The 57,671-nt window shown below is 43.9% G+C and carries 51 protein-coding genes and 1 tRNA gene (2 of these 52 cut by a window edge); 28 read left to right on the forward strand and 24 right to left on the reverse strand.

What is annotated here, in order from left to right:
* A protein-coding gene (locus P0M28_RS29770) for an alanine/glycine:cation symporter family protein (RefSeq protein WP_302207157.1) crosses the window boundary here: on the forward strand, positions 1-462 show its final stretch. It extends 921 nt beyond the left edge of the window; 462 of the gene's 1,383 nt are visible here — the last part of the coding sequence; the start codon falls outside the window, past its left edge; the stop codon is at positions 460-462.
* Positions 463-464: 2 nt separating this feature from the next.
* Here the strand turns inward: P0M28_RS29770 and P0M28_RS29775 are convergent, their stop codons facing one another.
* Positions 465-1,061, reverse strand: coding sequence for a TlpA family protein disulfide reductase (locus P0M28_RS29775; protein ID WP_302207158.1), 597 nt, complete (start codon positions 1,059-1,061; stop codon positions 465-467).
* Positions 1,062-1,144: 83 nt separating this feature from the next.
* Here P0M28_RS29775 and P0M28_RS29780 point away from each other — a divergent pair, with 83 nt between their 5' ends.
* Positions 1,145-2,794, forward strand: a complete 1,650-nt coding sequence (locus tag P0M28_RS29780; protein WP_302207159.1) for a M1 family metallopeptidase — start codon at positions 1,145-1,147, stop codon at positions 2,792-2,794.
* On the opposite strand, the gene P0M28_RS29785 is transcribed toward P0M28_RS29780, so the two are convergent.
* The gene (locus tag P0M28_RS29785; protein WP_302207160.1) at positions 2,784-3,440 is read right to left on the reverse strand and encodes a DUF92 domain-containing protein; all 657 of its coding nucleotides are present in this window, start codon (positions 3,438-3,440) and stop codon (positions 2,784-2,786) included. The genes P0M28_RS29780 and P0M28_RS29785 overlap by 11 nt on opposite strands.
* Before the next feature lie 151 nt (positions 3,441-3,591).
* Here P0M28_RS29785 and P0M28_RS29790 point away from each other — a divergent pair, with 151 nt between their 5' ends.
* Entirely contained in the window at positions 3,592-4,398 is an 807-nt protein-coding gene (locus P0M28_RS29790) for a hypothetical protein (protein WP_302207161.1), read from the forward strand.
* A gap of 37 nt (positions 4,399-4,435) precedes the next feature.
* On the opposite strand, the gene P0M28_RS29795 is transcribed toward P0M28_RS29790, so the two are convergent.
* Positions 4,436-5,350, reverse strand: a complete 915-nt coding sequence (locus P0M28_RS29795; RefSeq protein ID WP_302207162.1) for a TIM barrel protein — start codon at positions 5,348-5,350, stop codon at positions 4,436-4,438.
* Between the two features lie 172 nt (positions 5,351-5,522).
* On the opposite strand from P0M28_RS29795, the gene P0M28_RS29800 reads away from it, so the two are divergent.
* The gene (locus tag P0M28_RS29800) at positions 5,523-7,478 is read left to right on the forward strand and encodes a S9 family peptidase (RefSeq protein ID WP_302207163.1); all 1,956 of its coding nucleotides are present in this window, start codon (positions 5,523-5,525) and stop codon (positions 7,476-7,478) included.
* A gap of 60 nt (positions 7,479-7,538) precedes the next feature.
* Here the strand turns inward: P0M28_RS29800 and P0M28_RS29805 are convergent, their stop codons facing one another.
* Positions 7,539-9,134: a glycoside hydrolase family 10-like protein gene (locus P0M28_RS29805; protein ID WP_302207164.1), complete on the reverse strand. Its 1,596-nt coding sequence runs from the start codon at positions 9,132-9,134 to the stop codon at positions 7,539-7,541.
* Positions 9,135-9,406: 272 nt separating this feature from the next.
* On the opposite strand from P0M28_RS29805, the gene P0M28_RS29810 reads away from it, so the two are divergent.
* The 3 genes from P0M28_RS29810 to P0M28_RS29820 all read left to right on the forward strand — a co-directional run bounded on the left by P0M28_RS29810 (position 9,407) and on the right by P0M28_RS29820 (position 14,729).
* Positions 9,407-11,890, forward strand: coding sequence for a YfhO family protein (locus P0M28_RS29810; RefSeq protein ID WP_302207165.1), 2,484 nt, complete (start codon positions 9,407-9,409; stop codon positions 11,888-11,890).
* Between the two features lie 12 nt (positions 11,891-11,902).
* The gene (locus P0M28_RS29815; protein WP_302207166.1) at positions 11,903-13,204 is read left to right on the forward strand and encodes a glycosyltransferase family protein; all 1,302 of its coding nucleotides are present in this window, start codon (positions 11,903-11,905) and stop codon (positions 13,202-13,204) included.
* Positions 13,205-13,301: 97 nt separating this feature from the next.
* Positions 13,302-14,729, forward strand: coding sequence for a BFO_1060 family glycosyltransferase (locus P0M28_RS29820; protein ID WP_302207167.1), 1,428 nt, complete (start codon positions 13,302-13,304; stop codon positions 14,727-14,729).
* Between the two features lie 3 nt (positions 14,730-14,732).
* On the opposite strand, the gene P0M28_RS29825 is transcribed toward P0M28_RS29820, so the two are convergent.
* The 6 genes from P0M28_RS29825 to P0M28_RS29850 all read right to left on the reverse strand — a co-directional run bounded on the left by P0M28_RS29825 (position 14,733) and on the right by P0M28_RS29850 (position 20,684).
* The gene (locus P0M28_RS29825) at positions 14,733-15,635 is read right to left on the reverse strand and encodes a methyltransferase domain-containing protein (RefSeq protein ID WP_302207168.1); all 903 of its coding nucleotides are present in this window, start codon (positions 15,633-15,635) and stop codon (positions 14,733-14,735) included.
* A gap of 27 nt (positions 15,636-15,662) precedes the next feature.
* Entirely contained in the window at positions 15,663-16,691 is a 1,029-nt protein-coding gene (locus P0M28_RS29830) for a hypothetical protein (RefSeq protein ID WP_302207169.1), read from the reverse strand.
* Positions 16,692-16,693: 2 nt separating this feature from the next.
* A complete protein-coding gene (locus tag P0M28_RS29835; protein WP_302207170.1) occupies positions 16,694-17,689 on the reverse strand; it encodes an N-acetylneuraminate synthase family protein in 996 nt (331 codons plus the stop codon).
* Positions 17,690-17,695: 6 nt separating this feature from the next.
* Positions 17,696-18,766, reverse strand: a complete 1,071-nt coding sequence (locus tag P0M28_RS29840; protein WP_302207171.1) for a polysaccharide pyruvyl transferase family protein — start codon at positions 18,764-18,766, stop codon at positions 17,696-17,698.
* A gap of 99 nt (positions 18,767-18,865) precedes the next feature.
* A complete protein-coding gene (locus P0M28_RS29845) occupies positions 18,866-19,939 on the reverse strand; it encodes an IS701 family transposase (protein WP_302207172.1) in 1,074 nt (357 codons plus the stop codon).
* Between the two features lie 46 nt (positions 19,940-19,985).
* On the reverse strand, positions 19,986-20,684 hold the full coding sequence (locus tag P0M28_RS29850; protein WP_302207173.1) for a cytidylyltransferase domain-containing protein: 699 nt from the start codon (positions 20,682-20,684) through the stop codon (positions 19,986-19,988).
* Positions 20,685-20,881: 197 nt separating this feature from the next.
* Here P0M28_RS29850 and P0M28_RS29855 point away from each other — a divergent pair, with 197 nt between their 5' ends.
* Both P0M28_RS29855 and P0M28_RS29860 read left to right on the forward strand, forming a co-directional pair.
* A complete protein-coding gene (locus tag P0M28_RS29855; protein WP_302207174.1) occupies positions 20,882-21,865 on the forward strand; it encodes a polysaccharide biosynthesis protein in 984 nt (327 codons plus the stop codon).
* Positions 21,866-21,879: 14 nt separating this feature from the next.
* Positions 21,880-23,364: an MATE family efflux transporter gene (locus P0M28_RS29860; RefSeq protein WP_302207175.1), complete on the forward strand. Its 1,485-nt coding sequence runs from the start codon at positions 21,880-21,882 to the stop codon at positions 23,362-23,364.
* Here P0M28_RS29860 and P0M28_RS29865 read toward each other — a convergent pair.
* Positions 23,333-24,436, reverse strand: coding sequence for a DegT/DnrJ/EryC1/StrS family aminotransferase (locus tag P0M28_RS29865; protein ID WP_302207176.1), 1,104 nt, complete (start codon positions 24,434-24,436; stop codon positions 23,333-23,335). The two genes, P0M28_RS29860 and P0M28_RS29865, sit on opposite strands and share 32 nt — an antisense overlap.
* Positions 24,437-24,653: 217 nt before the next feature.
* Here P0M28_RS29865 and pfkA point away from each other — a divergent pair, with 217 nt between their 5' ends.
* On the forward strand, positions 24,654-25,625 hold the full coding sequence (gene pfkA / locus P0M28_RS29870) for a 6-phosphofructokinase (RefSeq protein WP_302207177.1): 972 nt from the start codon (positions 24,654-24,656) through the stop codon (positions 25,623-25,625).
* Positions 25,626-25,800: 175 nt separating this feature from the next.
* A complete protein-coding gene (locus P0M28_RS29875; RefSeq protein ID WP_302207178.1) occupies positions 25,801-26,319 on the forward strand; it encodes a hypothetical protein in 519 nt (172 codons plus the stop codon).
* Here P0M28_RS29875 and P0M28_RS29880 read toward each other — a convergent pair.
* Complete coding sequence (locus P0M28_RS29880) at positions 26,286-27,389, reverse strand: AI-2E family transporter (protein ID WP_302207179.1); 1,104 nt, start codon at positions 27,387-27,389, stop codon at positions 26,286-26,288. The two genes, P0M28_RS29875 and P0M28_RS29880, sit on opposite strands and share 34 nt — an antisense overlap.
* Positions 27,390-27,526: 137 nt before the next feature.
* Positions 27,527-30,715, reverse strand: a complete 3,189-nt coding sequence (locus tag P0M28_RS29885; RefSeq protein ID WP_302207180.1) for a WD40/YVTN/BNR-like repeat-containing protein — start codon at positions 30,713-30,715, stop codon at positions 27,527-27,529.
* Positions 30,716-31,061: 346 nt separating this feature from the next.
* On the opposite strand from P0M28_RS29885, the gene P0M28_RS29890 reads away from it, so the two are divergent.
* From P0M28_RS29890 to P0M28_RS29910, 5 genes are all read left to right on the forward strand, one after another.
* Positions 31,062-32,480 (forward strand): L-serine ammonia-lyase, encoded by a 1,419-nt coding sequence (locus tag P0M28_RS29890; RefSeq protein WP_302207181.1) that lies wholly within the window; start codon positions 31,062-31,064, stop codon positions 32,478-32,480.
* Between the two features lie 40 nt (positions 32,481-32,520).
* Positions 32,521-33,396 (forward strand): toll/interleukin-1 receptor domain-containing protein, encoded by an 876-nt coding sequence (locus P0M28_RS29895; protein ID WP_302207182.1) that lies wholly within the window; start codon positions 32,521-32,523, stop codon positions 33,394-33,396.
* 61 nt (positions 33,397-33,457) lie between these two features.
* Positions 33,458-34,144: a metal-dependent hydrolase gene (locus P0M28_RS29900; RefSeq protein ID WP_302207183.1), complete on the forward strand. Its 687-nt coding sequence runs from the start codon at positions 33,458-33,460 to the stop codon at positions 34,142-34,144.
* Between the two features lie 70 nt (positions 34,145-34,214).
* On the forward strand, positions 34,215-34,412 hold the full coding sequence (locus P0M28_RS29905; protein WP_302207184.1) for a Sec-independent protein translocase subunit TatA/TatB: 198 nt from the start codon (positions 34,215-34,217) through the stop codon (positions 34,410-34,412).
* Positions 34,413-34,488: 76 nt separating this feature from the next.
* Positions 34,489-35,049: a hypothetical protein gene (locus P0M28_RS29910; RefSeq protein WP_302207185.1), complete on the forward strand. Its 561-nt coding sequence runs from the start codon at positions 34,489-34,491 to the stop codon at positions 35,047-35,049.
* Here the strand turns inward: P0M28_RS29910 and bshB1 are convergent.
* A complete protein-coding gene (bshB1, locus tag P0M28_RS29915; RefSeq protein WP_302207186.1) occupies positions 35,042-35,764 on the reverse strand; it encodes a bacillithiol biosynthesis deacetylase BshB1 in 723 nt (240 codons plus the stop codon). The two genes, P0M28_RS29910 and bshB1, sit on opposite strands and share 8 nt — an antisense overlap.
* A 212-nt stretch (positions 35,765-35,976) precedes the next feature.
* On the opposite strand from bshB1, the gene P0M28_RS29920 reads away from it, so the two are divergent.
* Positions 35,977-36,177 (forward strand): hypothetical protein, encoded by a 201-nt coding sequence (locus P0M28_RS29920; RefSeq protein ID WP_302207187.1) that lies wholly within the window; start codon positions 35,977-35,979, stop codon positions 36,175-36,177.
* Here the strand turns inward: P0M28_RS29920 and ggt are convergent.
* Positions 36,174-37,889 (reverse strand): gamma-glutamyltransferase, encoded by a 1,716-nt coding sequence (gene ggt, locus P0M28_RS29925; RefSeq protein ID WP_302207188.1) that lies wholly within the window; start codon positions 37,887-37,889, stop codon positions 36,174-36,176. The genes P0M28_RS29920 and ggt overlap by 4 nt on opposite strands.
* Before the next feature lie 188 nt (positions 37,890-38,077).
* Between ggt and P0M28_RS29930 the strand changes: the two genes are divergently transcribed.
* The 5 genes from P0M28_RS29930 (at position 38,078) to P0M28_RS29950 (ending at position 43,883) form a co-directional block, all read left to right on the forward strand.
* Positions 38,078-38,764, forward strand: coding sequence for an SDR family oxidoreductase (locus tag P0M28_RS29930; RefSeq protein WP_302207189.1), 687 nt, complete (start codon positions 38,078-38,080; stop codon positions 38,762-38,764).
* A gap of 97 nt (positions 38,765-38,861) precedes the next feature.
* Positions 38,862-40,457, forward strand: coding sequence for an AAA family ATPase (locus P0M28_RS29935; RefSeq protein ID WP_302207190.1), 1,596 nt, complete (start codon positions 38,862-38,864; stop codon positions 40,455-40,457).
* The gene (locus P0M28_RS29940) at positions 40,450-41,646 is read left to right on the forward strand and encodes an McrC family protein (protein ID WP_302207191.1); all 1,197 of its coding nucleotides are present in this window, start codon (positions 40,450-40,452) and stop codon (positions 41,644-41,646) included. Before P0M28_RS29935 ends, P0M28_RS29940 begins: the two co-directional genes overlap by 8 nt.
* A gap of 117 nt (positions 41,647-41,763) precedes the next feature.
* Entirely contained in the window at positions 41,764-42,627 is an 864-nt protein-coding gene (locus P0M28_RS29945) for an outer membrane beta-barrel protein (RefSeq protein WP_302207192.1), read from the forward strand.
* Between the two features lie 83 nt (positions 42,628-42,710).
* Positions 42,711-43,883 (forward strand): hypothetical protein, encoded by a 1,173-nt coding sequence (locus P0M28_RS29950; protein WP_302207193.1) that lies wholly within the window; start codon positions 42,711-42,713, stop codon positions 43,881-43,883.
* A gap of 43 nt (positions 43,884-43,926) precedes the next feature.
* Here the strand turns inward: P0M28_RS29950 and P0M28_RS29955 are convergent, their stop codons facing one another.
* From P0M28_RS29955 to P0M28_RS29975, 5 genes are all read right to left on the reverse strand, one after another.
* Positions 43,927-44,793: an acyl-CoA thioester hydrolase/BAAT C-terminal domain-containing protein gene (locus P0M28_RS29955; protein ID WP_302207194.1), complete on the reverse strand. Its 867-nt coding sequence runs from the start codon at positions 44,791-44,793 to the stop codon at positions 43,927-43,929.
* Between the two features lie 13 nt (positions 44,794-44,806).
* Positions 44,807-45,037, reverse strand: a complete 231-nt coding sequence (locus P0M28_RS29960) for a type II toxin-antitoxin system antitoxin (protein WP_302207195.1) — start codon at positions 45,035-45,037, stop codon at positions 44,807-44,809.
* A 42-nt stretch (positions 45,038-45,079) separates the two neighbouring features.
* Positions 45,080-45,934, reverse strand: a complete 855-nt coding sequence (locus P0M28_RS29965) for an SPFH domain-containing protein (protein WP_302207196.1) — start codon at positions 45,932-45,934, stop codon at positions 45,080-45,082.
* Positions 45,935-46,096: 162 nt separating this feature from the next.
* Complete coding sequence (locus P0M28_RS29970; RefSeq protein ID WP_302207197.1) at positions 46,097-47,758, reverse strand: DUF1501 domain-containing protein; 1,662 nt, start codon at positions 47,756-47,758, stop codon at positions 46,097-46,099.
* 3 nt (positions 47,759-47,761) lie between these two features.
* Positions 47,762-49,417 carry a DUF1800 domain-containing protein gene (locus tag P0M28_RS29975; protein WP_302207198.1) on the reverse strand — a complete coding sequence of 552 codons (1,656 nt, stop codon included), beginning with the start codon at positions 49,415-49,417 and terminating at the stop codon, positions 47,762-47,764.
* Between the two features lie 551 nt (positions 49,418-49,968).
* Here P0M28_RS29975 and P0M28_RS29980 point away from each other — a divergent pair.
* The 6 genes from P0M28_RS29980 to P0M28_RS30005 all read left to right on the forward strand — a co-directional run bounded on the left by P0M28_RS29980 (position 49,969) and on the right by P0M28_RS30005 (position 53,469).
* Positions 49,969-50,784: an SDR family NAD(P)-dependent oxidoreductase gene (locus tag P0M28_RS29980; RefSeq protein ID WP_302207199.1), complete on the forward strand. Its 816-nt coding sequence runs from the start codon at positions 49,969-49,971 to the stop codon at positions 50,782-50,784.
* A 90-nt stretch (positions 50,785-50,874) separates the two neighbouring features.
* Positions 50,875-51,630 (forward strand): alpha/beta fold hydrolase, encoded by a 756-nt coding sequence (locus P0M28_RS29985; protein ID WP_302207200.1) that lies wholly within the window; start codon positions 50,875-50,877, stop codon positions 51,628-51,630.
* 133 nt (positions 51,631-51,763) lie between these two features.
* Positions 51,764-51,838: transfer RNA gene (locus P0M28_RS29990), tRNA-Pro, on the forward strand.
* 277 nt (positions 51,839-52,115) lie between these two features.
* On the forward strand, positions 52,116-52,745 hold the full coding sequence (locus tag P0M28_RS29995; RefSeq protein ID WP_302207201.1) for a phage integrase SAM-like domain-containing protein: 630 nt from the start codon (positions 52,116-52,118) through the stop codon (positions 52,743-52,745).
* A complete protein-coding gene (locus tag P0M28_RS30000; RefSeq protein ID WP_302207202.1) occupies positions 52,681-52,827 on the forward strand; it encodes a phage integrase SAM-like domain-containing protein in 147 nt (48 codons plus the stop codon). The genes P0M28_RS29995 and P0M28_RS30000 overlap by 65 nt, the downstream gene beginning before the upstream one ends.
* Positions 52,828-52,911: 84 nt before the next feature.
* The gene (locus P0M28_RS30005) at positions 52,912-53,469 is read left to right on the forward strand and encodes a site-specific integrase (RefSeq protein ID WP_302207203.1); all 558 of its coding nucleotides are present in this window, start codon (positions 52,912-52,914) and stop codon (positions 53,467-53,469) included.
* A 365-nt stretch (positions 53,470-53,834) separates the two neighbouring features.
* Here P0M28_RS30005 and P0M28_RS30010 read toward each other — a convergent pair whose 3' ends face one another.
* The 4 genes from P0M28_RS30010 to P0M28_RS30025 form a co-directional block, all read right to left on the reverse strand.
* Positions 53,835-54,797 (reverse strand): DUF5712 family protein, encoded by a 963-nt coding sequence (locus tag P0M28_RS30010; protein ID WP_302207204.1) that lies wholly within the window; start codon positions 54,795-54,797, stop codon positions 53,835-53,837.
* A 39-nt stretch (positions 54,798-54,836) separates the two neighbouring features.
* Positions 54,837-55,259, reverse strand: coding sequence for a BfmA/BtgA family mobilization protein (locus tag P0M28_RS30015; RefSeq protein WP_302207205.1), 423 nt, complete (start codon positions 55,257-55,259; stop codon positions 54,837-54,839).
* 274 nt (positions 55,260-55,533) lie between these two features.
* Entirely contained in the window at positions 55,534-56,403 is an 870-nt protein-coding gene (locus P0M28_RS30020) for a helix-turn-helix domain-containing protein (protein WP_302207206.1), read from the reverse strand.
* An 848-nt stretch (positions 56,404-57,251) separates the two neighbouring features.
* Positions 57,252-57,671: the end of a transglutaminase family protein gene (locus P0M28_RS30025; protein WP_302207207.1), read on the reverse strand. It continues 429 nt past the right edge of the window; the window shows 420 of its 849 coding nt (coding positions 430-849); the start codon falls outside the window, past its right edge — the gene reads right to left on this strand; it ends in the stop codon at positions 57,252-57,254.

The following is a 57,671-nucleotide window of genomic DNA, read 5'->3' on the forward strand; positions in this document are numbered from 1 at the left end:
CTCGGCCCCGCCATTGACACATTAGTGGTTTGTACCATGACGGCTCTAGCAATTTTAGTGACTGATGTGTGGAAAGTGACCGGCATGGAGGGCATTACGCTTACAGTTGATGCGTTTAATATCGCGTTTCCCGGCGATCAGTTCGGTGGATATTTGTTGCTGCTGTGTGTCGCTTTTTTTTCGCTATCTTCTCTATTCACACTGTCCTACTACGGCACCAAATCTTTTTCTTATTTAGCCGGAGCCCATCGGGCGCGCTGGTTTAATTACTTTTACGTGACAACCATTGTTATTGCTTCGGTTTCTACGCTACAGGCGGTTATTTATCTGGTAGATGGTATGTACGCCTTGATGGCTATTCCCACCATGATTTCGGCCTTACTGCTGGCTCCCAAAGTTCGGGCAGCAGCAAAAGATTATTTTTCCCGATTGCACCAGGAAACCCCTAAAAAAGTGGTTTAGCATTACAGAGAAAGCAAGAACTCTTTAAAATCTTCGGTATTGTACCGTGCCATTCCCGTTTGCTGGAAGACAATTTTCCCGTTACGGTCAATAACCCAAGTCGTTGGTATTGCTTCATAGGGTAAACTACCGCTCATTTGCTCCGGGAAGTAAACTGGAACCAGAAAGCCCTCTCGTTGTATCCACTCTTTCGCTTTTAGCTGATTTTTATCGACTGAAACCATTAAAAATTCTACCCTATCGCCTACTAAATTATATAGCTCAGCGATTTCGGGCATTTCAGCTATGCAGGGTGGGCACCAAGTAGCCCAAGCATTGATAAAAAGTACTTTTCCCCGCATATCCTCTATATCAATCTGGTTCCCGAGCGTATCATGTAGTATCAGATTGTAGTCAAACGCTTCATCTAGTATCAGATTGTAGTCAAACGCTTCATCTGGGTGATAGCTTTCAACTGAAGCATTGAATAAACCAGTATGCAGCAATACTTTTTGTACGTTACTCATGAGTGGTAATCGTACGCTGGGTACGAATACTATCAGCACTACCAGGGAAATCAGCATAAGATCAATAATTTTTGATTTGGATATCTTTTTCATCACTGTTGTACCTTCCAACCTAAATGTGTTTACAAATTCTATGTTTTCTTTTCTAATTTCGCTCAACGCCTGATTAAAGCACGATGGGAAAAATTTTCGGTACCCAGCAGATTACGATATTCTTACTCGTTATCATTTCCTATCCTGGATTTTCGCAATCAGTGAGCCTGCCAGCCTCAACGATTGATGTGCTTCATTATGTTTTCAATGTGACTGTTCACGACAATTCTAACGAAATTAAGGGTGATGCCAGTATTTTTGCTAAGCTTCCTCCCAATCAGGCTTCCCCACTTATTTTGCATTTAGCTGGTTTAGATAGCAGTGGTACCCGGGGGATGGTGATAGATGAGGTTCTCTTTAACAATAAGCCCGTAACATTCACGCATAAAAACCACGTTCTCTACCTAAATATTCCCGTAGCCGACCGACTTATTGCGGAAGGTACTTTCCGGGTTAAGTATCACGGTATTCCGAGCGATGGATTGATTATTAAACAAAATCAATACGGTGACCGCACTTTTTTCGGTGACAACTGGCCCAACCGGGCACACTTCTGGCTACCTACTCACGATCACCCGTCTGATAAAGCCACTTGCGAGTTTGTTGTTACCGCTCCTGCTCACTACCAAGTAATTTCTAACGGCAAACTTTTAGAAGAGAGCTACCTACTGCCCGACAGTCAAAATCCACTTCGGTACAAGCTTAGTCATTGGGCAATCACCCAGCCTATTCCCACCAAGGTAATGGTATTCGGGGCTGCGAGGTTTGCCGTGCAATACCCACCGAACGATCAGCCCGTAACTATTGAGAATTGGCTGTACCCGGAAGATAAGGAAGTTGGTTTCCAGAAGTTCACTCCCACTGCTAATATTCTATTATTCTACGAAAGCATTTTAGGTTCTTACCCCTACCACAAAATTGCCAACGTGCAATCTAAAACGCAGTACGGAGGGATGGAAAACGCTACCGCTATTTTCTATAATGAATCAGTTATTGTCGATCAGCCTTCCATCGAAGGGCTTATTGCCCACGAAGTGGCTCATCAGTGGTTCGGCAATGCCGTCTCCGAAAAGAACTGGTCAGATGTATGGCTGAGTGAAGGCTTTTCAACCTACCTCACTCACCTCTATTTTGAGCATACCTACGGACGAGATAGTATGAACGTTCGTTTACTGGCTGATAAGGAACGTATTTTTACGTACCACCTAAAATCGCCCCAAGCCAGAGTAGTTGATACGGATGAATCAAATCTCTTTCAATTACTTAATGCCAATACGTACCAGAAAGGGGCCTGGGTGTTGCATATGCTACGGGCTAAGGTGGGTGATAAAATATTTTTTACTATCCTAAAGCAGTTTTTTAATCGGTATAAACATCAGAATGCTTCTACTGAAGATTTTATTGCTTTGGCCAGTCAACAAGCCAATAGTGATTTATCGGCGTTTTTCTCCCAGTGGCTATACCGCTCTGATTATCCGGTTTTAGAGAGCAGTTGGAAAAGTAGTGGCAAGAAGCTCAAAGTAAAAGTAAAGCAAACGCAAACAGGTAAACCCTACGCCTTTCCCTTGCAGATAGGAGTATACTATGCTAATGGGTCAGCTTCTGAGGTGAAATCGGTGTACATAGATGAGTTAGATGAAGCATTTACCCTAAACGTTAACTCTCGCGTCGATAGAATCGTACTTGATCCGGCTACCTGGCTCCTGCACGATACGCCACTTATCAAAAACTAATAACCCAGGCAGCAACCGTAGCCACAGCGGTGCTAGTAAAGTTCACCCCATGATTACTCAAGTACTCCTTTTGTTGTAGGGTAGCTCCTAGTATTGAGTCTACGATATTTCCGAAAAAACCTATAAAAACGATTGTTACCACATTAGAGATCGACGGAAAAAAGCCCCAGTAAATTGTGCTTATAATGCTGCTGCCAACTAAACCCCAACCGAAGCCCTCCCAGCTTACTACTCCGTCATCACCTCGTTTTCCCGACTGAAAAGAGAGAATATTAAAATAGTAGCGTCCGGTTACGTTACCCATTTCGGAAGATAGTGTGTCTGATAGTGCTACGGCGAAGCAAACCGCAATCAGAAATTCAGCCTGAATAAGGGTAGGAAAAAGTATATTCAGCAGGGCGACCACTGCCGCTGCCCCGCTATTAGACAACACATTTTTCCATCCTCGCCTACTATGGTTTGCTTCGGCTAGGGCTAGTTCGGTTTTGTGCCGAATTTTATAGAGGCTTGCCAGAGTACCTGTCACAAAAAATGTAGCAATTAACAATATTCCTAAAAAATTGCTACTGGCAAACAAAAGTGAAGTAACGATCCCTCCTACTATCCCTCCCGGGAGGTCTATCTTTCGTGAGATAATTGCTAGCAAACTTGCTATACCAATCATCAAATACACATAAATACTACTAATCAGCACGTTATGGATTATTCTGGTAAAAATTGAAAAGTGTTACCAAACTTACATTATAATAATTCTAATATAAATTATGAATATATTTGTATAAATTTCATTCATAATTATGAAAAATTCAATTTACGTATCTTTAGTTTGTGGTGCATTACTTTCGTGCCAAGATGATGTAGATACCAACAATTTCGGTTTGCCGGCCTCAGTGGTTCAGTTTTCAATTACTGAAGCAAGTAGTTTGGAAGGAAGTGGCTTCCAGCAAGTGCGAGTGTACTTAGACGAACCCCAAGAAGGCAATACCCTGGTTAGCTTTTCAGTCAGTGGAAATGTTACTTTTGCTACTAATACGCAACGAGGAGATGTTCGCCTATTAACTGAATCACCACTACTAATTCCTCCCGGCGAAACTGAGGCTTTTATTGACTTTGAGCTACTAGAAGACTTTGATTTTGAGAGTGAGCCGGAAGCCCTGTCTATTACCCTTACGGGTATTCTGGAAGGCAATGCTCTACTAAGTACTACTGCTAGCGAGCGTATCTATCAGCATCGGGTTGAAGAAAATGAGTACGAACTAAACCTAAGATGGGATCAGCAAACATCTTCTGACATGGACTTAGTAGTAGAACTTCCAAACAGCAGGGTATTGATTAGCGATAATACCAACGGGTTTGAACAAGTGGTAATTGGCAATGTTGACCAAAATACTTCTTATTTAGTATCGGTATGGTATCTGGAAGGCTCCGAACCCATTAATTACGAAGTTTCTTATCAAAAGGCAGGTAGCGAAGTACAAATTCTTCAACAAGGTCAGTTCGAAGAAGATGAAGCCAATGAGGAATTTTCGCTCGCCAATGGCAACGGAACGCATCAATACAAACTACTGCGCTCCAATGCTGAGCTAACCCTTATTCCGCGCTAAAAATATTTTCAAAAGCTGTACTAGTGTACAGCTTTTTTTACATATCAAAGTTATCTACTTGAGCGTAGGCTTCAATCAGCTTAATTTCCCCTTCTTTGCCCGGCATAGAGTTTCCGTGCTCCATCCCCATAATTCCGCGATACCCCTTTTCGTGGATAAATTTGAATACATTTTTGTAATTAATTTCTCCGGTAGTTGGCTCTTTTCGTCCCGGATTATCCCCAATCTGAAAATACGCGATTTCATCCCAGGTAAGATCAATATTACGAATTACGTGTCCCTCATTTTTCTGCATATGATAAACATCGTACAAAATTTTACAGGCGGGGCTGTTCACTCCTTTACAAATTAGGTACGTCTGGTCGGAATAGCGAAGAAATAAGTCAGGATTGTCACTTAACGGCTCTAACACCATCACTAAGCCGTGCGGTTCAAAGATATCAGCGGCCTGGCGTAGTGCCTCAATTACGTTAGCCGTTTGAATCCCGATGGGGATGTCTCGCTGATAATTACCGGGTACTACGGTCATCCAAGTAGCGTTGCAACGCTTAGCCACATCTACTGCCCTTCGGCAGCCATCTAAAAAAATATCAATGTGCTCTTGTTTACCAGCCGCTAAGGTATTAGCCCCATTGCCACCTTTATCAATAACAAACACCCCCATTTCCATATTTCGGTCACTCAGGGTCTGACCAATTTTTTCCTGCATCTCTACCGGACGCTTCATCATGCCATTATCTTCCAGCGCCTCAAACCCAGCATCGGCCATAAAGTTAAGCTGGTCGATTACATCCTCTCCTGCGTGGCTTTTAAACATCCCAAAGTGAGGAGCATATTTCATTTGAAAGGATCGTTTTTCGGGCGGCATAATCGGTTGGGCAAAAGCAGTAGCTGACAAAGCACCCGCCCCGGTAGCTAAAGCACTCGTTTTCATAAAGTCTCTTCTTTTCATATGATTAGGTTGTTTGAATAGTAATGATAACTAGTGCTAAAAATACAATTTTAAAAATGATACTCGAGAGCATTACTCATAAAATCACGAGGCAATACACTTTAATTGCTAACAAAAATGCATTAGTCAATCAAATGGTGTAGTTTAGGTTTAATTAAACCCTACCTATGCTATGAAAATTATTTGGTTCGCTACAATAGTAGTCTCTTTTCTTGGATTTGCCTGCCAAGCCCCCGTTGCCGAACTGGAAGAAATTCCGGCTTACACCATTGAACAGTTTCTCAATACCGAGCAAATTGGGGGAAGCGCCTTCTCGCCCGACGAAAGTAAGATTATGTACTCCAGCAAAAAAACCGGAATCTTTAACGCCTACGAAATTCCGGTAGATAGCGGGGATACTCAGCAGCTTACTAGTTCAGACAGCGAATCGGTGTTTGCTATTTCTTACTTTCCAGAAGATGAGCGTATTTTGTTCACCAGCGACCAAGGGGGAAATGAGATTAATCACTTATATGTGAAAAACCTGAGCGGAGAGACTACTGACTTAACTCCCGATTCAACCGCCAAAGCTCAGTTCTATGGCTGGAGCTACGACCAACAAAGCTTTTTTTACACTTCTAACCAGCGTAACCCCCAGGCTTTTGATTTATATGAGCTAGAAATTAGCCAGATCGATGCCATTGAAAACAATACCGCCACCTACCAACCCAAATTAGTGTTTGAAAACCCCGGGCAGTTTTACCCGGCGGCTATTTCTGAAGATAAAAAACTAGTATCGCTGACAGAACCTATCACTCGGCAAAAAGTGAATATGTATTTGTACAACGTAGAAACGGGTACCACTGAGATGATTAACGATGCGGAAGATACCGTAGCTTATTCGCCCCAGTACTTTAGTCACGATGGTAAGTATCTTTACTTCTTAGCCGATAAAAATAGTGAATACGCCTATCTGAGCCGACTTGATTTGGCTACGGGCGAAATGGAAAAAGTTCGGGAGGCTAATTGGGACATTTGGTACGCATACGAATCCCGAAACGGCAAATACCAGGTAGTAGCAACGAATGAAGATGCTCGCACTAAAATTGCAATTTACAATCAAGAGACGGGATCTGAAGTAAAATTACCCAATATGCCCGCCGGTGAAATTACTTCGGTGAATATATCCGATAGCGAGCGATTAATGTCTTTTTACATTAACAGTTCTACTTCTCCTAGCGACCTCTACGTTTATAATTTTGATACTGAAACCTATCAACGGCTAACGAATACGCTAAACCCAGAAATTGAACAGAGCCATTTGGTGGCGGGCGAGGTAGTTCGCTACAACTCCTACGATGGCTTGGAGATTCCGGCCCTACTGTATAAACCCAAAATAGCTTCAGCCGATAGTCTATCTCCGGCAATGTTATGGATTCACGGTGGTCCGGGCGGGCAATCCCGACTGAATTACAACGCCTTAATGCAGTACCTGGTTAACCATGGCTACACCATATTTGCGGTGAACAACCGAGGCAGTAGTGGTTACGGAAAATCATTTGAAATGGCCGATAACCAAAAGCACGGTGACGTAGATCTAAAAGATTGCGTAGCTGCAAAAGATTATTTAGCTAAACTGGATTACGTTGATGCTGAGAAAATTGGGATTATGGGCGGCAGTTATGGCGGTTATATGACGTTGGCTGGTCTAGCGTTCACTCCGGAAGAATTTAAAGTTGGAGTAGATATTTTCGGGGTAGCTAATTGGCTACGAACCCTACAGAGCATTCCTCCTTGGTGGGGAGCGGCCCGCGAATCGCTGTTTGCCGAAATGGGAAACCCCGAAATTGATTCAGCGGCTTTGTACGATAAATCTCCGCTATTCTTTGCCGACCAAATTACCAAACCGCTGATGGTACTACAGGGGGCTAATGATCCTAGAGTGCTACAGGTAGAGTCTGATGAAATTGTAGAAGCCGTGAAGGCCAATGATGTTCCGGTAGAGTACGTGGTGTTTGAAGACGAGGGACACGGCTTTGTAAAAAAAGAAAATCAGATTAAAGGGTATCAGGCCATCCTGGAATTTTTAAACCAGCACCTTCGCAGTAATTCGGGAGAACCAACCGCCTACAATAGAGGTGATAATTGACAATGGATAGTTGATAGAGGACAGTTCATTCATTATCTACTGTCAATTTTCCCCTATTCATCAATTATTGAAGAGTCGGATCTGAACCGGGAGGCTTATAACACTCTCATCGTGGTTTCTATTTACGGTGGTAACCACGAAAGTATGTTTTTTCCTGAAGATTCCTTCGCGCGCTCCTTCTTTAAATGTTAGCTGCGGATAATAGCTTTTAGCAATAATGGTAGTCGGGTCGCTAATATTGGGTGGCTCATCGCCCTCAGCCCCATAAACTACGTAATAGCAAACGTCTTGATGGATATCAGGCTGCCACTGCATTAGCACTTCTGATCTTTTTCGGGCAATGACAAGATTTTGGGGCGGATTTGGTCGTTTGCTTCGGTGCCAAGGCATGGTAGGTATTAGGGCTGGGTACTTAAAACTTCCGCTCCGCAAGTGGTCATTAATACCTAAGGGATTTTCTTTAAATGAACGAGCACTGAAAAATACACTGCCATCCACTTGAAAGCTTTTCCGGTTTAGAGAAATTTGATCAATAATTTGATAGGGGTTACTCCAAAGCGAATCTTCGGGTAGTCCAATTTTGTAGGTGGCATGACCAATGTAGAGCTGACGCCCGTAGGTATTTTTCACCCACCAATCCAGTAGCTTCTGATAATCAGCCAGCTCAAACCCAATTCCGAAGTATAACTGAGGAGCTACGTAATCAATCCAGCCATTTTTCAACCAAGTAATTACATCAGCGTAAAGATCGTCGTAACTGGTTTGAGCTGCTCGACTGTCGGAGCCCAAAGGATCATCTTCCGCATTCCGCCATACCCCAAAGGGACTTATACCAAAGCGAATCTCCGGTTTTACTGCTTCAATGCTATCGTGTACCGATTGTATAAACTGGTTCACGTTGTCTCTTCGCCAATCAGCTATCGTATCAAATTGCTCGCCGTAACGGATGAAGCTGGTCTCATCTAAAAACGACAGGCTATCAATGCGATACGGATAAAAATAATCGTCAAAATGAACGCCGTCAATGTCATAGCGATTTACTACATCCATCACTACGTTCAGCACGTGCTGGCGTACTTCTGGCAAACCAGGATCAAGGTAGCTGTGTTTGCCGTAGGGAACCACCCACTCGGGGTGATCGAAGAAGATATGCTGTTCACTAATATCACCCTTCAGATAGTTAAAAATAGCTCGAAACGGATTGATCCAGGCGTGAAATTCCATCTGCTGCCTACGGCATTCGCCAATCATAAATTCTAAAGGGTCATAGATAGGATTCGGGCTTCGCCCCTCTACTCCCGTCAGCCACTGTGACCAAGGTTCGTAATTTGACTGATAAAGCGCATCGGCACTGGGACGTATCTGCACAATAAGCGCGTTCATGCCATTAGCCTTGTGAAAGGCAACCAGTTCGATGAATTCGCGCTGCTGCTCTTCCGTAGTCAAGCTGGTGGAAGAAGGCCAGTCAATGTTACCCACTGTTGCCACCCATACTCCCCGAAACTCCCGCTTAGGCGGATAGTTTTGAGAGTAGCCCGAAAGACTAACTGTTACCAGAAAGATGAGTGAAGCAATTGAATAAGAAGAAAAAAGCACTCGATAAAAAAAAATAATGTATCGGAATATTAGTTGAAAAAATAAGCAGAATTGAACCATATAGTTGACGTCTCAGTCGATCGGTTGAAATATGCTGCAAAATTTAAGCTCCTTGCAATATACTATTACTTCTTAGAAACCATTGAAAAGAGAAATCAGATGCCGAAAGAATGAATAGCAACTGTTATCCGGACTCTACTCACTGTTTGCCATTTTCTGTTTTATGGCTAAATCAAAAAGATGTCTGCTACTCTGGCTAAAGTTTTAACCAAGATTGCAGAGATTTTGCGGAGCGAATCGTAATTTCACCGCCAATATTGACACCCCCATCTATGTCTAAACTAAATTTGAAGGAGCAAGTTTTTCCTCACCTAATCTCAGTTGTCGTTCTGGTAATTATCACAATACTGTTCTTCAGCCCCATGTTTTTTGGGAACAAGGTGATTGAGCAGTACGATGTTACGCAGGGTATTTCTTCCGGGCAAGAGATTGTAGAGTATCGGGATAAAACTGGGGAAGAGGCTCTTTGGACGAATTCTATGTTCGGAGGAATGCCCGCATATTTAATTAATATCAAGTACGAGGGCGACGGAATTATCAATTTTTTTCAAAAGGTCTATTCGCTAGGATTTCCCCGCCAGGCCGAAGTAATCCTAAAATGCTTCCTAAGTTTTTATATCCTGCTCATTATTTTCGGGGTTCGCCCCTACTTGGCTCTGGCTGGAGCCGTAGCTTACGGCTTAGGAACCTTTAATATTGTGAGTCTGGAGGCCGGGCATATTTGGAAGGTCGAGGCTATTGCCTACATGCCACTAGTGCTTGGTGGTATCCATTTGACCTACCGCGGTAAATTATTGGGCGGATTTGCCCTGACCGCCTTAGCACTGGCACTAGAGATTGACAGTAATCACCTACAAATTACCTACTACCTGCTACTGCTAGTGATTTTCTATGGTATCGCCATGCTGGTGCAGGCCATTCGTCAAAAGGAACTGAAGCCCTTTCTTATTCGCTCCGGCATTCTGGTCGCTGCGGCTTTACTGGCGGTAGGCACCAATTTAGGGCGTATCTGGAATACGTACCAGTACGGTCAATACTCTACTCGGGGGCCATCGGCTCTGACGAAGGGTAGTGAAGATAAGCAAGAAGGCTTAGACCGGGACTACGTGTTTAACTACAGCCTAACGATGGCTGAAACTATGACCCTGTTTGTTCCTGACTTTTCGGGCGGGGCCACTGGAAGAAATATTGGAATGGATTCTAATTTGGGAGAGTTTCTTCAGCAAGCGAATTTAAACCGACAACAGATTCAAAATTTTGTGCAAAATGCGCCTACCTACTGGGGTGGCAAGATTAGTACGGCGGGCCCTACCTACGCCGGAGCAATTATAGTTTTTCTATTTTTTATTGGTTGCTTCTTTGCTCCACAACCGCATCGTACTTGGCTTATAATTGCTACGATCTTTTCTATTATGCTCACTTGGGGGAAATTCTTCCCCTCGTTTAATTATCTGCTGTACGATGTTTTGCCCGGCTATAACAAGTTTCGAACGGTTGAAATGGCAATGGTGATTGCGCTACTCTGTATTCCGTTGCTGGGCTTGATTGGTCTTGAATCTTTGCTTCGCAGTAGCTGGAATGATAAAATCCGCAAAAAATTCTTGATCGCAGCTGGAGTTCCAATTAGTATTTTGATACTGCTAATCGTATTCGCAGGGTCGTTCAATTTTGAAGCCCCAGTAGACAGCCGCTACTTAGCTCAACAAGGAGGCGATTTGATTGTCGATGCATTACAAGACGACCGTGCGGACTTACTGAGAAGTGATGCTTTACGGTCACTGATTTTTTGCCTACTGGTCGCAGCAGCCTTATTTTTTTATAAACTGGAAAAGTTAAAGTATTTGGGACTCGCCACGGTGTTGGCACTACTATCTGCCGTTGATATGTGGTCGGTAGCCAAACGGTTCCTTACGGAAGAGGATTATGTGCGAGCCCGTAATCGCTTCGCGGCTACTACCGCTTCAGAGGCTGACAACTTCATTTTGCAGCAAAATGCTTCCCGAGCTCGAGTGCTAAATCTGCAAAATCCATTCAACGATGCCGTAACATCCTACTACCACGCTTCCGTAGGTGGCTACCACGGAGCCAAACTAGGTCGCTATCAGGATTTGATTGAATATCACTTGGGCAATGAGGTGAATCAGGCTATTCAAACCCTGCAACAGGGGCAGCGTAACTTTGAAGATATACCGATTTTGAATATGCTTAACACTCGCTACTTCAAAGCAGGAGAAAGTCAGAATGCGGTTCTTATAAACAACCAAGCCCTCGGGAATGCTTGGCTAATCAGTCAAGTGCAAACGGTAGAAAATGCCGACCAAGCCATTGAAACTTTGGGAACGATTGATCCGGCTCAAACCGCTATAGTAAATATCAGCGATTTTCAACTATCGAGTACTTCCTTTAGCAGTGAGGGCGAAATCAAGCGGGTAGAATATCAACCCAACTACCTTAAGTACGAGGCGAACGTACCCGCCGAAAGCTTCGCGGTTTTTTCAGAAATATACTATCCCGATGGCTGGGAAGTAACCATTGATGGTGAAGAAAGCGATTATCTGCGTGCCAACTACGCCTTTCGTGCTATGGTGATTCCAGCAGGTCAACACACCATCGAATTTTCCTTTAACCCAACCTCCTACCGCGTAGGCAGCACCGTATCGCTGATTGCTTCTATTCTATTACTAGTAGTGGTACTTGCTGCTTTGGGTTTGAGTTTTCGTTCGTTGATAAAGGAGAATACTACTGCAAGCACATGATTTTTAGGTTGAATGAAACGAGTATTAATCATTACGTACTACTGGCCTCCGGCGGGGGGAATTTCGGTACACCGTTCGCTTAAGTTTGCTAAATACTTGCCCCAATTTGGCTGGGAACCCGTTATTTACACCGCTAAAAATGCCCAGTACCCCTACCTCGATCAAAGTAACTTTAAGGATATTCACGAGGAAACCACCGTAGTAAAGCATCCCATTATTGAGCCTTTTGGTTTGTTCAAGCTTCTTTCGGGACGGAAAAAAGATGAGTCGCTCAACAATATTGTACACGTCAGAAATCGTAAGCATCGTTGGATTGATGACATAGGTATTTGGGTTCGGGGCAACTTCTTCATTCCAGACGCTCGTTCGTTGTGGGTTCGTCCTTCAGTAAAGTTTCTTACTAAGTACGTTAAAGAAAATCCGGTAGACGCTATTTTTTCGGATGGCCCCCCTCACACTAATACCCGAATCGCTACGCTACTTCATCAAAAAACAGGAATTCCATTTTTGGCGGATTTTCAAGATCCTTGGACACAGGTAGACTACTACCCTCTCATGAAACTCACCAGTTGGGCCGATCAGAAGCATAGGCGAATGGAACAAGAAGCATTTGAGGCAGCTAGTAAGATGACCATAGCCAGCCCCACCTGGAAAAATGATTTAGAAAAAATAGGAGCAGAAAACGTAGATGTGCTCTATTGGGGCTACGATGGAGACGATTTTAACGATATAAAGTATAAGCTAGATCAGAGTTTTACCATCACCCACGCCGGACTAATTGGCTTTGATCGTTTGCCAGAAGTATTTTTTCAAGCATTAGCTGAATTGTGTACAGAGCTAGAAGGTTTCTCTCAGTACCTTCAGATTCAGTTGGTCGGCCAAATTGATTATTCGGTAGTTGAAAGCTATCAAAAGTATGGCTTATCTTCGTATGTGAAAGAACCAGGCATTATCAGTAGAGATGAGACCTTACAAATAATAGTAAGTTCGCAAATATTGCTACTGCTGCTTAATCAGGCCAAAAATGCTCAAGGGCGGGTTCCCGGAAAACTCTTTGAATACCTAAAAGCTAACCGTCCTATTCTTTGTTTAGGCCCTACCAATAGCGACGTAGCTAAAATTATACATCAAACAGAACGAGGTCTAACAGCAGAATACTCTGATAAAAATGCTATTATAGAATATATTGCCAAGCTCTTTAACAAATTTCGTGAAAATCGTTCTGCTTATTTGACATCAGATATAAGCGAATACTCAGTGCTTAATCAAACCAAAAAGCTCGCATCTCACCTAACCCAGATTACGAACCAGTAGCTACGAAGTTGAAGCCAGTGCTTTTTTATTAACGAATGCGTGTATTACTGATACTTTTAGTAAAATTGCTAGCACTTTCTTCCGACTCATAACAGGCATGGCAAACTCACCAAAGTATATTATTAATTGTTTTTTAGATAACGATAGTGGTCGGGATGTAGAGATTCTTTTACCCATTGTTGTTTTTGCTGAAAAGCATCTGAACTGTACCGTCAACCTGCGCTTTCTCTGGGACTTGCACTCACTCAATCGCGACAAGCCCCATTTGGTGTTACTGCCAAATATCAGAGGGCACCATATGTACTTTCAGATTGCCAAACTATGCCAACAGCACAGCATACCGGTGTTTGCTCATGAATCGGAGGGTAACTTCCGTACCGATGGTAGTTACGAATACTGGGGGTATAATCTGGACAAAGAGTTTTACCAGGATTGGGTATGCTGCTGGTCAGAAAGAACCCGAAAGTTTTTGCTTGACCTTCGCCCCGATCAGGCAGATAAAATTGTGTATACCGGAGCCCCGGGTTTTGATCGCTACCTTTTCGGAAAGTTTGCCGAGCGGGAAACACTATTGAGAAAGTGGAATAGGTCCGGTTTTAAGCGAGTAATTGGGTACGCCGGCTGGGCCTTTGGGCGGATACATGGCATCAATCGGGATACTGCCCTAATACATATTCATCCTGATTTTGAAACCCGCTTCCAGTGGGCCGAAACTCAGCGCAAGTTTGTAGAAGGCATTCTGGAGCAAACGCTACAAAAGTATCCTGATACCTTATTCATCTTTAAGCGACACCCTAAAGAAATTTTTGAACACGAAACCGAGCAGGTGAAGAACGAAATGAACGGCCTGCTCCGCTACCCCAATGTGATCTACCTGGTAAACGAAGAACCTATTCACGATTTAATCGCTATCTCAGATATTTGGATGGGTTTTGAGACCACTACCTGTATGGAGGCCTGGTTACTCCAGAAACCAACAATTCTAATTAATCAGGAAGTTGATTTTGTTCGCACTGAAGTTTATAAAGGCTCGCCCATCGCCCAAGATGCTACTCAACTCCATCAGATGATTGATGAGTATTATCAAACGGGTGCGATAGCGGCTATGGAGCAAGCAGGGCTGCCGGAAGCACGAAAAAAAGTGTATGATGTTGCTATTGGTGGAAGCGATGGCTACAATCATATTCGGACCGCTTTTTACCTCAAGCAAAGCTTAGATCGGATTTCTCCGGAAAAAGAACAGTCTCGGGTAAAAATTGGAGCATACTTCATACTGTTTTACTATTTCTACCACCTGGTGAAGCATTTCTACTACCGTCCGCTCTTCGCTAGGTTGCCCAAACTGAAAAAAACACTATTCATTTTTGAAAAGTGGCAACTATCCGACATCCACCAAAGAAAAGCCGAGATAGCTTCCTATACGAAGAGTTTTTATCAACACAGAAAAATTACTCCGGTAGAAGCCGATTCTGATGCTTGGTGGGAACGCTTTCTACCCGCAGCAGTGACCAAATTGGTAAAGTAATCTCTACAAAGTATCTGCAAAATGGGTAGCCACTACAGCATTCTGCGGTAACAAACAGGGTATATCGCCAATAATTGGATAGGCTAATAAACTCTCTGGAGAAAATAGACAATCTTGCCTCTTAGTTACTGGATGCTTGGTAATCGGGCAAGCCAGTGGATTCTTGTTTTTTTGATTCGCTCCTTCTTCTTTCTTAATTACGATCAACCCCGTTGGATTAAGTGGGTTTACCGCGTATTCCAATGGTCGGCATTCTATCATGTCGTAGCCCAAATCGCGAATAGTTACTTCTACATTTTTAATGTAACCCATTTTATCCATTCTCGCCTTTCCCTCCTCGCTGGCCCACTCGTATATTGGTTCTAGCAGCACTAGATAGTTACCAGTAATTCGGTAAAGCTCCTCCAGTGCCGCTTTTTCCCGTCCGCCATTAGGCTCCAAAGAATGTAGCGTGTACACAATATCAATTGAATCATTTTGGATAGGAACACTAAAAATATCTCCCGTAAAGAGTTGTACCTGGCCTAGTGATCGGCGGTGGCAATTGGACTGAGCGTATTTGATTCTCGACCAAGAAATATCGAAGCCGTAGGCGGCGTAGTCAGACTGGTTTAGTTTGGGTAGCAGTTTGGTCAGCGTAGTGGCCTCCCCTACCCCAGCTTCCAGTATTGAAGCAAAATTGCCCAATTGATTGACTACGTTGGCCAGGGCATCAGTGTACTTATCGCGAACCTCCGGTTTGTTCTTATCGCTCTCAGTGTAAGTACCTGCCTGAATATCGTAGCTAACCATAACTGCCTCGGTCAAAGCATCTCCTTCGTAGCCCTGCTTCTTAAAATACTCAATCAGATTGACTCCTTTCTCGTACATTTTCCGGATTTCTTTCAGGTTATTTAGCTCAATCATACCAGCATTTATTTTTCAGAGTTCAGGCTAGTGAGCAACCGGATTAATTATCATTTGCTGACAAACTTCAAAAATTCTATCGGCTCCTTTCCCGTCCAGAATTTTTTTGGAGTTCAGATGCATCTTCATTAGCTCTACCCGATTGTTGTAAAGAGTTTCTAGCTGATGGTTCAACTCGGGAAGGTTCTGAGGTGTCAGATCACCCGCTAGCAGACAAACGTTTTCTTCTAATAACTCCTTGATAATAAATTCTTTACCGGGATTTTCCGAAAAGTTAATCGTGGGTAAGCCCGCGTAGGCCGCTTCGTAGGTGGTGATTCCGCCCGGTAAAATTGCAAAAACACAGTTTTTTAGAATCTCCCACATACTTCGGTTTGTTTTTGCCAAAATAATCTCATGCTGACTATCTTTTCCAATCTCGCTGATCAATGCATCGTATGAGTGCTGATAACCTTCGCCCAGCATCACCCAAAACGTAGCGGGAATATTGCAGTTTTTTAGCGATTTAAGTAGCGTGAGGGTTTTGTTAGCCGCATCACCCCCACCCATAGAAATAGCAATGGGAAAGCTCCGACTTTCTAAGTTTTCCTCGTAACGAGCCGTACTAATGCGAGTGCAGTTTTCCTGAATGACCGCGTACTTCAGACTGGCTAGCGTCTTTTTAGGCACGTTCTCTTCCGGCAGATGGAGGTACTTCGACCTATGAAACAAAATATCCATCTCGCTCATGCGATCAAAGATGGGAGATACGCTGGCTAAAACTTTTCCGTATTGTTTTAGGTGATTGATGGTGGTTTCTTCCATCATCAGCATATCCGAGAAAATAATATCGTAGGCAGTATTTAGTTGTATTTGTTGCTCATTATCAACCACATCCACTTCAAAAGGCAGCTGATTAAGTAATCTATTCATAATTTTCTGAGGACCAATTACCACCAGCTTCACCTCGCCCGCGTACTGAAGTTTCTGGTAGAATTTAGCAGCTAAACTTCTACTTCTTATCAGGTGTCCTAACCCTACCTGCGGAGAGGCTTTGCAGATAAATAACACTTTCATAGTCAGGAGAGAATTTCGGGACGAAACGGAGCATGTTGCGCGAGTGGCTCGGTTAGCTTTTTACCAATTAGCGTATCAATCTGGTCGGCATCCATAATGCCTTCCGGTCGTACTACCAGCACATCGTCATCCGTAATTACTTCACCCGCTGGCATATCGCGGGCAGCGTAGAGTGACCGGCGAGCGCGTTGGCGTGTATACCGTTCTTTATCCGTAAGTTTATCGACTGGCTCCGACAACGCTTTTTGAGCATTATGTAAGTCAGCTACGTACGCGGTGAGTCCAGCTTCCTCCATCGCGTAGGCATGGTCGAAACCTTCTTGGGATGTATCTTCCGTAAAATGCTTTTCAAACCAAGTAGCCCCTTTCGCGAGTGCCATACAAGCGGCAATACTGTTCCCCGTATGATCGGAAAAGCCCACTTCTCCACCAAACTCTTTCTTTAACGTCGTAATAAAATTGAGATTGGCCTGCTCCAAAAAAGCTGGGTAAACCGACACGCAGTGCAGAAGTACAATATCGGTATGATTGGCTTGAGCAAGAACATTCATGGACTTTTCCACATCGCTTAACGAGGACATCCCGGTAGATACCACCATTTTCTTACCTCGCTCGGCTACTTGGCGCAGGAAGCGAATATTATTCAAATCGCAGGAAGCAATTTTAATGTAGGGCGGGTTAAATTTCATCAGCAGGTCTAACCCTCGTTCGTCAAATACTGAAGCAGTAAAAGAAACCTCCTTTTCTTGGCAGTAAGCGGCCAGTTCATCGTACTCTTCATCCTGAAGCATCCCTTCGGTTCTGATGCGGATTACTTCCTTGATATCGTAATGACCATACTCGTACTCGCCCGGCAAGTATAATCCAAACGGATAAATAATCTGAAATTTTACGGAATCGGCCCGGGCCGCTCGAGCAATATCAACTAGCTTTTTTGCTTTAGTGAGTTGCCCGTTATGATTGGTTCCGGCTTCGGCGATAATGTGTATATCGGACATAAGCGACTACAACTGTTCTTTAACTTGTTTGGCAAATTTATCGGAATACGACTGAAGTGTTTCCCGCAGTTCGGGCCAGATAGATTTTTTCAGTGCTATTTTCTTTTCTTCTAGCTCCTCCAAATGATCTATACGTTGTTTTACTTCAGTCACCACATCATCTTTGAGTAGATTAATATTCCAATCATCTAACCCAATAGTGTCTAACATGCTAATCGCCCGCTGGTCGTAGCTAATCTTTATGGTGGGCACGTTGTACGCTAAACAAGGAATGAACGAATGCAACCGGAAAGTAAGATTGAGCCGGGTATTCCGCAAGTAAGTAAGGTAAGTGTATACATCTTCGGTATACAAATAATCAACTTCGCTGAAAGAGGCAGCAAACGGAATATCACGGTGGTCGTGGCAGAGCAGCTTAATGTTTGCGTAACCTTTCTCCCGCAGCAGGGCGATCATAGTAAGAATCTGCTCCCGCAACTCATATTGGTACACTACCGGAATACTCATCAGTGTGGGAGTACGAACCGAAATCAGGGCATCCGTCCGGTCCGATTCCATAATGGGTACCAAGTGCTGAGGAATCTCATCAATAAATAGTGTCGGGCATCCCCCCAAAATATTATCGCAACCAAGTTGATGGATATGTTCGTGAGTAGCCTTATCGCGCGATAGGGAAAAGTCGGCTCGTTGGTTTAGTAGGGCAATCTTATCATCAGACATCACGTCTGTTCGGTCGACCAGTTCCAGCGCTTTATTATAGATCTTTCCTCGGGATACACTGAAAATCATCATAGGCTTCTCCAATGCCTTCAGGGCAATAGGGTTTACCTCCAGTTCGCCGTTTTCGTAGAGATTGCCTCCACCAATTAGTAGGCCGTGCCCGAACTGATTTACTTCGTAAACGGTCTGTGAGCTAACCCCGGCTTTCTTATGGCTCTCGTATTTACTGGTGGCCGGAAGCGAAATAACATTAAAGTTTTCTTTAAACGCATTTCTGATGAAATGATTGAGTCCTAGATAAATAACATCGTTACCAATATTAAATCCCTTGGGCCGTATAGAATACAGATTAATCATGTGGCTTTTTTATTATTTAAGTAGTCTCTAACTGCGTTTTACTTGCTGACCTTTCGCAAGCGAAAGATTTGGATAAGTGATTTTTAGTGTTAATGCGTTTCATGCGGTTTTCCAGCTTCGTAGTTCTTCAAAAGCTGCTTGAGCCATTTTAAGCTGCAATTTTGCTTTCAGGGCAAAGTGATTGAGTTGCTCTTTGACTTTTAGGCGTTCCAGTTTAACAAAAGCCAGCATAGTAGCAAAGATATGATTGCACTGGGTACGTTCTATCTTGGTTGGAGATTTGCCTAGTAAAGCATTTTGCTTCAAAGACTTATGCATCTCCTCTACTTTCCATCGTTTCTGATAGATTGTAGTGATTTGGTCGTAGTTCAATAACATATCGTTGGTGACCAACCATAGTTCCGCTTCAGAGCGGTCTTTGTTTATAAAGACCTGTCGCGTAAGTTGAATGGGGAAGTCTACCCCTTTGATCCAAACTTGTCTGACTTCTTGGCTTTCCAGGGGCACTTGGGATACGTGGATGAACCGGCCTTGCTGCTTATCTTGTTCGCTTAGGGCCACTAAGCGGTTATACTTCAGGGGGCAAACGAAGACTTTCTGGAGCTTGTGGTGGATGTACTTGAGTGTCTCTGAGGCCGAAAACCAGCTATCAAACAAGATGTACTTGAACTGTACTTGGTTGAGAAAGACAATACGATGCAGATGTTCTAGCACCATCTCATTCTTGGTTTTAGTGCTGCGCCGCTTCTGTTTACCGGTCTTATCAATGTAGGCTTCCGTTTTACGAATCGCCTGCCAGGCGAGCGGGCAGTTTACCAACTTGTTGTCCGTAGCACCACTGAGCATAAAATTCAAAATGTTAATGCCTTTGATCGCTTTGCCTTTGGTATGGTCATAGTGATAGCAAATAAGCTCATTTTCAGTGGAATGGGGCTTCGCTACAATCACATCATCAATAGAAATGTAGGCATTAGCATGTTCAATTTGGCGCACAAAAGGCTTTACTTCTGACCAGAACGCTTTGCTATCCAACTCATTTTGAGCCAGGCAGTCACTAATGTAGTCGTGCTTCATAGTATTATCTAACACCGCTGACAGACCAGTCGCTGTGGCCATACGTGGCGAAGACAGTAGATAATCCACGTAAAACTCAAAGGCATCGCGTCGTTCCATTCTCAAAGTTAGGCTCTCTTATTGAAAAATCTTAACTTTCAAACTTTTAAGTGAGCGAAAGGTCAGTTACTTGGTGGTAAAGTGAGACAATTTTCTCAATTTCATTTTCATTGATATTCGGATCAGCCGCAAACATACTATCTATCACCTGTTTGTCTTGCTTGGTATCAACCGTCAATCTAACATCACTGTAATCAACGCCTTCTAAACCCGAAATCTTACCTACACTAAATTTTTCAGTCTGATCGTAGAAGACTGAGCTAATATGCTCTGAGTAGCGCGCCGACTGAATAATTTCAGGATAAATTTTTCGGAAGCTATCGCCCCGAATTATTTCTACGCTTATTCCGTAGGGATATTTCCGAGGGATAAGATTCGTGACTAAATCGTACCCACCTTCCCGCATCATCCGAAATCCCTGAGACAAAAGTGCTTTCCTAACGAACGGACTGTCGCCGTTAATGCGAGCAAAACTATTAATTTTGTTTTTTATTACGCAATCATGTACTCTTTTAGCGACATTTTCAGCATCTCCTCGGTAACATTGAATATTATTTTGGCCAGCAACTTGCTCTAACGGATCATCAATTGCTCGGGAAGACGTAGCTAAAATAGCCGTTATTCCATCCAGCTTTTTCACCTCATCAATGCAGTGTTGAATCAGTAATTTACCACCAACCTCGCTCACTGCCTTGGCTGGAAAGCGAGTAGAATCTATTCTGGCTAAAATTATCGCAGCATCCATGTGCTTATCGTTGAGCAGAGTTGAACTAAATTAGTACTTTTGAATTTGATAGTGCAGAACTAATGTCAGCCACTAAGTTCGGGTAAAAGTTTTGAAATCAATCTTAACGCTGAAAGTTATTAGTTTTTTGATTGTAAATTTCTATAATATTCCTTTTCAGCAAGATTTTGCCACCTGTTTTGTGATTTCTATTTTGGATGGTTCAATTGAAAAATAAATCGGTACTCATTACTGGAGGAACCGGCACGGTAGGGCGTTCGCTGTTGACCGCTATTGTAGCATTGCCAGAAGAACATCGGCCGAAGCAGGTGACGGTTCTTTCACGGGATGAATATAAGCAGTACGTACTTCAGAAGGAATTTCCACCTAACCAGCATCCACTTATTCAGTATGCCTTAGCTGATATTGGTCATTATCCTTCACTGTCGCCTCATTTTCGGCAGATTGATATAGTTATTCATGCCGCCGCACTAAAGCGAGTGGAAACCGGCGAGCAGCAACCGGGGGCATTTACCCGAACTAATGTTAGCGGAACTGAAAATGTTCTTTTGGCCTCAGTTGCTCAAGAAGTTTCTCAAATTATCACTATCTCAACCGATAAAGCGGTATATCCTACCACCCTGTACGGTGCTACTAAACTATGTGCAGAACGATTGACCCTACAGAAAAACCAGCCAGGCTTATTAAAGTCGTCGGTTGTTCGTCTGGGAAACATATTAGGTTCCCGAGGTTCTGTTATTACCGGATTACGAGAAAATAAAAGTCAGCCGATCATTAAAATCACCCACCCGGACATGACTCGTTTCACAACGACCGCCCCAGATTGTGCCGACTATATTCTTACGCAGATTCAGAATGCGGTGGGTGGAGAGATACTGATTCCCAAAACAAAAGCCTACCGGTTAATTGACCTAGCACAAGAAATAGCGACCGACTCAGAAATTACGTTCTCTAGCCCGCGTCTCACCGAAAAAATCCACGAAACGCTCATATCTTCAGAAGAAGCTCGCTTTGGCTACGAGCGACCTAACGATTTTGTCATCAGCATGAACGAGAACACCCTCAAGGCGTATCAGCAGCAACCAGAGGTTCAATCAATCTCCCCAAAAGCCTATACTTCTGAAGTAACTGCTAAACTATCTCGCTCGGAGTTAGCCGAACTGATTGCTACGTTAGTCTAATTATTTTATTACCCGTGGGAATTATTCAGCGCCAGACTATAAAATCTACCGTGTACATTTACGCTGGGGTAATTGTAGGATTTATTACCACCGCCGTTATTTTTCCTCGGGTGCTTACTTCTGCCCAAATTGGGGTAACTATCTTGCTGGGCTCTTGGTCTTCGGTATTTGCTCAAGGAGCTACTCTGGGTTTTAACGGTGCCACGGTAAAATTTTTCTCTCGCTTCCGGAACAAAGAAAAAAATCATCACGGATTTCTCTTTTTATTGCTACTGGTGGCACTTGGGGGCTTTTTGCTGTTTCTTGGCCTCTACTACTTACTCAAACCCTGGCTCATTGCTACCCACGACGATTCTTCGCCACTGTTTCGGCACAGCATCTACCTAATTATTCCCTTCACTTTTCTCATACTGCTGTTTCTGATGCTGGATACCTACAATCGGGTACTCTACAATGCCACCACCGGGACACTACTGAAAGAACTATTTTTAAGGCTATTTATCTTACTAGGCACTTTACTATTTTTCTTTAACCTACTCAACTTCAATCAGTTTGCAGCCTGGTACGTAGGTGCCCAAGGAGGCACAGTCGCTATGCTGATTGTGTTTCTCATTTGGCAAAAGGAATTTAATCCAATGCCGGATTTCAGTCGCTTAGATTCGTCTCTGATTCGAGGCATGGCGAGCCTTAGCCTGTTTAGTTTCCTTACGGGTTTTAGCGCATTGGCTATTCTTCGTATCGATAGTATTATGATTGGCAGCTACCTCACGGAGGCGGAAGTAGGCATTTACGCGATGAATATCAACTTCGCAACCCTGGTCATGTTGCCCACCCGGGCACTTAGGAACATCGCCCCTACGCTAATTGCTGATGCATTTAATAACGATGATTTAGATGCCATCGGCAGCATTTACCAAAAAAGTACCATCACCCAACTGACGGTCGGACTACTGCTGATGCTGGGCTTGTGGGTGAATACCGAAACAATCTACGCGATTCTCACGCCAGAATATCGAACCGGAATATACGTTGTGCTATTTATCGGCCTATCCAACGTAGCAAGAATGGGGGGCGGACTTAGCGATGCGATTGTAGGTTATTCAAAGCATTATAAGATGAATACGGTATTTAATGCCGGATGGCTGTTGCTAATTGTACTTACCAATCTAATTTTTATTCCGACTCTGGGAATTACTGGAGCGGCTTTAGCCTCCTTGGTTTCAGTAGTAGTGATCACCGTTGTTCGCTTCTGGTTTGTTTACCGCAAGTTCGGAATGCAGCCCTATCGATTTGAACACCTGTTGGTAATTGTTCTGGCCGCGTTGACGTACTTTCTGATTAGCTTACTGCCTACCTTTTCTCCGTTTTGGATTGACTTTCTGCTAAAGGGAAGCTTAGTGGTGGCAATCTACGGATCGGCGGTTTATTTTCTCAATGTTTCTCCGGAGATTAATGCACTCGTTAATTCTACCGCACAACGGATTCGGTCACTTTTTTGACTGCTGCAACGATATACTCAACTTCAACATCAGTTAGTTCCGGGTACAAAGGAATAGATAATACGTGATGTGCTTGCCGTTCGGCATTAGGGTAGCCTGCCGGATCGCGAAATTTCTCAAACAGAGGCTGCTGGCATACTGGAATTGGATAATGAACTTCGGTTTGAATGCCTAGTTTAGCGAGATCACCCCGTACTTTATCACGATTCTCCACCTGAACCACAAACAGATGCCAAACTGCATTATCGTTCTTCTGAGGTAATTTTATCGGTAACTTCTGCCAAGACTCAAGATAATGATTAGCAATTTGCTGCCTTCTCCGATTCCACCTCTCCAGATAGGGTATCTTCAGCGAAAGTACTTTTGCCTGCCAAGCATCCATACGGCTATTTCTTCCTAAAATAGTGTGGGTATGTTTCTCCAACTGTCCGTGGTTAGCAATGGCTCGACATCGCTCAGCCAATGCATTATTATTGGTCGCAATAGCTCCGCCATCTCCCACTGCTCCCAGATTTTTAGTTGGATAGAAACTGAAAATTCCGACCTCTCCCCAGCACCCTACTTTTTTGGTGTCCACACTAGCCCCGTGTGCCTGAGCACAGTCTTCCAAAACTTTCAATCCGTGCGAATCTGCTAAACCTGTAAGCTGCTTCATGTCTACTGGGTTTCCGTACAAATGAATTGGTACAATGGCTTTGGTTCTTGCGCCGATTTTTTCTGAGAGTTTCTGTAAATCAATATTGAAAGTATTTGGATGGTTATCTACCAATACGGGAGTAGCTCCCAATAATCGGATAGCTTCAGCTGCCGACATCCAACCATTAGCGGGAATAATTATTTCGTCTCCGGGCTGAATACGCCACGCTCTCAGCACAATCTCTAGGGCGTCGGTAGCATTCGCACAACTAACTACATTGCATACACCTAGATAGTCGGCAAATTTAGTTTCAAAGCTTTGAATTGCTTCACCTCCCATCAATCGATTAGAAGAGATTAAATGATTCAGGGCGGCTTGCATATCCGCAAGAATTGGCTCGTGCTGCCTTCGGAGATTTACGAATGGAATTTGCATAGGAAAATGAAGATAAGGCTTTTACTTTGTCGAAAAAACTAACAAATTTACACCAACAACACATTAGCTCCGTTAGGCCTTTTGATTAGCCACCGAACTTTGCATAACTTAAGTAAAGTTTCAAGATAATTGGTAAACCACTAAATATTCCCCCAACATTATTTTCTTTCTCCGGCGTTGATTCGCTTAATTTGCAAATTAACTTCTAATCATATTTATGAAGAAGATCGCAGTACTAACTTCAGGAGGAGATTCTCCTGGCATGAACGCTTGTATCCGGGCCGTAATTCGGGGAGCGATCTACCACGGAGTAGAAGCCTATGGCATTAAATATGGCTACAATGGGCTTATTGAAGGTGACATCTACAAAATGAAGTCCTACTCAGTTAGCAATATCATTCAGCGAGGTGGCACCATTCTTAAATCGGCGCGTAGTAATGAGTTTCGTACTCCTGAAGGTCGCAAGAAAGCTTTTTACCAGTTGCAACGACGCGGTATTGAAGGCTTAGTGGTGATTGGAGGCGATGGTACATTCACCGGAGCAAATATCTTTTGTCAAGAATACGGAGTACCCGTGGTGGGTGCGCCCGGCACCATTGATAATGATCTGTACGGAACCGACTTTACTATCGGTTTTGATACGGCGGTGAACACCGCCCTCAATGCTATTGATAATATTCGGGATACGGCTAACTCGCACGACCGCATTTTCTTTATTGAGGTAATGGGACGCGACTCAGGGTATATTGCAATTGAATCAGGGATTGGTGGCGGTGCCGAACTAATTATGGTGCCCGAAACCAGCACGTCTATTGAAGATGTGATTCATACCTTGGGGCAGGGACGTAATCACGAAAAAACCTCTTCTATTGTAGTAGTAGCCGAAGGTGATGAGGAAGGTGGGGCAATTGAAGTGGCTGCGAAAGTGAAGGAGCGTTTGAATGATAAGGATTTTAAAGTCTCTATTCTGGGTCATATTCAACGGGGCGGTGCTCCTACGGCGATGGATCGTATTTTGGCCAGTCGGCTGGGTTTAGCAGCTGTAGAGGGACTGTTGAACGGTAAACGTAGCATGATGGCCGGGGTAATCAATAACCGAATTGTTTATACTGAGTTTAAAGAGTGTATCAATACTTCTAAACCACTGGAGCAGGATATGCTGCGGATGGTGAAGATTTTAAGTATTTAAATATTGTGTTTAGGTGTTCATGGTTATGATGTTATAGTTCTTAGTTGAATTGTGGGTTCTGAGTTCAAAGTACAGCGCTCTGGGTTCAATACCATACTAAGTACTATAACACCAAGCACTATAACACGAATACTTGAACACCTGAACACATCAAAATACACCAAAACAAACTCCTATGGGATTTCTACCCATCATATTGGCAATTGTCGGATTCCTTTTTCTGTGGGGCATTGTTAACTATCACTCGCTAAAAACCCGAAAAAAAGAGGTAGAAGAAGCTGCCGAGTTGGTGTTTCGTTACGCAGCACTTCGACAAAATATTATTATTCAACTATCAAATATTGAGGGTAACGATGACTCATTAAGTACGCTGCTTCACCGGATAGTGCAGTCTTTTCATCCGATAGATAAAAATACTACCACGGCTACCGAAATTGTGGCCTCGGGGCAACAGCTCTCCCAACAAGTCGATGAACTCCCTGATCAGTTAGGTAAGCATAAAGTGTACCGTAGCAGTATCGAGCAATTGCAAAAAGCTGATCTTGCCTACCGAATAGCTGCCAATCGCTATTCATTAAAACTAGAGCAGTACTTAGGTTTGGTAACTAAACCACCTTCTAAGTTTGTAGCAGCCCTATTTGGTTTTTCCCGTAACGATATTCAACTACCGGAAGAAGAGGTGGTTACCTCCTGAACTTCATCAATAAATTTTTTTCGGTCTAGCTCCCCTAACAAAGAGGCATAAGGGCGCAACCCTGATACTTCATCGAATATCTGCTTTAGCACCGCCGTAAGCGGAATGAATAAAATCATCCCAGGAATTCCCCAGATTAAGTTTCCGATGAAGATCGCTAGCAGCGTAAACATCGGGTTGATCCTTACCTTATTACCAACAATACTAGGGGTAATTAAATAACTCTCTATAGTTTGAATCACGGTGAAATAAAGAATAACCCACACCCCCGCCAGCGCTGAGTTATTAATCACTACTGTAAACATTGCCGGAATTATTGATCCAACCATCGGTCCAATAAACGGGACTACATTTAGCAGAGCCGAAAAAATACCGAAGAATAAAGCATTGGGAACGCCCAGTATCCATAATGCGATGCTATTGCAAACGGCAAGAATCAAAATCACTTGAAAAATACCAACTAAATAGTTTCTTACTACTTTTTCAATTTTTAGCAGAAGACGACGCATACTGCTACCATTCTCCTCAAACAGATACACTCCAAAGTCCCGAATATCTTTACGATACATCAGGAAGAGTACCACAAAAACCGATAAAAAAAGAATTGTTATCAGACTGGTAGCTACCAGTACTAGTAAAGTACCAATGGCACTTTGAGCATCTTTCATAAGAAAAGTGAAAAGCTCATTAAACGAAGATAGCTGACCTAGTTCCGACTGCCCCAGGTATTCTCCTAAGTAAGCAGATATATTGACCGTCATTTGGTTCAGATTGTCCTCGAAAGTATCTACATTCTCAGCAAGGGCAGATATTTGCAGAGCAAAGAACGTAACTATTCCAGCCACAAAAGCGCCGCCTAGCAAAGTGCATAAAAAAGCCGCAATGTTGCGATGAATTCCCTGATTTTCTAGGTACTGGCACAGTGGAGCTAATATGATCGCAATGAACGCTGCAAAAGCAAGTGGAATAAAAATAGACTGCCCCAAAATAAGAAGCAATATGGCAATTCCTATCGAGAGCAGAAATGCTGTCGTTCTGTACAGAGAAGATGTTTTTAGCTCAGAAAACATAAAAAGTGTTTCTTAGTAGAGCGGCTAAAAATAGGCTAAGGTGAAAAAATAGTGTTGTTGCTCAATATTATTAACTGAAGTAAGCCGGAAAAGGTTAGGCACGATCTGAATACCTACTCTTCCGGCTTATGATTATTTTAATGAGTACCTTCTACTTCACTTACTTCAGGCTCGATACGTACAGCATCTATACTTTTATCTCGTACTAGCTGATTGAAATCCGGCAGATCTCGATTAACCACCTCCTGAAATTGCTCCAACTGCTCATCAATACGCTGAGTGATTTCATTTTTAAACGCTACTGCCTGAGCGGTGGGCTTGAAGTTGCCCGCACTCATCTGAGACGCTACGTTAGCTAATTTGTTATTTAATCTGATGGGGTAATTTAGTGGGTCTTGGCGACTACGGTTCTTGGTCTGATACAACTCCTCCTCAATCACGGTGATCCGCTCATCAATCTTCTTGGCCATCTCCACTACATCGCTCATGTTATCCTCATCTTTCACTCGCTCTACTACTTGATTCATTTGCGCTCGCAATTCCCGAATATCTTCTATCGTTTGGTGGGTTTCGGTCAGCTTGTTTCGCGCTGAGATCAGAAAATCAAATTGCGCCTGAATATCCTGAGGGCTCGATTCCCAGCGAGGGTCAGCCAGAATAGTAAACGGTTGGGTCATCTGCTCCTCGCCCACTTTTAGCGTTACTTGGTATTCGCCCGGTACTGCCTTCGGTCCTTGCGTACCACTACCCCATAAAATCATTCCTTCAAATGCCTTGGCTCCGGGGTAGCGCATGTCCCACACAAATCGATTGAACCCACGTTCAACTTCTAGTTTACCTTTCAGCGGATCTTTGGTTTCCTTGCCTTCGGTAGTACTAAACTCCCGAATCAGGGTTCCGTCTTTCTCTTGTATTTGCAGAACTATTGCCTGGGTAGTGTCCGGTTCTTCAGCCAGCACAAAATGTACCATGACTCCGCCCGGATGGTTAGTTCCAGCCGTAAGTGATGGCTCGGCTTGCTGACCACCCATTCGGTAACTATCCATCGGCTTATAGAGATGGTAGCCGTTTTGCTGGAAATCGTCTCGCACGGCTTGCTCGTTGAGTTGGTGGAGCGGAGTTAAGTCATCAATAATCCAGAAGCTACGGCCTTGCGTGGCCGCAATTAGGTTATTGTCTTTTATTGCCAGATCGGTGATGGGAACCGTTGGTAAATTCAGTTGAAATGGCTGCCAGTTGGTTCCATCGTCAAACGATACGTACATTGCTGTTTCCGTTCCGGCGTAGAGTAACCCTGCTTGCTGAGGGTCAGCCCGAACTACCCGGGTAAAGTGCTCACTTTCTATGCCATCGGTAATTAAATCCCAGCTTGCTCCGTAGTCAGTAGTTTTATAGAGATAAGGAGTGAAGTCACCTATTTTATAACGGGTTCCGGCAACATACGCTCCTCCGTCTACCGATGGGTGCACATCAATACTATTAATCATCATCCACTCGGGCATATCGGGCGGAGTCACATTATTCCAGTTCGCTCCCCCATCCCGACTGATATGAATTAACCCATCGTCGGAACCGGTCCAGATTACTCCCTCTTCCCGAGGTGATTCTACCGCTGCAAAAATGGTAGCGTAGTATTCCACGCCCGTATTATCTTGCGTAATGGGCCCACCCGACGATTTAAGTTTGGAAGAATCAGCCCGGGTAAGATCAGGGCTAATTACTTCCCAGCTTTGGCCTTCATCGGTAGAAACGTGCAAGTGATTAGATGCGGTGTACAGTTTTTCCGGGTTGTGAGGAGAAAAGAAGATTGGAAAGTTCCACTGAAAGCGGTACTTCATGCCCTCAGCCCCGTAGCCCATCGGGTTGTCAGGCCACACATTAATGATCCGCACCTGTTCGTTCTCATGATTTACTCGAGAAAGAAATCCACCGTAGCTGCCACCGTACACAATTTCGTTGTCGTTAGGGTCAATCGCCAGATGGGCACTCTCTCCGCCCGCAGTGGCTTCCCAGTGGCTATCGTCAATTTCGCTACCATCCGTGCGATGCAGCACGCGAAGAGTCGAGTTATCTTGCTGAGCACCATAAATTCGGTACGGAAAATGATCGTCGGTAGTCACTCGGTAAAACTGAGCGGTAGGCTGATTGTGGTAGGTTGTCCAGTTTTCGCCCTGATCAATGCTTACCTGCGCTCCGCCATCATCGCCAATAATCATGCGCTGGTTATCTTCGGGGGCAATCCACAGATCGTGGTGATCACCGTGCGGAGCTACCGAAGGCTCAAAGGTTTTTCCCCCGTCTTTAGACTGGTGATAACGCACGTTCATTACGTACACAATATCTTCGTCCTGCGTATCGGCGTAAATGCGCGAATAGTACCAAGCCCGCTGGCGCAAGCTCCGGTCGTCGTTAGTTTTTGTCCAGGTAGCTCCCGCATCATCCGAGCGAAACACTCCGCCATTTTCGGCTTCTACAATGGCAAATACTCGCTCTGAATTCACCGGAGAGACCGACACGCCAATAATGCCTAGTGATCCCTCAGGCATTCCTTTGTTAATTGAAATTTCTTTCCAGGTATCGCCGCCGTCCGTGCTTTTCCATAGCGCGGAACCTTCGCCCCCACTGGATAAACTGTAGGGAGTACGCCGGATGCGCCAGGTGCTAGCGTATAGCACTCGGGGATTATTGGGATCCATCGCTAAATCGACCGCTCCGGCATCCGGGTTGGCAAATAGTACTTTTTCCCAGGTTTGTCCCCCATCTTTCGAGCGAAACACACCTCGTTGGTCGTTCGGGGCAAATAGATTACCCATTGCCGCTACGTATACCAAATCCGGGTTCTTCGGATGAATTCGGATTCGCCCAATGTGCCGAGACTGATCTAGCCCCACCGATTGCCAGGTTTTTCCGGCATCAGTAGTTTTCCATACTCCGTAACCGAAGGAAACATTACCCCGAACCGTTTTTTCACCTCCACCTACGTAGATCACATTATTATCGTATTCACTCACAGCCACCGCGCCAATAGAACCGCCGAAGTAACCATCCGAAATATTTTCCCAGGTTTGCCCTTTATCTTGGGTACGCCAAACGCCACCACCGGTAGATCCGAAATAAAATAAGTTGGGTTGACCCGGCACCCCCGTTACCGCACAAGAACGTCCCCCTCGGTAAGGCCCAATGGAGCGCCATTGCATACCGTGGTACAATGTAGTGTCAATTGCTGGAAGTGATGATGAATTCTTCTTACGTTGGGCGTAGCCATCTGACCAAGCCAGACAACAGACTCCCAGAAGAGCGATCAAAATAGTAGAGAAGTATCGCATAGGAATAGGTAGTTTGTAGATGAAACAAGTAGCTAAGATAATAGAAAAGCTGACGATGCTGCAACGTTTACGGCAGCATTTCCACCTCAATCTGAGGAATTTCTCCCTCACTAATCGGCCGCAATGGCTAAATTAAGCCATTCAGTAGCTATGGCAAGGTTATTTCCTGTCATTGAAGTCATACTAAACTAACCAACTAACTACTCCAGCAGTGCTGAAAATCGCGTACTGCTGGTTTTTTTATGCCTGTTTGCTAGTCTTTTCATTTCATTTGTCCAACTTTGCTTAATTATTTATACTTGTACATGTTTTTTTACTCCAGTGCAATCTATTTTTTACGGCAACCATGGAACAACTTAGCGTATTTGATATTCTGAAAATTGGTATTGGTCCCTCCAGCTCACACACACTTGGCCCCTGGAGAGCAGTGCAGCAGTTCATCCAATCCATTCAAAAAGCGTCTAAACTATCTCAGATCAATACGATCACGGTAGAACTCTACGGCTCATTAGCCAAAACGGGCAGAGGGCACGGCACAGATATCGCCGTTATGCTAGGATTATCGGGTGAAGACCCCGAAACTATTGATACCAATATGATCCAGCAAAAAACCCAACTCATCCGCCAGAGCCAGTCTATTGACCTGCTAGGAATTCATCCTGTTCCGTTTGATCCCCTTACCAACATTATTTTTCGCCCGGAAAACCTGCCATATCACCCCAACGGAATTCGTATGTGGGCGGAAACTGATGCCGGTGAACGCCTGCTGGAAACCTACTACTCTATCGGTGGCGGATTTGTGGTAAAGGAGGGCGAACAACCGGAAGAAAATCATCATTCTTTACCGTATCCGGCTCATACCCCGAAGGAGCTACTGGCTTATACAGAAAAAACGGGCAACTCTATTGTTGATATCTTGTGGGAAAATGAGCAGACCTGGCGCAGCAAAGAAGCTATTCGCACGGAACTACTTCAGTTGTGGGAAGTGATGCGAGACTGCGTTTATAAGGGTTGCCATACCGAAGGGAAATTACCTGGCGGTCTTAACGTAACCCGACGGGCACCGCTCATGTATAAAAAGCTCATGCCTGACTCTGATTTTCGTAAGCCGGAAGATTGGGTAGAGGCTCTGACTCAACTCAGTTGTAATACCCAGCAAACGCTAAAGTGGGTAAGCTGCTTTGCCTTTGCCGTAAACGAGGAAAATGCTTCGCTAGGTCGGGTGGTTACAGCTCCCACCAACGGTGCGGCCGGAGTGATTCCGGCGGTACTACTGTACTATCTATGTTTCTGCCAACATCAGATTAGCGATGATGATATTATCAATTTTTTAATGATAGCCGGGGAGATAGGCACTTACTACAAGAAAGGAGCCACTATTTCGGCAGCGATGGGCGGCTGTCAGGCCGAGATTGGCGTATCTTCTTCCATGGCCGCCGCAGCCCTTACCCATTGTATGGGCGGCAGTGTAAAACAAATAATGATGGCGGCTGAGATTGCTATGGAGCACCATTTGGGACTTACTTGCGATCCGGTAGGCGGCTTGGTTCAAATCCCCTGTATTGAGCGCAATTCTATGGGAGCCATCAAAGCGATCACCGCCAGCAACATTGCCTTAGATGCTGACCCTGATGATGCTAAAATATCGCTGGATCAGGTGATTGAAACGATGTGGCACACTGCTCAGGATATGAGCGATAAATACAAAGAAACCTCAGAGGGTGGATTAGCTCTAAAAGTCTCAGTAGCCATTCCGGAGTGTTAGTATTTGTGTATTTCAATTACAAACCTTAAAAAGTTCGCCAATGACTGTGAGTGTATTTCTAAGCCATAGCCACTCAGATAAGCACTTTGTCAGGAAACTTGCTAGAGACTTAGATAGTCATGGTGTTAGGTGTTGGCTTGACGAGGCAGAAATGAAAATCGGCGATTCTCTGATGCAAAAGATAAGAGAAGGAATTGATTCAGTAGACTACTTTATTATTGTTCTTTCCCCTAATTCAGTAAATGCACCCTGGGTTGTTAACGAGCTCGATGTTGCGATGAATCACCACATCAGTGGTAAGCCAATAAAGGTTCTGCCTATCCTTCTTAAGAAGTGTGATCTGCCAGGCTTCTTAATTGGGAAACTATACGGCGATTTTCAGCAAGAAGATGAGTACAATAACTCTTTCAAAAAGCTAATTAATAGTCTTGACATAGTTTACAACAAGAGCGTTCTAAATTCTACTAAAAGCACAAACAATTTGGAGACGTGTCTTGAGAAGGCTTCCTTCATAAACTTACCGTTATTGTCTAAGCCATTCTATAGACCATTTCAATATATTGGAATGACTGTACAGAAAGCTGAATTAGAAACTGGCGAAAAAGCAAATCAGGCTGGTAATATTGCTGTTGAAACAGAGGATTGTAAAATGTTCTTAGAAGCCGAAGGTAATTTTATCAGTTTTATTCAAATTGATCTAAAAGCGACAGCTCCACACTACCAGAATCAAGATTTTGACTCAGAACCTCTCTTAGGTTCTTTGAGCATTGCACCCACGGAGTTAGACTTTGAGAGAAAACAAACACACTTTCATACGTACTACGACCACAAAAGAAAGCTTAAGGTAAGTGTTGCTTGCCTTTATGATGGTGCACCCCTAACTATTGCATTTAGCGCGAAATATTATGGGATGTAGAATTTTAGGCATAGTTCGTTCAAGAACATACTACCTGTTTATGTATTAAATTTCTCAAATTATGAACCTCACCTATTACGGACACTCAAGCTTCTCGATAGATTTTGCAGGGATAAAATTGCTTTTCGACCCATTCATTACTCCCAATGAGTTGGCCAAAGATATTGACGTTTCAGCTATTGAAGCTGATTACATCTTACTAAGCCACGGACACGCCGACCACGTAGCCGATGCTATTCAATTAGCGAAGCAGACCGGAGCGAAAGTGATATCTAACTATGAAATAATTATGTGGCTAGGTCGGGAAGGTATTGAAAATGGCCATCCCATGAACCACGGTGGTGCGTTTGACTTTGACTTTGGAAAAGTCCGCTACGTAAATGCGGTACACTCTAGCGCGTTGGATGACGGAACGTATCTGGGTAATCCTGGTGGATTTATCGTCAGCAACGGCCAGCACCGTTTTTACTATTCCGGCGATACCGCCCTAACGATGGATATGCAACTACTTCCCCGCTACGGCAAGCTAGACTTCGCTATTCTACCCATTGGTGACAACTTCACCATGGGAGTAGACGATGCCATCACTGCCAGTGATTTTATTCAATGCAACAAAGTTTTCGGCGTCCACTACGACACATTTGGCTACATAAAGATCAATCACGAAGAAGCCATTGAAAAATTTAGTAAAGCTGGAAAAGAATTGATTTTAGCCGAGATCGGTTCTACGATAAAAATTGCAGATTGAAAAATTCAAAATCGATATTGTTTTAATTTGTAATTTGCGACCCTTCAATTTGTAATCTTAAACTACACATATGCAAACGACACTATCATTCATCGGCGGATTAGGCGGTTGGGAAATCATGATTATCCTGGTATTTGTACTGATTTTCTTCGGTGCCAGCAAAATTCCTGAAATTGCCCGCGGTATGGGAAAAGGAATCCGCGAATTCAAAGATGCTACTAAAGAAATTAAAGACGAAATCGAGAGCGGGGTTCGCTTGGATAAGTAGCATTCCGCTGGGAGCCAAATACTAATTAGCCTTTCCATACGTTGGCTAATCAGTACTCAAGAACTTTTTAATCGTCATGAGAGGATCCAACTGGCTCTTCAATATTTTTCTGTCCCTTAGCATTCTTTTACTCACCGCCTGCAATAGTGATGAGGACTCGGCTAGCTGGCTGAACCAAGATCATCTAGTTGGCTTATGGGATCTAGAGCAGGTCTCAGTACAAGCAAAAGAGGGGCAAACCATTCGTTCGGTTTATCAGCGCTACTATGAAAGCCTAGGAGTACCCGCGAGCGAAGGGCTAGCGATATTTCTCGACTCTCTTGAAGCAATTTATAGCCAACCTATTACTGATCTTTATGGTGAGGGAGTGCATTTTTTACTCGAGGAAGAGAATAACTCGTTCCTTTTCTACGAGAACCGACTAGGTAGCACCCAAGGCTGGTGGTCAGTTACTAACAATAATCAACTTACCATAGAAGAAACAGGTCGTACAAGCCGATTTACAGTAGCTTCACTGAATAGCTTCCAGTTGGTACTTAACCAGGATGCCGAAGATTTTAACAATCTCTCTTTCCTCAGCTACGCCGATCTCACTATACCCGAAGGAGCCTTCGTAAAGTTTGTATTCTCTAGATAACTAGGTGGTACAAGCTATTTACTCCCATCGGCTGGTTTACCGTAAAACCCTCTCCGTAGGCAGCACCAATAGCGTGACCTAGCTCTTTGCCTCGTGCCTCGATGAAATTCATGAATAAAGGAGTTGTTAGAAAGGTCTGAGGATCATCGCCATCGCCCCCATCAAACTGGGATTTGAATGCCCGAATGGCTTTCATTTTCGTTTCCCAGTATTCTGAGACATCTACCACAAAATCGGGCTGAATATAATTGGATTGAATGAAGTGATACACCTTTTTCGGTCGCCAAGCCATCTGCTCTTCATCATTCTGAACCGTACTGATTTTAGCCAACCCCGAATAAAAACAAGCGTCCCGAATTAATGTAGCGGCTCGTCCGTGGTCAGGGTGACGATCGCTAATCGCATTAGCCAACACTATTTCGGGCTGGTGGCTACGGATAGCTTTAATAATTTCTAACTGATGCGCTGAGTCATTGGCAAAAAAACCGTCGGCCATGTCTAAATTTTCCCGAAAAGCCACTCCGAGAATTTTCCGTCCTTCTTCCGCTTCTTTCGCCCGAATTTCAGGCGTGCCTCGGGTGCCTAACTCGCCTCGGGTCAAATCAACAATTCCGACTGTTTTACCTTTGGCTACGTGCTTAGCAATAGTAGCTCCACAACCTAATTCGGCATCATCGGGGTGAACAGAAATTACTAGTATATCTACTTTCGTCATATCTGATTGATTACCACTGGGTGGTGGGGTTTAGCCCCGGAACCAATCCGGGGTGGGTATTAGAGGATGTGTGAAGGGAAAAGTCTTGTGTCAAATTTATCCTTTACCATCTATCTTTCACCTCTCCCCTTTTTTATATAAAGGTAAGGAAACTTCTTAGAGAAGAACATAATTGGATATTAAGTCGTAAAGACAATAAAGAACACTTTCCTATGGCGGTGATATTTACCTTTATGCTCCTAATTGGCCTGGAACTAGCTGGATTGTATGTGGCCGGAGGTATCGGGCATGCTATTCGCTCAGCGTTTACTAAAAGTCCAACACAAAAATCCAGTCCCCGAGTACGCGGGCTGAATGTACTGATTGGCTATGGCGTTATTTTTAGCTTCTTTATTTTGTTGTCACTTCTTTAGTAACCTACTGCCGTATCATCGCCTCGGGGGTCGGCTCCGCCTTCTAGCTTTCCGTCCGGTAGTACTAAAATAGCATCTACTCGACCGATGCTGCTTCGTTCAACCAGATGATGCCCCATATCTTTCAGTTTCTGAGCAACATCAATACTGAAGGCAGTAGGTTCGGCAAAGATAGTATCAGGTTTCCACTGGTGGTGAAAGCGTCCGGCAGTAACTGCCTCCTGTATACCCATACCGTGTTCTAACACATTCAAAATAGTTTGATATACTGAGGTGATAATGGTAGAACCACCAGGCGTACCTACCACCATGTACAGACTGTCGTTCTTCTCTACGATAGTCGGGGTCATGGAACTTAACATCCGCTTCTCAGGCTGAATAGCATTAGCTTCTCCGCCCACCAAACCAAACATATTCGGAAAACCCGGTTTGATACTAAAGTCATCCATCTCGTTATTAAGGAAGAAACCCGCTCCGCCAACCACTACCTTAGAACCGTAGCCACCGTTGAGCGTAGTGGTTACCGAAACTGCGTTCCGGTCTTTATCTATAATTGAGAAGTGGGTAGTTTCCATTGCCTCCACTGGGGCGGGATTACCCGCTGAAATCATCGAGCTTGGCGTAGCGGTAGTAGAATCAAAGTTTTCCATCCGCATCAAATTATACTCTGGTTCAAGTAAATCTGCCATTGGAACCGGATAGAAGTCCGCATCGCCCAAGTAGGTTGCTCGGTCGGCGTAAACCCGGCGTTCAGCTTCTACCATCGCATGAGCCGTAGCGGCAGTGTTATGTCCCATTTCCTCTAAGGGAAAAGGCTCAACACTGTTTAGAAGTTGGGCTAGAGCAATTCCCCCGCTGGAAGGAGGGGGCATAGATATAAATCGTAAGCCTTCGTATTTTGTGACTATCGGCTCCCGAAACTTAGATTCGTACTGCGCCAAATCGTCTAGGCTAATAATCCCACCCCCTCGTTCCATTTCAGCTACCAGTAATTCTGCCGTTGCACCTTCGTAAAAACCCGCTCGACCTTCATCACGAATGCGCTCCATGGTAGCCGCTAATTCGGGCATATAAATGGTATCGCCCGCTTGCCATTCCGCTTCATTTAGCAAGAATTCAGGGCTTTGAGTATTGGCTTCTTGAAATACCTCCTTACTGCGATTCAACCCTCTTGCTTCCCTTTCGGTCAAGATAAAACCATTGGCAGCTAAATCAACCGAAGGCTGTACCAATACCTCCCAAGGTAAGCTGCCGTAGCGTTCGTGCGCCTTCACCATGCCATCTACCGAACCAGGTACTCCTGAAGCCAGATGCCCCAATCGGCTGGCACCTTTGATTACTTCACCATTTTCATCTAGGTACATATCGCGAGTAGCCGCTAGTGGGGCTTTTTCCCGATAATCCAAGGTATTGGTCAGCCCCTCAGCTTCCCGAATCACCATAAAACCTCCCCCGCCAATGTTACCAGCCGCCGGATAAACCACGGCTAAAGCGAATTGCACCGCAATTGCGGCATCAACAGCATTTCCGCCTTGTTTAAGTATTTCGGCCCCTACTTGCGAGGCCAGAGGGTGAGCACTTACGACCATTGCTTCATCGGCAATGACTCCGGTAGGGGGAGCTACCGCTACTTCTTCGCTGATGGGGGCAGTGCATCGGAGTGAAAAAAATCCTGAAGCCAGAATAAAAATGCTGTAGAAATATGCTTTCATGTATTTTTATTATGCAATCTGAAATAAATGCCGAATATGGGTTTAAAAATGAGGCTTTGCAAATCTACGACATAGTTGTTAAATATTAGTTTACAGTAATAAAGAAATAGATTCGTATTGATAGTCTGACTATTTTGCCGAACAAATAAGGGCAAATTAGACTCTCAAACAACTCAAAAAATAATAGTATGGATTTACTTAATAAAAATGCAATTGTCACCGGCAGCAGTCGGGGCATTGGCAAAGCTATCACCGAAGCTCTTCTAGAAGAAGGAGTTACTGTGATTGGGTGGAACCGAACCAAACCCGATTTTGAGCACGAGCACTTCCACTCAGTACAGGTCGATATTGCTGACTCAGCTCAAGTAGATCGGGCTTTTGAAGAAACTACTGGGCTAACAGACGATCATATTTCAATACTCATCAATAATGCCGGTATTGGATACAAAGGAGCTACTGATGAGATGGAGCCATCGGAGTGGCAGCAATTATTTAATGTAAACGTGCACGGACTTTTTTACGTGACTAGGCACGTAATTCCACTGATGAAACAAATGAAACAAGGACATATTATTAATATTTCATCCGGGGCAGGTACTACTGGTATTGCCGGAATGGCGGCGTACTGTGGCACCAAACATGCCGTACACGGTATTTCTCACGCGTTGCACGCCGAACTTCGCTACGATGGTATCAAAGTCACCTGCCTTTCACCCGGTTCGGTTCACTCTAATTTTTCTAAAGAAATGGGCTCGCCACCGTCTAAAACCAATAAAATGCGTCCGGAGGATATTGCGTCTTCGGTAGTACACGCACTGAAAGCTCATCCTAATTATCACTACGTAGATATAGAGGTGCGGCCGTTGCAGCCCTAGGGACTAAGATTGTCTATAATATTGAATAGATTATATTTATAATTTTGATTTTCAGTATTTTAGCTAATTCCATTAGTACTGAAACTTTAAGCATTTAATGCCCGCACTAAACACTATTTTTTACGGCCCACCGGGCACCGGAAAAACCTATTTAACGTCTCGACGAGCTGTTCAACTTATCGAGAACTTATCTGATTCTGAGCTTCAAAAGCAATATCCACCGGATCAAAGAAGTAAGCTAAAAGCTCAGCTTAATGAGTATCAGCAGCAGGGGCACGTTGCAGTACTGACCTTTCACCCCTCCTTCGCTTACGAAGATTTTGTGGAAGGTATTAAGCCATTCAAAAATGAGCGAAATGATCTGTACTACGATGTGGTTGATGGACTATTCAAGCAAATGAGCTATAATGCGGCTTATGCTTTGCACCTAGCTCAGCAGCAACGAGCCTTAGATGCTCTTCCTAATCAATCCCAGAAAGCGGACGAAAGCCCCTTACCTCTCCGTCCGTTTGACGCGCTATACTTTGAGTTTGTAGACTACCTCAAACGGATGATGCAGGAGGGTTCAGAAGAAATTACGTTTGAAACCCGGACGGGTAAATCTTACCAACTAGTCAATATCAATCAAAACAATACACTGGCGTTTCAGACATCCGCTGGAGGAAAAACATATTCAGTTACTAAGCAGAGTTTAGCCAAAATGTACGGAGCATTTTTGGATGTCGAAGCAATCAACCAGCTTAGCGAAATTAGCGAGGTGGTAGGTCGAGGCAATACTTCGGTCATGTGGGCCGCTTTTCAGCGGCTGAAAGCTTTTGAAGCTACTCGTTACCGGATTTATAATTCCTTATTAAGCAATCATCAGCTATCAGGCAACTCAGTTTCAGCAGTGCAGTACCAGCAGATGAAACGGGCGGCTCAGCAACTGGATTACAGTCAGCTTTCTACCACGGATTATCAGCAAGCCGGAAATTTTGTAATTATCATTGATGAAATCAACCGAGGAAACCCAGCCAGTATTTTTGGGGAGCTTATCTCACTAATAGAAGAAGACAAACGGGCCGGAAGGACGGAAGCTTTACAAACCGTTCTCCCCTACTCTCGCGAAACCTTTAGTGTGCCACCTAATTTATTTCTCATTGGTACAATGAACACGGCTGACCAAAGCGTAGACACACTCGATTTAGCATTTCGCCGTAGGTTTACCTTTCAGGCCATTCGCCCCAACGCTGATCTGCTACAACCATCGGTAACTATTCCAGTAAAGAAAGCAGAAAACGTTAGTCAAGATAATTTGGCTCAGGCTGCTGAACCGAGCACTAACTATTCGCAGAAAATCTATCTGGATAAACTACTCCGGGTAATGAACGAGCGTTTACTCTGGCTTCGGAGCGAAGATTACGAGATTGGACACGCCTATTTTCTCCCAGTTCTGCGTACCGAGAATCCACTGAATGCTTTACGGCAAGCGATGTACCAGCGCATTATTCCGTTACTGGAAGAATATTTTTTTGACGATTGGGAAAAGCGGATTGCTGTACTGGGTATTTCATTTGTTGAAGAACTTTCGGGAGAGCATCTTTCTATGGGTGAAACTTCTGTCTTTAATCTGCCTGAAAAACGATACCGCTGGCGCGAGTTGAATGATTCGGAGTTTTTAGCAGCTATTCAGCGAGTGTACCAGCATGAGTAAACTCATCTTCTCTGTATACGAACAAGCCACTTTGCTAGTGGGTCAGCAGCAAAATGGATTTATTTTCACCGAAAAACATCTCTGGCAATTAGCTCAGCTAAAAAGTAAGTTTCCAGCAGGAATGTATCGTTTGGAATATCAGTCGGTGCGCTGGGGCAACTACGTGGGATTGGTAGAATTACCGGAGGTGATTATTGAAATTTTGCCCAAGATTGACCGTTCCGGCAATATTTTTCAGACTCGGCTTCGTTGGACGCAATTGCTTCAGCAGTTTGATTTTCTGCCTCAACTCGGCAATCTCAATCCTCAGCTTTTGATGCAGCCCGGTGAACTAACCGAAACACTGCAACGCGCTTTTATCAGTGAAGTAAGTCGCATCACTCCGCGCGGACTCGCCCGTCAGTACCGCAGTCAGCAAGGGCAACAACCTTTTTTGCGAGGTAAACTACTACTCACCGAGCAGATTCGTACCAATCTGGTGCAGAAGCATCGATTTTATGTACAATCCCAAAATCACGTAAAGGACCATTCACTCAATCAGCGTATTAAGCAAGCTCTGCGAATTGTTGCCCAATCGGGTCACTACTCAGCTAAAACCAATGATCTGCTGCGCTATTTCCGTTCGGTAACTGATATTTCATTAGATGCTCTAGAACCTCAGATTTCACTAAATCGAGCTACCCAGCATTACCAACTCGCTCTGCGGTTAGCTAATTTGATTTGCGGTGGATATTTGGGAGGAACATTTGCCGGACAAGATTTTGGCTTTTCACTACTGTTTGATATGAGTCGGGTATTCGAGTTACTGGTGTATTATCATCTAAAAAAACTGAGTCACGAGCATAACTTCAAACTACACTACCAACCCCAGCGCGCATTCTGGCGAACCAAGAACCTTTGTCCTGATTTTCTGCTAGAGCTCGAAGGCGAGCAACGAATAGTGATTGACACCAAATGGAAAGTACTTGCTTACCCGGAGCCAAATGATGAGGATTTACGCCAAGTATTCGCCTACACGCAAGTTTTTGAAGCAAGCCGAGGTATTTTACTCTACCCGCAGTCTAACAACCTATCCCCTACTCAAACATCATTCAACCTTATTTCTACTAATTCCGCTACCGGAGAGATTCAGTTTTTATCAATTTTAGAAAATATTAAGTCCCAATTACTAAATATTTTGCTGATATGATAATACGGGCTCACGCTCATCAACAAAATATTTCACATAAGAATATTTATTACATATCCATTAATAATTATATAATTGGCATAATCCCTGCGATAATTTTGGCAAATAGTATAAGCCATGGTAAAATATTGCTGGATACTCTCACTGATTGTTTGCTTCTCACTAGAAGCGTTAGCCCAAGGTTCTAAACGTCGACCAGGTGGTGGCGGGTTTACTTCCTCGCAGTGGTACGTTGGAATTTCTAGCGGAATCAACCAGTTTCAACCCAAAGTACAGGAAAGCTTTTCTGAGATAGATTACTGGGGAGGCGATGTGCTGGAGACCAAAGACTACTCTTCTTCAGAGCAGCCAATCGGTTATCATCTGGGGCTTATTACTATTTTTTCTCCAGCTAAGTTTCTTCAGATTGTGCTCAATCCTTCTTATGCTCAACAACGCTGGGGTTACCGCACTGAATACGCTTGGAATGATATTGATAATGAAAATAACTCCTACGAAATAGATTACAGCCATCAGTATACGTTGCACTATTTGCAGTTGCCGCTCACAGCCCGCTACGTTTTTCTACCCCGACGGTGGAAACCCTTCGTGCAAGCCGGAATCCAGTATCAAATGCGGGTAGATGCTACCAAAGAGCTGACTGCTTCGGGTACTGACTTTACTTCAGGTTCGCCCATTTCGCTACAAAGCGATACTCAATCAACCACCGCGACAACCTTATTTAACGACGGTCAGTGGGCAGCCAAAGCTGGCGGTGGAATTTTCTATCATTTTACCGGCTTTATGGCGGGTATAGAACTAAACTACTACTACGGATTCAACTCCATTGTCAACGACCAAACCCGTTTTTCAGCTACCCGTAACTTCCAGGGATTAGGCAACGCTTTAGATGATATCCGTTTATCCGGTCGGGAAATCACTTTTCAGTTGGTATTCCCCATGAAGTATCTGACCAAAAGTTTCTCACCAGTAATCATGTAAATCTAACGATTAATGATCGATGAGTAATGACTAATAAAACTCTTTATTCATCCATCACTATTCATTACTCATTCATCATTATTATGAAAAAGTATTTGATAATCAAGCTGGTAATAATTATACTGAATTATGGGTGTAGTTCGGACGAGGAGCTAATTGAGCCTCGGAATAGCTTTACGCGTATCTACGAGACCCAGCAGTTTTCTGATGGTTATGAACCAATGGCGATTGTGCAAACCTCGGATAGTGGCTACCTCACCCTTTCTAAAACCGAGCAGTGGAAAGCCCATTTGTTTAAATCCGATGAAGAAGGAATGAGCCAGTGGGAAATGACGTTGGAAGAGCCACTGGTTAGTCCTCTCCCCCATTTATTTGCGCAGGATTCAGGATTCATTATGTTTGGTATGAATGAGCTGTCGCAGAGTTTAGAAGTGCATAGCGTGAATCCAGCTACCGGAACGGTTAGTCAGATCAACACAATTTCTAATGTTCGCTATCCGCTAGCCGTCCATCGTACTGCTGACAATGGCTGGATTTTTCTGGGCTACGACCGTGAGAGCCGAAGCAGCACTTTACACGCTTACACTAATGCCTTTACCGAAATCTGGAGTGAATCTTACGGAGTGGAAGAAGATGTAGAGGAGTATGTGATTAACCATGTTGCTGGAGTAGGTTCAGCACTCCCCTTCTTCGTTGGAACTAACGGTAACTACGTGTACTTCAATGGCTTCTATAATTATTCATTTTCGTTAGTATTTGCTAACCAGAGCAACGGAGAACTTGCTGGAACTCTGCACGGCTATCGGGATGAATCCGTAATTAGTGCATTACATCCCATTGCTGCCGAACAGTATGCTTTGGCACAAAGTAAATTTGGGCAAGGCGCATTACTAACTAATGCACCGATCTCTGAACGTACTATTGCCGTGGGTAGTGATTTACCAACGGTTGACTTTAATGAGATTGATGAAAATGCGCGAGTAATTATTAAGGAAATCACTCAGGCGGGGCAAGATATTATTTTGTACGGAACCCAAACCAAGCGTCGTCAATTAGTTTTCTACGCTTACGCTAAAGAATCTGGCGAGCTAATGAGCATCAACTATTTAGGACAAACCAATCCCTACTTACTGGGAGACTTTACCGTGACTGGCGACGGCGGATTAGTCGTGGCGGCTGAGACCTACGTAGCCGGAAGATTTTCCCGATTACAGCTCTTTAAGTTATCCGAGCAGGAGTTTTCAGGGTGGTTTTAATTCTCTTAAACGCTTGATTTTAATAACTTTACTTAGAGAATATCTATTTGTCTACGGGCAATTGCTCGCTTAAAAAATCTAAGATCACTCCGTAGTTTTTAGCAAACGCGGCATGACCACCTTCTAATTCAACGTGTTGATAGTGGTACTGAAAGCGGCCGCCGCTGCGGTGGTCCTCTTCGAGCCTCTCTATCATCCTATTAACCATCAGCGTAGAAGGCCATACTTCATCTTCTGAAGAAGAAACAAATAGTATTGGTGCATTGATCTTTTCTACTTCTATCGCAGCTTCTGTAACAGATTCAGATTGAGGGTTCTCAATTATCTTGCTAAAACCTCCGTAAAAATCCCCAGCATCTATCAACGCTCTGGCTTCATCCGATGCAGCCACCCAGGGAATTTCTTCGCCTTTGAATGTCCAGGAGGAAGATTCGTTCCATCCAAACCGAGCGGGCAACGTTACATGAGAAGGCACAATAGCCATCACCGCCGCAATATCTGGATACCTTGAAGCTATGTTAAGGACGAGTTCCCCTCCTCTTGAACCGCCAAAAAGAGCAATCTGGTTTTGATCAACAAATGGTAGCTGGCTAACACGGCTGATTGTATCGTAGATAGCATCTAAGGAAATTCGGTCTAATACGTCAGGGGTATTTGAAGTACCGAAATAACCAATCGCTAGAAAGTGATACCCACGGGATAAAATACTACCTCTCAAACCCTGCGTTTCTTTCCCAGCGTATACCATTCCACCCTCGCTGCCTCCCAAGGCTACAACCATTGGCCTTTTTTCATCTACCGCCAAAAATAATTTGTAGTCAATCACTCCGCTTCTATCTGAGAGACTATTACAAGAGGATACAATTAGTAAACTAAGTACTCCTGAACTATACAAGATTATACTTTTCATGTGATACATTATATCAATCGGTGTTTCGATCTCCAGTCCTGGAAGAGAGTTGCTTCGAACTCTCAGCTTCTGGGTCTTTCTTTCCTTCTTTGACTTTCTTCTTCCTTCCAGCCTTTTGCAGAGCCTGATCAATGATCCACTCAATCTGTCCGTTGGTACTTCGGAACTCATCAGCCGCCCACTTTTCAACGGCTGCCATCATCTCAGGACTCACTCGTAAGGCAAATGCTTTCTTCTTCGACATAAACAGGACATCTCGTAGCTGTTCTTACTGATAGAATGTAAATTACTGGTGCAATGTTCCGGTGTTCACTACCGGAGTGGCATCCTTATCAGAGCAAAGCACTACCATCAAGTTACTAACCATCGTAGCTTTTTTCTCTTCGTCCATCTCAATAATTTTCTTCTTTGACAAGTCTTCCAGTGCCATTTCCACCATGCTTACCGCTCCTTCTACAATCTTTTCGCGAGCGGCTACAATAGCGGTGGCCTGCTGGCGACGAAGCATAGCACTGGCAATTTCGGATGAATACGCCAGATAGCCAATACGTGCTTCAATTACTTTAATGCCTGCCATCTGGAGTCGCTCACCTAATCGCCCCTCCAACGACTCATTCACTTCATCTACTCCCGAAACCAAAGTGATTTCGTGTTCATGGTCAAAATTATCGTAGGGGTACGAATTAGCCAATTTACGAACGGCTGCATCAGACTGAACTTTCACAAAATTTTCGTAGTCGTTAACCTCAAAGGCCGCTTTGTAGGTATCTTCCACTTTCCAAACCAGAATCACGCTAATCATAATCGGGTTACCCAGTTTATCGTTCACCTTCACCCGCTCACTATCAAAGTTACGAGCTCGCAACGAAATTCTCTGTCGGCTGTAAAAAGGGTTCGTCCAGAAAAAGCCGTTTTTCCTTATTGTCCCTTTATAATCCCCAAATAAGGTCATAACCATTGAGCCGTTAGGCTGAATCATAATAAATCCGCGCAGTAGTAATAACAGTACTGGAATAGCAAAAATAGCGATCCAGGCGATACTACTAATCATCAGCGAAATGAAAATAATAAATGCGACTATCAGAGCGGATCCGGCCATAGAATAGCCGGAGGCAGGGTTGATTTCGTGCTCGTTTTTCATAGCTTGGTTTATTAAAGTGATATTATTTTAATATCATTACGATAGATACTCAAAAAGGTTAGTGTAAATGGCTTTTCTGGAGTGTAAATTTTAAGGAACGGAAAAAAGAAAAGGCCAAACCCTCAATGAGCCTGACCTTCCGATAAATGCTAACAATTAGCTTTATTGAGTCACAATCAACTTAGTAGTTTCCTGCCAACCCGTAGTTTTAATTTTAACAATATAGGTGCCGATTTTCCAGTCAGAAACATCTAGCGTTTGAGTATATTCTCCCGCCGATTGCTCCTGATCAACCAGTTGCTTTACCAAATTTCCTGTGACGTCTAGCACCTCAAGCTGTACCCACTCCCGGGAGTTGATACGGTACTGTACCTGAGTTAGCCCGGCTGCCGGATTGGGTGAGCAAGGCTTTAGGTAGTAGCGAGCCTGTCTGAACTGAACAGCGTCTACTGAAGTAACTGGATCGCCTACCAGCGTAATTTTCTTATCCGGTTCCACGTATTCACTAAAATTTGTTCGCTCCATTGTAGCCGAATCAGCCTGCATCCAGTCCTGAACCAAGCTGCCGAATACCTGACGATAATCGTACTGATGCTTAATGTTGTTACGACTTAGATCGTTTAAATCAGGATTTGTGCCAATAATACCGGGTTTCACATTTCGTCCGAAGACGAACATAGGAGCGGCGGTTCCGTGGTCGGTTCCATAGCTACCGTTGGACTTTGCCCTACGCCCAAATTCCGACATGGTAACCGTCATCACTCGGTTTTCTAAACCAAGAAACTTTAAATCTTCCTGAAAGGCTTTCATAGCTTCAGCAATGTGGTAAAGCTTGGCAGAGTGAACTCCCATAGAAGCATCGTACGCCTCCACTTGAGAAGCATGAGTATCAAAACCTCCGATACGGGCCAGGAAAATTTTTGTTTGAATACCTCCGCTGAGCAGCCGAGCAATCATTTGTAACTGAGGGGCCAAACCATTGCGAACAACACTCGCCGGAGCACTCAAGGGATACCTTTCGGGATACTGTACTCCTGGACTGTTGCTTCCCTTTTCGTATAACTCCCGCAAGCGACCAGCGTACTGATTAGATTTTTGCTCAATATCCAGAATCCACTGAAGCTCATGACCGTAGAATGTATTTGCTACCGACTCTGGCGGATCTACCCCAACACTATTAATCAGATTATAAAACTGACTCGGATTATTAATGGCAATGGATGTTGGAATACCATTATCGCGGTGAAAACCCAGCGAAACCGAATTCCCTACTTCAATACCCAGCGGGTCGGGCATTCCCTCATTAGGATAACTATCCGGATAATCCGGAAATAGTTGATCTAAGTAGCGGCCAATCCATCCTGAATCTTTGTATTCATCGTAATCCCCACCCATAAACCAAATATCGCGGCTACGAAAGTGGGAAAGGTTCATATTGTCGTACGCCACCGACTGCACAATCGCCATTTTTCCTTGGTCGTAAAGCTCTTTCATACCGTACATATCCGGGTGCAGAGCGATTTGCTGCTCATCAGGCAACGTACTATCCAACAGAACTGCTGCTCTTCTGCCTTTATCAGCAATGGCGATATTGGGTCGCAAATCGTAGTAGCGAGCGTACTGGTTTATTGGAATAAGGGTATTTAATCCATCGTTGCCACCGTGCAATTGAATAATTACCAGTACACGGTCATTCGCACTACTGGCTGCTAAGGATTGTAAAGGACTATGCTGAGCCATGGCTTGGATCGAAAGTCCGTTTAACATCATGGCTCCTCCGGTTGCCGCTACCGGGGCTTTTTTAAGAAATAATCGTCGGTTCATACGCTATGAGAGTTGGAATTCTGGTGATTGCAGAATAGTATTAAACAATTTTTCAAGTTGGACTCTGACGGCAGAATCGTCACCACTGCTTTCGTAGTTCTGCCACTCAAACTGCCAGTTAATTTCAGAAAGGTCATCAAGTAGAATAGCTTTCAAGAAGAAATCGAATCGCTCTTCGCTAATCTCTTCGGGAAGCAAATAGTCTACAAGTTCGCGTACCAGTTGTGCTGCGTTTGTCGGGTCACTGATATTGGCTGGATTAGTCACGTACTCCATCACATCCAGCTTTACCAACTCATTTCCATCCCGGTCACGAATACCTTCAATAAGCTTTTTAGCGTACTCATACCGTCGGGCTAAATAATTAGAACTGATCCAGTTACGATGAAAAGCTGGACTTTGGTGATAAGCCGCATAGCCCGCTACTTCAAAGGGTTCGTAAAAGTACATACCCTGATCGGATAATGGCTCCAGCACTCCGTGGTGCAGTGTACTGTAGAAAGTATCCAAATCACCTTGATAATCAGGCAAAGGCACTTCAAAAAAGCGGTGAATGCCTACAATCAAATCTAGAGGAGATTTGATGATAGCCCCCAGGTGATCGTCTTCTTGTTGGGTGTTGTCTTCATCGTAGAAATGCTGGCTAGTAAATAATGCTTCCAGTACAGGCCTAAGCTCGTAGTCATTTTGCTGCATAATGGCCGCTAGCGGTACAATAATATTCTGCTCTACCTCTTCACTAATTTCGTAGTAGACAAAAAATCGATATAGTTTGCGACAAATATGCTGGGCAGTAGCTGCCTGCTCAAATACTATTTCTACCAACTGATGAATTTCGTCAATCGCTGCTTCAGTCGTCGCTGAATTTCCTACCATTTCAATTGGCGATACGGTAGCTCCTTGAAAGGCAGCACTAAGCGTTTTCGTAGAACTATCGTGTTGGCTGGCCAACCCTTGACTATTGGTTCGAACAATTGCCTGAGATACATTGAGTTCGGGATTAATATTGGTAAACTCTACGTCAATATCGAAACCAGAAAACACTTTAGCTGCTTCAACTACATCCTGCTCGGTAAATGTGGTATAATCGTCCGGGCCAACTTGAGGCCCCTTACCAATGGAGTACAACTCAAAGAACTCTCGGGCGTAATTTTCATTCGGACTACCCTTACGGTTGAGTTGTCCGTCTAAGTGGCGCATCATAGCATTATCCAAGCAGATGCATTTGGTCAGCTCTTTAAAATTTCCTAAGGCAAACTGATCAAATAATCGAATTTGATAATAGATAGATGGGGCATTACGGAGCCGATTGGAGATGGTAGTGAAGTGGGTATGCAGAAAGAAGCTGCTCTTAGGAGCAATGCAAGCATCAGATTGCAGAAAAGAATCTATCCACCAAACTTTAGTCTGATCAATTAGCTCATCTCTTCCGCTATTAACATCGATAGGCTTAGGGTTTACCCAACTAGCTCCAGTAGCTGGGTCGCGAGGTGCTTCCCGTTCAGCTGGGACAGCAAATAAGCGATTTACCGCTGCGGCGGGAGTCAGTTGAGCAAATTGGTCAATCTGCGATTTAGTTCCTCCGAATGTTGCCCGGCGTAGTAGGTGCGCTGCCCGTTTAACACCGAGTGGTTGAGTATAAGGGGAAAGTGAAGCCATAAAACATCATTTTCCTCTTTTCAATCAAATTTGGTACTGAGATAACTATAAAAAATTATTTTATTTATTAAAAAAGTACATTTTATTAAAACACTGTCTAAAGATCACTTTCTGAGCTACTACGGAGATATTGAAACCATTATGTTTCTCATTTTGAAATACCTCACAATCATAATGATCTGTTCTCCGGCTGCTTTCTGCTACTTTTGAGTTTGTTTTCCGATGCTCGGACAAAATTAATATCATATTATTCCGGATAAGGTATAAGATCAAGCCTCTCACAGGCAAAATTCTGTCTGCAATCATGAATACATTGATGGTTCTTTGTAGACTGATAAATTAAGCGTTCTCTTGTAATGATTTTATCGGAAGGTTCTTATTCTTGCTATAACGATTACAGAAATATTGGTCACTGCCAGTATGAAAGCCTACTTTAGTAGCCAACATACCTGCTATTCTATTTACTAAACACTTGCCCATTACTGTTGGTTAATTAAGCAGTCATTAATTTTTTTAACGCACAGCTAAGCTGTGAATAATTTATTTTTTTTATGAATTTACAAATAGAAGGCAAAACTGCGGTTATCACCGGAGGCGATTCAGGCATTGGGTTAGAAACAGCTACAATTTTAGCCAACGAAGGTGCGAATATCGTGCTATCGGATGTTAAAGAAGAATCGCTACAACAAGCGGTTGAAAAGGTTAGACCTCATATTGCCGATTCTCGACAAATTGCTGCGTACACGGCTGATTTAACGAGTTATGATGATGTACAGCAGTTAGCTAAAAAAGTGCAAGATCAGTTTGGAGGAGCTGACATCTTAGCGCATACTGCGGGCGCGCGAGGAGCTGCCGGTGACTTTTTAAAACTAACTGACGAAGATTGGATGGAGACCATTAATATAGACTTGATGGGTACTGTCCGGATATGCCGCGCGTTTATCCCGCAAATGCAAAAAAAAGGTTGGGGGCGAGTGGTAACTATCTCTTCGGAAAATGCTCTACAGCCCTACGAAGAAGAAAGTCCGTACAACGCCTGCAAAGCTGGCGTGATTAATCTTACCAAATGTCTCTCCCGGGCTTATTCTAAGGAAGGCCTACTGTTTAATTGTGTATCCCCCGCTTACATCGCCACCCCTATGACTGACAAAATGATGGAACAGTTAGCCGATGAGCGAGGCACCTCTACCGACGAAGCCATAGAGTGGTTTTTAGAAAACGAACGACCTCATATTGCGGTCAAGCGACGTGGTAAACCCGAAGAAGTAGCTACCGTGATTGCTTTTCTTTGTTCCGAACTAGCTAGTTACGTGAATGGTAGCAACTACCGTGTAGACGGCGGAGCTGTAGAAACTGCCTTTGGTTAAACAGGGCGTAGAGATAGGAGAAAAGAAAACATAGTACGAGCTGATGTACAAAGTACTGACTTCCTATCTCCTTTCCTTACTCTTTCTTTTATGAACAAATCATCCGTTGCGCGACAGCAGGGCGATCATGGTTCCGTTTTAGTTTTCCTTCATTATTTTGGTGGTGCTGCCGATAGCTGGCAGTGGGTCGTTTCTGATCTTGCATCAGATTACACGTGTTTTGTACTAAACCTCCCTGGGTTCGGGAGTACACCTCCACTGAGCGCATTATCAATTGCAAGCTATACACAATGGATTACAAAAACTCTTGAATCGCTCGGGTTATCGGCTTGCACTTTAGTAGGCCATTCCATGTCAGGAAAGTTAGCTTTATCGGTAGCCGCGACGAATCCAGACCATATTAATCATGTGGTGTTAGTAGCACCGTCCCCTCCTACCCAGGAGCCAATGGAGGAAGCGGAGCGGCAACGTATGCTCAACCATCCTAATCTATCAGAAGCAATAAAGACAGTAAAAGGAGCGACTAGAGCAGTGCTTACGGAAGAACAACGTTCGTTAGCAATCGCAACCCAGTTAGCGGTAGATCACCCTACGTGGCGTTGGTGGTTAACAGATGGAATGAACTATTCTATTGCCGATCAAGTAGCTCGAATTAAAACACCCGTACATTTGCTTGCTTCTAAAGATGATCCCGTTATTCCATTTCGCCCCCTTTGTGCTGAGTTGAAAAAACTGATCCCTCATATTCAGATTAATGCGATTAAAAATATTGGGCACCTACTTCCGTTAGAAGAGCCCAAATGGTTAGCTTCTCAGATCAAAAATATTGTGAGGCAAAAAATATAACCTAACCCATTAAGCTTTTTTAGAGTACACTGCTTTACTAAAATTTATCCTTAAAACAGCCAAGTCTAAGCTTGAATTATGGAGAGAAAGCGTTAGCTTTGTGGTTCTCTTATATTAAAGCGGAAAATAACCTCGGGATGTAGCGCAGTCCGGTTAGCGCACCACGTTAGGGACGTGGGGGTCGCTGGTTCGAATCCAGTCATCCCGACTTCTTAAAGTACAAAAGTCGGCAAAGCCCCTTAAATCGTATGATTTGAGGGGCTTTTCTTTTTTCTACCCTCCATTTCATGCATACTTTCTCAATAAAAATGTGCCTATTTCGTGGTCTATTTTTTCTGTTTACCTTTTAGGCACAGAATTGAGCATAACTTACTGATATACAGATTTATGTGATCATAAAAATTGTTTCGTTTTGGTGCTGTTTGAACCCTTTTTGTGCTTAGGCACAGCTAAACGGAAGTCAAAACCAATTAAAACAACACAGTATGCGTAGCAACAAAACCTTCGGAATCACTTTTTTCGTTAAAAAGTACCAGCAAGACAAACAAGGTCTCGTGCCTATTTATGTTCGTATCTCCGTCAATGCTAAGCGTCTGGATATGTCCGTGCAGCGAAAAATTGCTTTAGAGCGATGGGATGAAGTACGAGGTATTGCCCGAGGTACCAAAGAAGAAATCAAACAACTTAATGGATATTTAGACCAAGTAAAAAGTCGGCTGATTGATTGCAAAGAATCTCTCGCCCAGGAGCGAATACTAATTACCACAGAGGCCATCAAGAGCCGCTACCTGGGACAAGATGAGCGAGGCAAAACCCTGAAAGAGCTAATAAAGTATCACAACGAAGAAATGAAGTATGAACTGGCCTGGGGCACCCAGAAGAACTACTTCACGACTCAGCGATACTTGAATGAGTTTTTACAAAAGAAACATAAGACATCGGATATCTATCTGGATACGTTGGACTATAAGTTCATTAAGGATTTTGTCCGATTTGTTTTAACATCGGCAGCCCGACGGCCATCAAAAACCCTGTACCCAGAATGGGGCCATGAAACATGCTGGGCGGCTACGAAAAATGGTAAATCTTGCCATCAAGGAAGAATGGCTGACTAAAGATCCTTTTGTGAAATTCAAACTGAAATTTGAGAAAAAAGAACGTGGCTTCTTGACCCCTGAAGAACTTGAGCGCATATAGGAAAAGGAGTTTCGTGTTGAACGGCTAGATCAAACCCGCGACATTTTCATCTTTAGTTGTTATACCGGTCTTTCGTACGCCGAAGTGTACGATCTAGTTCCTGATCATATTGTTACCGGATTAGATGGCAAATTGTGGATACATGGTCAGCGGAAAAAATCCAAAGAATTCTTTAAGGTACCGTTACTTCCGCAGGCTAAGGCCATTGTAGAAAAATATCAGAACCATCCCTTAGCCCAGATCAATGGGAAAGTATTACCTGTGTACACCAACCAGAAAACCAATGCCTACCTCAAAGAGATAGCCTTCTTATGTGAGGTAAAGAAAAACCTGACGTTTCACCTGGCCCGACATACTTTTGCTACCACCGTAACTTTAGCGAATGGCGTACCCATTGAGTCGGTCAGTAAAATGCTGGGGCATACCAGCTTACGGACTACTCAGATCTATGCTAAAGTGGTTGAGCAAAAACTCAGTAATGATATGGATCAACTAGAAGAAATATTAGTTAGCATCAGCGCAAAATCAAGAACAGGATTCGGCAAGCCACCTCTTAAATTCTTTTTAGTTTCAGTAATAATTGTCTCTAACGCTTATTTTCTCAATCTAAAGTATAATTTACTGGAGCCACATGATGGATGAATCACTAAAAATAGTCGGGCTACGAATGAAAAAACGACCAATGGTAGAGAGGACAATAATTCATAAGGTGGCTTTTTTGCTAACTAGTTAACTCTCGTAACTTCTAACAACTAGCAAAAAAGGTACCCGATAATGTCACGACATTAGTTTCGTAGCATCGTACCCGTGTACTAATCCTAAAATCATTATTAGTAATCCATCTATTCTACTTACTAGATTCAAAGAAGTAGCTGATAGAAAATTGTTCTGCCCGTAACGATTAGCATGAAGGAATTACAATTAAAAAGGGAAATACGGTATAGGCTTATATCGGTATCATTTATGAATCACCTTTCCACCTGTGGATGGGACGAAGAATATTGTTGCTACTGTTTTTTCTTTTGCTTCTCGGCATCAGTGTGCGCTACTTCCTCACTCATCCCCAACGATTGCTTTCCCAGATGTAACAAGGTGTGCTCAGGAAGAGCCAGGAGTTCGTCTTTTCCGGTTTCTAGCAATAGATAAGGACTGTTGACTAACTTTCCTTGCTGATAGCTTTTGGTCAGGTGGTGCAACCGAAAGAAAAAGCCTTTGCCATAGTTTTGCTCTCCAGCGATGGATAACACCTTATTTTCATCCAGTTTCCAGTGTCCTGTGAAGTACTGATTGAGATAGTCTATTTTGTAGCGAATGCGTTCCTGATGGCGAAGTTGGGTTGCTTCGGGCATACTGGCAGTAAGGTTTTTAGAAGTGGTCTCCTGCTGGTAATCAAATAGCTGTTGAAAGGTTCTGCCGTTTTGTACCTGCCAGTCTTTGAACGTGAAGTGACTTTTCCAGCCTTTGGGGTTTAGGTGGTGCTGCCTATTCCTATCCTGGGCTCTCATCAGAATATGCACATGGGTATGATGACCTTTTTTGACTTCTCCTTTCTGCTCCCCTTCTTTTTCGGTTCGGTCGTGGTGAATAGTGGCATACCAGACTAGTTCCGAAGGTCGTATTCGGGAGTCATCTTTCAGGTTAAAGTTCTTCGCATAATTTTGCATGACGGCTCGAGTGTATTCTTGTAGTTTAGTGGGATCATTCTTCAGGTGCACTAATTCAGCCTGCGAGGGGGATATCACCAATGAATAAAATTTTTCCTGTTCTTTTCGTAAGCCCTTGGCATTCCGGTCAATCATGCTTTTTACTTCTTCTGGGGCTATCGCATTTCGTTCTTGGTCAAAAAACTGTACAGTTTCATCGCGAGCTTTGGCATCGTGGCCCAAGTAACTCACTGTTTTCTGGCAAGAGCCCCGGTTGGCAAATACAAGGCGACCATCTCGTTTGGGATCAATGATTTTTGTGTGCATGTCTTTGAGTATTGGGTGTTAGGGATTGAGTAAGTCATCCTATTGGGTCTTAGCCGTTTCTAACTGGTCAAGGGCTTGACGAAGACGTTGGGTAAGGTACTGCTGGTCTTGCTGCTGAAGGGCTTGCAAGCTACTTTCATCTTCGGTCAACAGTCGTAGTAAATGGTTCACCGATAACTCGCCCATAATTCGGGCTTTGCTCGCTTCGGTATGGATGGCTTTGAGGACATGCTGTTCCTGAAAAATCAGTAGCGCGAATATTCGATCTACGGCTGACCGAAGCAAATTGGCTAGTTCTTCGGTCTGTCCGGCCTGATACTTTCTAGGATCTATTTTGTGGGCGATGAAGAACTCACCTGCTGCTTCCAGGTATTCTTTGTAAGAAAGTTTGAGCCTAGTAGTTTCTTGGTTCAAACGCTGATGAAAAGCATGGGAGACGTTGATTTTTTTAGAAGTACTCATGGTAAAGAACTTTTTTGAGTTTGATAATCAAAGGGTTAGGAATGGGAAGTAACTGAGTTGAAAACTAACTTTGTATAAATTACTGAAGAACAAGGGGTTAGAAAGGAACTTGTAAGATCCCATCTAGCTGTCCATTTTAGCCAGGATGCTACCTACGCAAGTCTCGGGCATCCGAGGGAAAGGCGATCAGGTTGCACATCTCGCGCAGCCGGGAGCGTACCCGTAGGTGATACCGCTGACTGAATGATTGGTCATCCAGGTGAGTAGTATTAGCTTAGAGCGGGATGCTGTAATCTTTCTCTCGGGAGGATTCGTAAGGGCTTTCGGTAGCATATTGAGCATAGGGTTTTTGTTGACTTTCATAGGTCTTGGTATTTAGTAGCCAGTTACGGGCAGCCGCCTGCCAGTCCTGCATGGGATGGCGACCTACCTTCCAGCCGTTGGATTGGTAATAATTCATAAATCGTTGTGCCTGGGCTTTTGCTGTTACCACACTAGAGCAGAGCTCGGTTTGCCCTTGCATGTAGGACTCTACCTCCTGAGCCGTAGGCTTGATAAACACCTCTTTGTTTTTATCCGTTGGAAGGGGGGGTGAGCGGAACGGGGGGGATGGTTTTTCTGGGGTTGAGGACATTTCAGATAAGTCCATCGTTACACTATGCTTGACAGGCAAGTTTTCACTATTTTTTTCTGGTTTACCCCTCCACTTTTTAATAGATGAGGAAGGGGTAGGTGTACTATCTACTCGATCATTATAATCGATAATATTATCTATAAGGAGTGAACCCGATTCCGCTCTATCATCGGGTAGACCGCCCTCTACTCTCTGAGGGATAGGGTCTACCGAATTAGGACGTAGGCTTCCCCTATTGAGTAGATCGCTTTGAACAAAAATTTTACGTTGATTACCGGCTTGAATAGCTATTTTTAGATAGCCGTATTTTCGCAACTGCTGTATCCAGCGCGAGGCGACTTTCGCCTTTACTCCGTAGAGGGAAGCCAGGTAGCGGTTGCTGGCCCAGCAGTAGCCTTGCTGGTCACAGAGGGCTTTGATATCCCCGTAAAGCAGGCGGGCGTAGGGAGATAACCGAGCGTCAAAGCGCACTGTAGCTGGTAGGTTAGTGTGATAAATTGGGTGTTTCATAAGATGAAATTGTGATGAATGATAAGACTTGTTGATGTGACATAATACCCGTCCGTTTCCAGGGGGGACTTGCATCAATCATCAGCATACCACTCTCTTCCTTTTTTCTTGTAGAGAGGAATTACTTACTCCTTTTCATTAAAAAGAAAAGGGGGCATATAGAGATCGTAAAAGATGGATGTTGATGCGTTAACCAATACAATAAAGTGTAAAGAAACGACGGGGTTTCATAGCAAAAGTACACCGATGTACTGGATGAAAGGCTATTGTCCAGGGGAAATTATTTTCCTATTTTTTATAAGAAAGTGATCGTTTTACCCCGATTTGATGCAACTTGATAAGCTTTGGTGGTAGAAAAGACGGTAACCTATTCAAAACGCAGTAAAACACCCTATTGTAAATGACAATTTTTCGTCAAGTTTCTAGCCATACCGCAGTTGGCCTTTCCCCCATAAGAAAAAAATGGGTGGGTGATCCACCGCCGCTGCCAGCCTTCCCCCACATGGGTACATCAACCCACCGAGTCAAACGGTCAAGGGCGGACGAAGGATGAGGCCGATTTAATCCTCCCTTGAGGGTTTGAAACGAGGTGGGTTAACTTGGCAAGGATGGAAGGCGGTGGATAAGGGGAAGCGTTCTGAAGTATTAATTCATAATGCGGCATGGTTACCTCGGCCATCACCGAGAGTGCAAAAGCCTCAAAAATGTAGCATTGTTGAGGCTGCTCAGGTCATGAAAAATTCAAACGGTTTTAGGTCTTAAATCCATGAAAATGACCTATGCAACTGTTGCAGGCTTTAAGTGCTGTATATTTAAAATTTGATCATTTCTGTTTATGGTGAAAATACTTACATGGGCTCCATAGATAGCGATGTGATCAACTCACTAGCAGCATCACCTCTGAATGAGCCACTTACTGGCATAGTATTTTCGTATCGTGAACTAGAACAGATCGGAACATGGGAGCTACCGGCCAATAAACCATTACTAGGGTCAAATCCAACCCACCCTGCTCCGGGTAGATATACCTCCACCCAGGCATGCAACTCAGGCTCCGGATGTTCCGATTCAACAAAAAAGTAACCACTTACAAACCTGGTAGCAATGCCCATGTGTCGGAGTAACTGGATCAGCATCCATGAAAGATCCCGGCAAGACCCTTTTTTTAAATCAAAAGTTATTCCGGGTTCTAAAGGCTCACCTTCAAGTCGTGTTTCTAAAGTGAAATCATGATGAATTTGGTTGGTTAGGGCAGTCATGAAGGATAG

The organism is Tunicatimonas pelagia (genome assembly GCF_030506325.1).
In the GTDB taxonomy this organism is placed as follows: Bacteria; Bacteroidota; Bacteroidia; order Cytophagales; family Cyclobacteriaceae; genus Tunicatimonas; species Tunicatimonas pelagia.

What these genes read in the sequence shown, in the direction of transcription:
- P0M28_RS29775 (WP_302207158.1), bottom strand. Translation starts at nt 1,061, where the DNA reads ATGAAAAAGATATCCAAATCAAAAATTATTGATCTTATGCTGATTTCC.
- P0M28_RS29780 (WP_302207159.1), top strand. Translation starts at nt 1,145, where the DNA reads ATGGGAAAAATTTTCGGTACCCAGCAGATTACGATATTCTTACTCGTT.
- P0M28_RS29790 (WP_302207161.1), top strand. Translation starts at nt 3,592, where the DNA reads ATGAAAAATTCAATTTACGTATCTTTAGTTTGTGGTGCATTACTTTCG.
- P0M28_RS29795 (WP_302207162.1), bottom strand. Translation starts at nt 5,350, where the DNA reads ATGAAAAGAAGAGACTTTATGAAAACGAGTGCTTTAGCTACCGGGGCG.
- P0M28_RS29800 (WP_302207163.1), top strand. Translation starts at nt 5,523, where the DNA reads ATGAAAATTATTTGGTTCGCTACAATAGTAGTCTCTTTTCTTGGATTT.
- P0M28_RS29805 (WP_302207164.1), bottom strand. Translation starts at nt 9,134, where the DNA reads ATGGTTCAATTCTGCTTATTTTTTCAACTAATATTCCGATACATTATT.
- P0M28_RS29810 (WP_302207165.1), top strand. Translation starts at nt 9,407, where the DNA reads ATGTCTAAACTAAATTTGAAGGAGCAAGTTTTTCCTCACCTAATCTCA.
- P0M28_RS29815 (WP_302207166.1), top strand. Translation starts at nt 11,903, where the DNA reads ATGAAACGAGTATTAATCATTACGTACTACTGGCCTCCGGCGGGGGGA.
- P0M28_RS29820 (WP_302207167.1), top strand. Translation starts at nt 13,302, where the DNA reads ATGGCAAACTCACCAAAGTATATTATTAATTGTTTTTTAGATAACGAT.
- P0M28_RS29825 (WP_302207168.1), bottom strand. Translation starts at nt 15,635, where the DNA reads ATGATTGAGCTAAATAACCTGAAAGAAATCCGGAAAATGTACGAGAAA.
- P0M28_RS29830 (WP_302207169.1), bottom strand. Translation starts at nt 16,691, where the DNA reads ATGAAAGTGTTATTTATCTGCAAAGCCTCTCCGCAGGTAGGGTTAGGA.
- P0M28_RS29835 (WP_302207170.1), bottom strand. Translation starts at nt 17,689, where the DNA reads ATGTCCGATATACACATTATCGCCGAAGCCGGAACCAATCATAACGGG.
- P0M28_RS29840 (WP_302207171.1), bottom strand. Translation starts at nt 18,766, where the DNA reads ATGATTAATCTGTATTCTATACGGCCCAAGGGATTTAATATTGGTAAC.
- P0M28_RS29845 (WP_302207172.1), bottom strand. Translation starts at nt 19,939, where the DNA reads ATGGAACGACGCGATGCCTTTGAGTTTTACGTGGATTATCTACTGTCT.
- P0M28_RS29850 (WP_302207173.1), bottom strand. Translation starts at nt 20,684, where the DNA reads ATGGATGCTGCGATAATTTTAGCCAGAATAGATTCTACTCGCTTTCCA.
- P0M28_RS29855 (WP_302207174.1), top strand. Translation starts at nt 20,882, where the DNA reads ATGGTTCAATTGAAAAATAAATCGGTACTCATTACTGGAGGAACCGGC.
- P0M28_RS29865 (WP_302207176.1), bottom strand. Translation starts at nt 24,436, where the DNA reads ATGCAAATTCCATTCGTAAATCTCCGAAGGCAGCACGAGCCAATTCTT.
- pfkA (WP_302207177.1), top strand. Translation starts at nt 24,654, where the DNA reads ATGAAGAAGATCGCAGTACTAACTTCAGGAGGAGATTCTCCTGGCATG.
- P0M28_RS29875 (WP_302207178.1), top strand. Translation starts at nt 25,801, where the DNA reads ATGGGATTTCTACCCATCATATTGGCAATTGTCGGATTCCTTTTTCTG.
- P0M28_RS29880 (WP_302207179.1), bottom strand. Translation starts at nt 27,389, where the DNA reads ATGTTTTCTGAGCTAAAAACATCTTCTCTGTACAGAACGACAGCATTT.
- P0M28_RS29885 (WP_302207180.1), bottom strand. Translation starts at nt 30,715, where the DNA reads ATGCGATACTTCTCTACTATTTTGATCGCTCTTCTGGGAGTCTGTTGT.
- P0M28_RS29890 (WP_302207181.1), top strand. Translation starts at nt 31,062, where the DNA reads ATGGAACAACTTAGCGTATTTGATATTCTGAAAATTGGTATTGGTCCC.
- P0M28_RS29895 (WP_302207182.1), top strand. Translation starts at nt 32,521, where the DNA reads ATGACTGTGAGTGTATTTCTAAGCCATAGCCACTCAGATAAGCACTTT.
- P0M28_RS29900 (WP_302207183.1), top strand. Translation starts at nt 33,458, where the DNA reads ATGAACCTCACCTATTACGGACACTCAAGCTTCTCGATAGATTTTGCA.
- P0M28_RS29905 (WP_302207184.1), top strand. Translation starts at nt 34,215, where the DNA reads ATGCAAACGACACTATCATTCATCGGCGGATTAGGCGGTTGGGAAATC.
- P0M28_RS29910 (WP_302207185.1), top strand. Translation starts at nt 34,489, where the DNA reads ATGAGAGGATCCAACTGGCTCTTCAATATTTTTCTGTCCCTTAGCATT.
- bshB1 (WP_302207186.1), bottom strand. Translation starts at nt 35,764, where the DNA reads ATGACGAAAGTAGATATACTAGTAATTTCTGTTCACCCCGATGATGCC.
- P0M28_RS29920 (WP_302207187.1), top strand. Translation starts at nt 35,977, where the DNA reads ATGGCGGTGATATTTACCTTTATGCTCCTAATTGGCCTGGAACTAGCT.
- ggt (WP_302207188.1), bottom strand. Translation starts at nt 37,889, where the DNA reads ATGAAAGCATATTTCTACAGCATTTTTATTCTGGCTTCAGGATTTTTT.
- P0M28_RS29930 (WP_302207189.1), top strand. Translation starts at nt 38,078, where the DNA reads ATGGATTTACTTAATAAAAATGCAATTGTCACCGGCAGCAGTCGGGGC.
- P0M28_RS29935 (WP_302207190.1), top strand. Translation starts at nt 38,862, where the DNA reads ATGCCCGCACTAAACACTATTTTTTACGGCCCACCGGGCACCGGAAAA.
- P0M28_RS29940 (WP_302207191.1), top strand. Translation starts at nt 40,450, where the DNA reads ATGAGTAAACTCATCTTCTCTGTATACGAACAAGCCACTTTGCTAGTG.
- P0M28_RS29945 (WP_302207192.1), top strand. Translation starts at nt 41,764, where the DNA reads ATGGTAAAATATTGCTGGATACTCTCACTGATTGTTTGCTTCTCACTA.
- P0M28_RS29950 (WP_302207193.1), top strand. Translation starts at nt 42,711, where the DNA reads ATGAAAAAGTATTTGATAATCAAGCTGGTAATAATTATACTGAATTAT.
- P0M28_RS29955 (WP_302207194.1), bottom strand. Translation starts at nt 44,793, where the DNA reads ATGAAAAGTATAATCTTGTATAGTTCAGGAGTACTTAGTTTACTAATT.
- P0M28_RS29960 (WP_302207195.1), bottom strand. Translation starts at nt 45,037, where the DNA reads ATGTCGAAGAAGAAAGCATTTGCCTTACGAGTGAGTCCTGAGATGATG.
- P0M28_RS29965 (WP_302207196.1), bottom strand. Translation starts at nt 45,934, where the DNA reads ATGAAAAACGAGCACGAAATCAACCCTGCCTCCGGCTATTCTATGGCC.
- P0M28_RS29970 (WP_302207197.1), bottom strand. Translation starts at nt 47,758, where the DNA reads ATGAACCGACGATTATTTCTTAAAAAAGCCCCGGTAGCGGCAACCGGA.
- P0M28_RS29975 (WP_302207198.1), bottom strand. Translation starts at nt 49,417, where the DNA reads ATGGCTTCACTTTCCCCTTATACTCAACCACTCGGTGTTAAACGGGCA.
- P0M28_RS29980 (WP_302207199.1), top strand. Translation starts at nt 49,969, where the DNA reads ATGAATTTACAAATAGAAGGCAAAACTGCGGTTATCACCGGAGGCGAT.
- P0M28_RS29985 (WP_302207200.1), top strand. Translation starts at nt 50,875, where the DNA reads ATGAACAAATCATCCGTTGCGCGACAGCAGGGCGATCATGGTTCCGTT.
- P0M28_RS29995 (WP_302207201.1), top strand. Translation starts at nt 52,116, where the DNA reads ATGCGTAGCAACAAAACCTTCGGAATCACTTTTTTCGTTAAAAAGTAC.
- P0M28_RS30000 (WP_302207202.1), top strand. Translation starts at nt 52,681, where the DNA reads ATGAAACATGCTGGGCGGCTACGAAAAATGGTAAATCTTGCCATCAAG.
- P0M28_RS30010 (WP_302207204.1), bottom strand. Translation starts at nt 54,797, where the DNA reads ATGCACACAAAAATCATTGATCCCAAACGAGATGGTCGCCTTGTATTT.
- P0M28_RS30015 (WP_302207205.1), bottom strand. Translation starts at nt 55,259, where the DNA reads ATGAGTACTTCTAAAAAAATCAACGTCTCCCATGCTTTTCATCAGCGT.
- P0M28_RS30020 (WP_302207206.1), bottom strand. Translation starts at nt 56,403, where the DNA reads ATGAAACACCCAATTTATCACACTAACCTACCAGCTACAGTGCGCTTT.